Source organism: Deinococcus hopiensis KR-140 (assembly GCF_900176165.1).
GTDB lineage: Bacteria > Deinococcota > Deinococci > Deinococcales > Deinococcaceae > Deinococcus > Deinococcus hopiensis.
On sequence record NZ_FWWU01000009.1, the window covers coordinates 1,113,372 to 1,168,577 of the forward strand.

The following is a 55,206-nucleotide window of genomic DNA, read 5'->3' on the forward strand; positions in this document are numbered from 1 at the left end:
GACGTGGGCGGCTTGACGGTCAACCGCCTGTGCGCTTCGGGCCTCTCGGCCATCAATACGGCGGCCCGCGCCATCCGCAACGGCGACGGCGATATCTACGTCGCGGGCGGGGTGGAGAGCATGACCCGCGCGCCCCTCGTGATGCCCAAGCAGGCGCAGGCCTTCGGCAACGGCAATGTGACCACCTACGACACGACGCTGGGCTGGCGTTTTCCCAACCCCGCGATGGCCGAACTGTTTCCTCTCGAAGCCATGGGGGAAACCGCCGAGAACATCGTGGAGCGCAGCCGTGCCGGGGACATCGCGGGCGGCGAGATCACCCGCGAGGAGCAGGACGCGTTCGCCCTGGAATCCCAGCGCCGGGTGGTGGAGGCGCTGAACAGGGGCGTGTTCAAGGACGAGATCGTGCCCGTGGAGGTCAAGGGCAAGAAAGGCGTGACGGTCTTCGACACCGACGAGCATCCCCGCTACAAGCGGGACGGCGACGCCTTCACCCTCGCCACGGATGAGGCCACGCTGGCGGGCTTAAAACCGGCCTTTCGCAAGGGGGGCAGCGTCACGGCGGGCAACGCCAGCGGCCTGAACGACGGGGCGGCGGCCCTGGTGCTGATGAGCGCGAAGAGGGCGCGGGAACTGGGCGTAAGGCCGCTCGCGCGCTGGGTGGGCGCGGCGGTCTCGGGCGTTGATCCCCGCGTGATGGGCCTCGGTCCGGTGCCCGCCGTTCGCAAGCTGATGAAACGGCTCGGCATGCAGTTGGCCGACGTGGACCTCGTGGAGATCAACGAGGCGTTCGCTGCCCAGGCCATCGCCTGTATGCGTGAGCTGAACGTGCCCCACAGCCGCCTCAACATCCACGGCGGCTCCATTGCCCTCGGGCATCCCCTGGGCATGAGCGGCGCGCGGCTGGTCACCACCTTGACGCACGAACTCCGGCGCCGAGAGGGCCGCTACGGCGTGGTGTCTCTTTGCGTCGGTGTGGGCCAGGGCGAGGCGGCCCTGATCGAGCGGGTACAGGCGTGAAGACCGTTCCGATCATCTCGGCGCAGGAAGCCGCCGCGCTCGTCAGGAACGGCGATACCCTCCTCGTCGGTGGCTTCGGCATGACGGGCAATCCCGTTCACCTCATGCACGCGCTGGCAGAGCTGCCGACCCGTGACCTGACCTACATCGCCAACAACGTTTCTGAGCCGGGCCTGAGCGGGGGGCGACTCCTGCGCAACGGGCAGCTTCGCAAGGCGGTCGGCTCGTACTTCACCTCCAACCCTGAGGCGGTGAAGGCCTATCAAGCGGGCACGCTGGAAGTCGAGTTGCTGCCCCAGGGCACGCTCGCCGAAGCCTTGCGGGCCGGTGGCGCGGGGCTGGGCGGCTTTTACACGCCCACCGCCGCCGGAACCGTGTTGGCCGAGGGCACGGATACGCGCGTGCTGAACGGGCGCGAAATGATCTTCGTTCCCGCCCTGCGGGGCACCGTCGCCTTCGTGCGGGCGTGGCGCGCGGACCGGTCGGGGAACCTCCAGTACCGCCTGACCGAGCAGAACTTCAACCGCGGGATGGCGACGGCGGCAGACCTCGTGGTGGCCGAGGTGGAGGAGATCGTGGAAGTCGGGGAGATCGCCCCTGAACACGTCCACACGCCGGGGCTGTACGTGGACTACCTCGTGCAGGCGCGCCTCACGCCGGAAGACCTGGGATCGAGCGCCAGCGTGAGGGGCGGCGCGAGGAAGGTGGACGGGGCGCGGACGCATATGGCCCGCCGCGCCCTGAGGGAACTTCGGCGCGGGGACGTGGTGAACCTCGGCATCGGCATTCCGACGCTGGTGGCGGACCTGATCACGCCCGAGCACGGGGTCAACCTCCATACTGAAAACGGCATGCTGGGCGTCGGTCCCGCACCTGAGGACGGCGGAGCGATGGAGTATCCGGTGAACGCGGGCAAGATTCCCGTGACGGCGCTGCCCGGCGCGAGCTATTTCGATTCCGCCGACTCCTTCGGCATGATTCGGGGTGGTCATGTGGATGTGGCCGTGATGGGCGGCCTTCAGGTGGACGAGGCGGGGAACCTGGCGAACTGGGCGGTGCCCGGTAAGCCGCTCCTCGGCGTGGGTGGGGCGATGGACCTGGCGAGTGGGGCGAAGCGGCTGATTATCACGATGACGCACACAGACCCGGACGGCACGCCGAAGATCGTTGCCGAATGCACGCTGCCGCTGACCGCGCGGGGCAACGTAAACATGGTCATTACCGACAAGGCCGTCTTCGAGTTCGTGGACGGCGTGCTGACGCTGACGGAATTGATGCCGGGAGCGACGTTGGAGGAGATTCGGGCATTGACGGGGGCGCGGTTTGCCGAGCGGGTGGCGGTGGGTTGAGGTTGGGCCTCGCTCGGTGTGCCCGCCCATGTTCCGGCGCTGACGGCAGTTCTCCCCATTTGACGTCCCCGGGCATGGCGGCCCAAAGGGCCCAGGGCTGATACGGTTTCCGGGTCATGCGTTCCGTCCGCTCCGGTGATTTCCGCGCCTCTGCGTCACCGTTTTCCCGCCTTCTGTGCCGCGCAGCGTTGCGCGTCCGCTTGGATCGGCCCGTGATTTCATCAAGGATGAACCGGAATCCTTGTAAGTTCTCCGGCTGCAAGGGTGGGAGTTGCCGTCCCGCTCCAGTCCAGATTCTGGAAAGGGGCAAAGGCTTCGGCTGCTCTTCCGCTAACGGCTGAGCGCTGACAGCTCCGCCGCCAGCCACGCCGCCGCCCCATCAATCGCGCCCGCACTCGGCGTATGTCCGCCGTTCCACCAGCGCAGTTCTTTCGGCTCCTGAGCGTTGGCGAAGAGGCGTTCGGCCTGATCGGGGCGGATGACGGGGTCCGCCCGTCCATTGAGCATCAGGAGGGGACGGCCCCGCAGGTGCCGAACGGCGCGTACCGGGTCCACCAGCGTTCGGGCGAGGGTGGTCAGGGGTGTCCCCACGGGCAAGTCGCCTCCGGCAGCGAGGACCACCGCGTCCAATTCGCGCATCCGGGCGGCGAGGGTCAGCGCCAGGAACGAACCCAGCGAGTAGCCCACCACGCCGAGGTGCCGGGCCCCGCCACCTTCCAGGGAGCGCAGGAAGGCCGCCCCCGCCTCGGCTTCCCGCAGGGCCAGCCTCCACAACCGGGCCACCTCCAGCGGATTGCGAACGCCCTGAAGCTCCAGCGGGTTGCCCCGCGAACCGTGCAGCGGCAGATCGGGCGAGAGAGACGCCACACCCCGGCGCAGCAGCACCTGCCCTACTTCCCCAGCCATCACCGCGCCGCGCGAGGACAGGCCGTGCAGCAGGAGGGCCGCCGCTCCCGCTGGAGTTTCAGGGCGCAGCAGCACGGCGGAGACAGCCTCCCCCTCCACGTTGAGGATCAGGTGGACCCGCGTTCCACCGGACACCCGGGTTTCATCCTGAAGCTGAATGGAAGGCAGGCGGACCATGCCCCGAGGCTACGGCCTGGCTTTCACCCCATTCGTGGCCGCGTTTCCGAACCCAGGTTTTGCTGGGGCTGGAAGCCAGTGGCTGGCTGCCCTCCTACCGCTCCTCCAACCCACTCGGCCGCGCCCCCTCCGCCGACGCTGCGCTCACGCCTGGCGCCAGCGCGCCGTGCAGCAACAGCGAGAAACGGTCCTGCCAGTCGCGCAACACCTCGCGCTGATCGCGGTGGCCGCCGTGCAGCAGCGCCAACAGGCACGCGTCCACCAGCAGCGCGCTAAGCAGGTGGGTGTTTACCCCGTCGCGCAACGCGCCCCTATCGCGCATGGCGACGATCACGGGCTCCACCAGGGTCACCAGGGCCGCCGCGGTGGGCAGGCCGCTGTCCTCGTCCTCTTTCTCGGACCCACTTCCCCCGTGCCGTGCGCCCAGCACCGCGCTGCCCACCGCGCCCACGAGGTGGCGGTAGCGCACGCCGAGGTCCGCCATCCGCGCCGTCACGAGGCCCCACACGACCTGTGGGGAAACCCCGGCGTGCAGCCGGCGCACGGCCTCATCGTGCGTGTCGCGCACGGTGCGCTCGAAGTGGGCGAGCAGCATATGCACCTTGCTGGGGTAGTAGCGGTAGAGGTTGGTGCGGCTGACGAATGCAGCGCGGGCGATGTCGGCGGCGCTTGTACCCTCCAGACCCGAGCGGGCGAACAGCTCGAAGGCCGCCCGGGCGATGCGCTCGCGCCGGGCGTCGTCCTGCTCGTGGCGGTCTACCTTCACCCTTACAGCGTAGCGTCCGGGAACCGCCCTTCCCAGTCCCCCCGGGTGTGGGGGAGGTGGGGGTGCAGGCCCGCTCCTATAGAGAACGTTCACCTTTGTTCGCGCGCTCCAGGCGCTATGCTGCCCCCCGTGCAGGTCCCCCCACAACCCGAGTCCGAACACGGCATGGAACAACTCCGCCTCCTGCTCGCGTCCCGCTCCGTCCAGGAACGGGAGCGGGTGGAGCAGGCCTACGTGTTCGCGCGGGACGCGCACGCCGGGGTGAACCGCAAGAGCGGCGAGCCGTACATCACCCATCCCGTCGCGGTGGCGGTCATCCTCGCCAAGCTGGGCATGGACACCGACAGCCTGCTTGCCGGGCTGCTCCACGACACCGTGGAGGACGTGGACGGCGTGACCTTCGAGCAGATTGAGGAGCAGTTCGGGCCAGATGTGCGCCGCATCGTGGAGGGCGAGACGAAGGTCTCCAAGCTCTCCAAGCAGGGGAGCCAGCAGGCGGAAGTGCGCGACACGGGCCGTGACATTCAGGCCGAGAACCTGCGCCAGATGCTGATTGCCATGACGGGCGACATCCGCATTATCGTGGTCAAGCTCGCGGACCGGCTGCACAACATGCGCACGCTCGGCTCGATGAAGCCGGAAAAGCAGCAGCGGATCGCCCGCGAGACGATGGAGATCTTCGCGCCGCTCGCCCACCGCCTCGGCATCGGGCGCATCAAGTGGGAACTCGAAGACCTCGCCTTCCGTTACCTCCAGCCTGACGCCTACGCCTACCTGCAAAGCCGGTTGCGCACCCGCCAGGAGGAGCGCGACGCCCTGATCCAGCGGGCGGTGTTGCAACTGCGTGAGGGGCTCGAAGACGACCTCGAACTGCCCGAGTGGGTGCGCGACATCGACATTTCGGGGCGCAGCAAGCACCTCTGGAGCATCCACAACAAGATGCAGAAGGAGGGCAAGACGCTGGAGCAGATTTTCGACCTGCTCGCCATCCGCGTGATTCTGACGCCGAAGGAACTCGTCGTGCCGCCGGGGACCGACGAGAAGCGCCGCGAGCGGGCCGAGGAGACGCGCGAGAAACGCATCTGCTACCACACCGTGTCCATCGTGCATTCCATGTGGACGCCGCTGCCGGGGCGCTTCAAAGACTACATCGCGGTGCCGAAGCCCAACGGCTACCAGAGCCTGCACACCACCGTGATCAGCCAAAGCGGGCAGCCCATCGAGGTGCAGATTCGCTCTCGACGGATGCACGAGGTGGCCGAGTACGGGGTGGCGGCCCACTGGATGTACAAGCAGGGCAGTACGCTGGCGCAGCGTGACCGCGAGAACTGGATCAGCCAGCTGCGTGAGCTGCAAGACGAGATCAACGACGCCTCCGATTACCTCGACGCCGTCAAGACCGACATTCTCTCGCAGCGGGTGCGCGTGTTCACGCCCAAGGGCCTGGCCATCAGCCTGCCGGTGGGCAGCACGCCCATCGACTTCGCCTACCACATCCATACCCGCATCGGGGAAACCACCGTGGGCGCGCGGGTAAACGGCTCTATCGTGCCTCTGAGTCACAAGCTGGACAACGGCGACATGGTGGAGATTGTGACGAGCAAGAACAGCAAGCCCAGCCAGGGCTGGCTCAACTTCGCTGTGACCCGTTCGGCCCGCGCCAAGATCCGCCACCACTTCCGGCAGCAGGAGCGCGAGGAAGCGCTGGAACGCGGTCACGACCTGCTGGAGCGGTACCTGCGCAAGCGGCACCTGCCCGTGCGGCAGCTGATGCGCACCAAACTGCTGGAAGAGGTCACCCAGAAGTTGGTGGGCACGCGCAACCCGGATGACCTGTACCTCGCCCTGCACGCCGGCAAGCTGACCCCGAGCGCGGTGGGCAAGGTGCTCTCCCCCAGCCTCGCGCAGGAGGCCGCTGCGGTGTCAGTGCCCCGCGGCCGTGGGCCGTCGCCCCAGACGCCCGCGCCGGGGGGCGTGTACGTGGAGGGCTTCAGCACGAACACCAAGCTCTCGCAGTGCTGCCACCCCATCCGGGGAGACCAGATCATGGGCTACCTGACCCGGGGCCGTGGGGTCAGCGTCCACCGCATCGACTGCCCCAACATGATCCGCCTGCTGAAAGACGAGCCCGAGCGCTGCGTGGCGGCCTCCTGGGACTCGGGCACGCCGGGCGGCACCATCGTGGACCTCGACGTGGTGGCCCCGGACCGCTCGGGTCTGCTTGCCGACGTGCTGGGCGTGCTGGCCGCCGAGAAACGCAGCCCCATGAAGGTGGAGGCGGGCGTCAATGCCGACAGCACCGCCCACATCCACCTGCGCTTTGCCGTGACCGGGCAAACGGACTTGGAAGGCCTGAAGAGCGTCATCCGGCGCGTGCCGGGCGTGACCGACGTGCTGCGCCTGGGCCGGGGCGGACGGGGGCGGGCGAGCGCATAGCCGGGGCAGCGGGCCGAGAGTCCCTTTCCGCGTCAGGCCAGCGGAGGACGATTGGCCCGCCATAGACCCGCTGCCTGCACCGCCGTGAACAGGGCGACGAGGATGGCCCCGGCCATGACCCGGGCGCGACCCAGGAAGGTGGGGTTCACGCGGCCCGGCGCGAGCAGACGCAGGCTTTCGGCCAACCAAGGCGTATTGACGGCCATGACGCCCACGCGGCGGGACGGCAAGAGGAGCGACCCTGCGGCGCGCAGCAGTTCGGTGGGCAGGCCCAGCAGGAATGGAGCACTGCCCACCAGCGCCAGGCCGAAGGCGCCGCTGACCACGGCGTCCGCCAGCAGTGTCCGGCGCAGCAATGGAGCGGCCGTCACGCCTCCCGGCACGGGGTTCAGAAAGCCAGTAACCGAGTGGAGGCGTTCATCGGGTGAGGTCAGTTCCCACGACAAGGGCACGGCATTGTGGTGGGCCTCGGCCTCGCCCAGGCGGCGAGAGACAAAGCCGGGAAACTGGGTGCGGGCCGCGCCACCCCAAGCCGCGACATGGTGCTGTGCCTGGCCGGAGGGCACAGCGTGCTCCTGCGCGAACGCAACGCCCTGTTCCTCGCCGCAGGGTCCGCGCCGCCCGGCGCGGACCCTGGACAGCCGAGAGCTTCAGGCTGCCGAACTTGTGCTGCGAAGGCATGAACCCTACCCGGCCCTGGCGGTGGGCCGGCACAGGCCCGCTGGTCCGGGCCACCGCGTCGCTGACGCGCCTCGTCGCGGGTGACTCGCCCGAACTGCTTGCCCCACCCATGAACGTGCTGCGCCATTGCCCGCCCTCCAGCGTGGTCTGGCCTTCAACATCCTGAACCGGAGCGAATGGGGCGGGGGCACCCGCCGTCGCGGCTGGCCAGGCAGGTGGAGGCGACGGCGCGGCGACTGAACTGCTGACCGAGCTGAAGGGATATCCCGTACCCCCGTTCAGCGCCGCTGCGGCTTCCGACTGCTGGGGGCCTCCTGTTCCTGATCTCCACCACGGCCTTCGGTACGCCCACCGACACCACGCTGTCCGAACTCGCCACCGAGGCGTTCTTTCCGGCGGAGGCCAGTACGGCCCAGCGGCTGCGGGCAATGGCGCAGCAAGGATGAAGCTTAGCCCGTCTGTTCCTCGCCCAGCGCCGCATCGAGCGCCACCTCAATCATGCCGTTGAAGGTCAGTTGCCGCTCTTCCGCCGTTGTTTCCTCACGGGTGACGAGGTGGTCACTGACGGTCAGGATGGTCAGCGCGCGGACGCCGTGCTTGGCGGCCAGGGTGTACAGTCCGGCGGCCTCCATCTCGACGGCGAGCACCCCGAACTGCGCCCAGAGTTTGTACTGGTCGAAATCGTCGTGGTAGAAGGTGTCCGAAGACATGATGTTCCCCACGTGGGTGGCGAAGCCGCGCTCCTGGGCAATCTGGTAGGCGCGCAGCAGCAGTCCGAAGTCTGCGATGGGGGCAAAGTTCTTGGCTCCGAAGCGGATGTTGTTGATGTTGGAATCGGTGCAGGCCGCCTGTGCGAGCACCAGGTCGCGCACATGCACGTCTGCCTGATAGCTGCCGCAGGTGCCCACGCGGATCAGGTTCTTGCAGCCGTAGTCCTGAATCAGTTCCGAGACGTAGATCATCGAGGAGGCGATGCCCATGCCGGTGCCCTGCACGCTGACCTTTTTGCCCTTGTAGGTACCGGTAAAGCCCAGCATGCCGCGCACGGAGTTGTGCTGCACAGGATTCTCGAAAAAGGTTTCCGCAATGTGCTGGGCGCGCAGGGGATCACCGGGGAGGAGGACGGTCTCGGCGATCACTCCAGGCTGGGCGTTAAGGTGAATGCTCATGGTGCCCAGGCTAGCAGCCCGGCCCTCCTCGCCTGCACCTTTGGGCGGAGGCGGGGGAAGGGAGCTTGCTCTATCCTGCGGGGCGATGCCGGACCTGACCCACCTGTTTCTCAGCGCGTCCTATCTGGGGCTCTTTCTGACCGTATTCGCGGAAAGTGGCCTGTTGCTGGGCTTTTTTCTGCCTGGCGACACGCTGTTGATCGCGGCAGGATACCTCGCCCGGGAGGGCAAGATCAGCCTGGCGGGCGTCATGCTGGCTGTGGCGGCGGGAGCGGTCCTCGGCTACCTGCTGGGTTACTGGATCGGCAACAGATACGGGCAGCAGGTCTTTCTGCGGCCTGGTGGAAAGCTGCTCAAGCCCGAACACCTTGCCCGCACCCGCGCCTTTTACGAGCAGCGCGGCGAGATCACGGTGGTGCTGGCCCGCTTCATTCCGGTGGTGCGCGTCGTCGCACCCACGATGGCGGGGGTCAGCGGCATGCCGCTCTCCCGCTACAACCTCTACAACGTAATTGGCGGCGTGCTGTGGGCCGTCTCCATCCCCCTGCTGGGCTACGGGTTGGGTCACCTCGTGCCCAACCTGGACCATTACGTGCTGCTGGCCGTGCTGGGGGCCGCCGTGCTGAGCACCGGGCCGCTGCTCGTGGCGTTCTTGCGTCAGCGCCGCAACGCGGTTTCCGAGAACGGGAAGTAGCGCCAAGCCCTCCACCCAGCCCTCCGCCAGCCAGCGGGCGTGGGGCATCCCCCGCTGTCCAGAACTGCCCACCTGCAGTTCGCGGGCCTCGTAGGGGACGCGGCAGAAGGTGGTCTGGACGGTTTCAGTCCCAAGGCCGAGCGGCACGTACTCCGCGCACGGTGCGTGTCCCGCTCCCCCCATCGTTCGAACGCCAGGCCGACGCTGCCGGGGTTGAGCAGCGACCAGCCATCCAGGGTGCGGAGGAGCGGTTTGTGGGCGTGACCGCCCGCCCAGATGAACTGCTCTCCGTATGCGGCGCGCAGTTCTGTCCGTCGCTCGGGAGAGGTTCCCGCCTGTAGCCCCCCGTCATTCCGCTTGGGGCCGCCGCGAAAGGCGAGGCGTCCGGGAAGCTCTGAGGCGTCCGGGAAGCTCTGTCGCCGCCGGGTAAGCGTCCATCAGCAGGCGCTCCTCAGCGGTGGGTTGCGCGTGACTCCAGCCGCCAATCTCCCACAGCCGCTCCTCAGCAGGAAAGCCGCGTGGCGTAAAGGGCACAGGGGGCGGACATCATCCGGTCCGCGTTGCCGCGTACCACCGGGCAGCCCAGGGCCGCCACCTCACGCACGCACTCGCGCGGTCAGGCTCCGTCCATCGCCGCGTCGCTCAGGTACAGCAAGGCGTCCGCATATCCGCGAGGGCCGCCCTCAGGACGGGAAGGTCGCCGAAGACGGCGGGCCGCAGGGGTCGTCCCAACGGGCATGATGGAGGCGTGAAAGACCCCACCCAGCCGCGCCCCGTTTCTGAGTCTGTCCGGACCCGCCGGACGGACGCCGTGATCTCGCGGGTCAGTTCACTGGAACTGTTTTTGGATCTGGTGTTTGTCTTCACGGTCACGCAGCTCACCGGGCTGATCGTGGGTGCGGAGGGCTGGACCGATTACCTGAAGGCTGCCCTCGTCTTTATGACCATCTGGTGGATTTACAGCGGCTACGTCTGGCTGACGAGCAACGTGGGCCTGGGGCGCACCCGGCACCGCCTGCTGATGTTCACGGGCATGACGGGCTTTCTGGTCATGGCGCTGTCCATTCCGCAGGTGTTCGGCTCCGGGGGCGTGCCTTATGGGCTGGGCCTGCTGACGGTCACGCTCGTTCACGCAGGGCTGTTTACCCATGCCCAGACGGGGAGCGCGCGGGCCATTGTGGGCATCGCGCCCTTCAATCTCCTGTCGGCGGGGCTGGTGCTGCTGGCAGGATTCGTGGCCCCGCCCTGGGACTGGCCGCTGTGGGTGGGGGCAGTGGCGGTGTCGGTCTCCAGTTCCTTTCTGGGACGGGAGCGCGGCTTTACCCTCAGTCCGGCGCATTTTGTAGAACGGCATGGCCTCGTGGTGCTGATCGCCCTGGGCGAGAGCATCGTCGCCATCGGCACAGGGGCGCGGGGGCTGGCGGTGAACGCGACCCTGGTCGCCACAGCGGCCCTCGCGCTGGCGTTGGCCGCCGCCCTGTGGTGGACCTATTTCGGCGGTGACGACGAGCGGGCCGAGCGCCGCCTGACCGGGTTGCCGGACGGCGAACGCGCCCGGATGGCGCTGGTGGCCTTTGGCTACGGCCATTTCCTGATGCTTTCGGGCATCATCGTGCTGGCGGCGGGCATCAAGGGCGTCGTTGCCCATCCGCTCGGTCACGCCACCCGGCACGGCGCGGGCGAGCTGGCGGGCGGTCTGGCCCTGTACCTGCTCGGCGACGTGGTGTTTCGCCGTACCCTGCGCCTGGGGCCGGGGAGATTACGCCTCCTCGCGGGGGGCGCGGCCCTGCTCACCGTTCCTGTGGCGCTGGTCTGGGGCAGGCTGCCGCAACTCGCCCTGTGCGTGGCGCTGACGGTGGGATTGCTGGTGGTGGAGGGGCGGGCGGTGGAGAAGGGCTGAGGCGTAACTGGCAGGCACCTCCGGTTCCACCCTTCCCGGTGTTGTTTTCGGGAAGCGTTTCACTTCCGCTGCCTGCCACTTTTTGGCTTCTTCTTTGTGGGCCGCTCCGCGCTGAGGAGTTGGACCCGGGCATCGCCCGTCAGTAACTTGGGAAGCGGGAAAATGAGCGCAAATGGCAACCTTACATCTGATTGTTGGTCTACCGTGTGCGGGGAAAACCACATACTCCAAGCGACTTGAACTTGAGCAACACGCCTTGCGGCTTACGTTGGACGAGTGGCACATCCGGCTCTTCGGCCACGACTTTACCCTGGATTTCGTGCATCCGGAGCACGATACCCGGCATAAGTTGATTGAAGAGATCATGTGGGACGTCGCGGCTCGCGCTCTGCAACTTGGAACCGATGTGATCCTCGACTTTGGTTTTTGGGGAAGAAGCGAACGCGAAGAGTACCGGGCCCGGGCCTCAGCACTCGGCGCAATCTGCGCAGTGCATTTCTTGGATGTCTCTAAGGAGGTGCTGCTCTCCAGGCTTGAGCGTAGAAATGCGGAGTTCCCGGAGGGAACGTTTCAAATCCCGGCATCGAAACTGTTGGAGTGGATGGAGAATTTTCAAGCTCCGGCGGAGGACGAATTGTGACGACTCGCCAAGCAAGGCGCTTGTGCGCCGGGCCGTTGCGGGCCGCTCGCGTTATTCTCCTGGCAGCACGTGGTTTTCCTTCTCGCCTCCCTATGCTGCTTGGCTTGACGCGTCCGTCCGGATCGAACAGCGGTACACCGCTGAACCCAGTTTCCCACATCACACGCTGATCAGCCCGAGTTGCACGCCCCGCGTCACCGCTCCTGCCCGGCTCTGCACACCCAGCTTGGAATAGACGGCCTGCACGTGAAATTTGACCGTACTCTCGCTGACGCCGAGTTCGCGGGCCGCGCGCTTGTTGCTCAGGCCTCCGGCGAGGAGGGCCAGCACGTCGCGCTCGCGTGGGGTGAGGAGCACGTCTCCGTGAATGGGCGGCTCTTCCTCCCCGTCCGTGCCCAGGGCCGCGAGGGTTTCCGGGGGCAGGGCGACGAGGCCGGCGGCGGCGGCGAGCACGCCCGCGAGGAGTTCTGCCGGGGTGCAGTCGGGACCCAGAACGGCCCAGCCGCCTTCCAGCGCCTCGGCGAGTGGGCCGCTCCACTGCGCTGACCCGAGGACCACAACGCCCACGCCCCCTTCCTGCAGGGTGCGCAGGGCGTCTCCCTCCGCCAGTCCCGCGTCGTCGAGGACCAGCACGTCGGCCTCGCTGCCCGCAATGACGCCCAGGCCAAAGCCGCGCAACAGGGCCTCTACCCCGGCCTGAAGGGCAGGGGAACGCAGGGCCACCGCCACGGTGGGCTGGGACAGCCCGGCGCCTTCCCCACGTCCAGTCACGGCGCTTACCGCTCCCCGATCTGGAAGCTTACGTCCACTTCCTCGCCGCCGCGCAGCAACCGGGCGCTCAGGGTTTCGCCCGCGTGCTCGCGTACCCGCTCCAGCAGTTCGCCGGGATGGCGCACGCTTCCCTCGCCCAGCGAGAGCAGGATGTCGCCCACCCGCAGCCCGGCGGCCTCAGCGGGGCTGCCCTGCTCGACCTGCACCACAGTCAGGCCGAGGCGGCCCCGCCCGTGGCCCCGGCGTCCACCCCAGTGTCCCCGTCCGCGGGGTCCCCGGCCCCGGTGAACGTCGGCTTCGTTTTCCGTCCCCGCCTCACCCAAAGGCAGCAAGACGGGCTGCGTGGCGATGCCCAGATATCCCTGCGGCACGCGCCCGCCGGAGGCCAGCAGCCCCACCACCTTCAGCGCCCGTTCGGCGGGAACGGCGAGCAGGGTCCCGCGCCGCATCCCCGCGTTTAGCAGGCCCACCATCCCGCCCCGCGCGTCCACAAGAACGCCGCCGCTGATTCCAGGAAAGGGGGCGGCCCCGGTGGGCAGCCAGCCACGCCGCGCTTCAGCCTGCTCCAGCAGCCCCAGCGTCGCCTGCACGCCATGTGGCGGACGGCCTACCGCGAGGAGCAGCTCACCCACCCGCACGCCCGCTGTGGGGGCGACGGGGGAGAGGGTCAGTCCCTCCACGCGCAGCAGGGCGAGGTCACTGGACGGGTCGCGCCCCACCACCACCGCGCGCAGTTCGCCGCCGTCGGGGGTCCGCACAGTCAGTTCGTCGGCGTGGAGGAGGTGGGCCACCGTCAGGACCTGCGCCGGCCCCACGACCGTGCCGCTGATGGGCCGGGCGGCGTGCACAGTCACGAGGTGGGCGGCGGCGGCTTCGACGGCATCGGCCATCTGGTTGGAAAGGTCGGCAAAGTGTGTCATGGGGTCATCGTGCGCTTGGCCGGTAAAAACCGCCTCAGGCAAACGGCGGGGCCGCGTGCCCCTCCAAATGGCCAGGGACAGCGGCCCAGTCCTCCCGCCTCACGGCGTAGCGCACCACCTCCACGACCTCACCCCGGTAGAGTTCTGGAGTGCCGAACCCAGCTTGCCGGAAGCCCAGGCGGCGCATCAGCGCGTGTGAGCGGACATTCGGGACGTGGACCTCGGCCCGGACTGTCCGCAACTCGAGCGTTTCAAAGGCCTGGGTCAACGTCTGGCGCCCCACCTCTCGCCCGATGCCCCGGCCCCACTGTGCCCGCTCGCCTATCCCAATGCCCCACTCCGCAGCCGTGCGCGACAAGTTCCCCAGGTCCGTGTAGCCGATCAGGCGGCCCTCCAGCTCCACGCCCAGCCGCACAAAACCCGCCTCACCCCCCGCGATGATCCGCGCCCAGTGCTGGCGCACCACCCTGGGCGCGAGGCCCGGCGTCCAGCCCGACGCGAGGCAGAACTCGGCGTCGGCGGCCCAGCGCACGGCGGCGTCCTCGTCACCGGGGCGGAGCGGGCGGAGGCTTATCCCGGCCACAACGCCCTCAGGAGATCGGCGGCCGTTCCCTCCTGGCCCCGGTGTGCGCCCTCGCCCGCCCAGAGGCTCAGGAATTCGGCGCGCCCGGTCTGGGCCGCCTCGGCCCGCAGCGCGCGGGTCAGGGCATTCTGGAAAGGGTAGGGGAGGGGACGCTGGACTTCGGCGGTAACGCGGTTGACGAGTCCCCGGGCCAGCCGTCCACTGAAGGAACGCGTGAGGGTGGTGGTCCCGGGATGGGCTTTTGCCAGGGCCGCGCGGTAGGGCGGGGGCGTTCCCGCCTCCGCCGCGCGTAGAAAGGCCGTGCCGCACTGAACGAGTTCTGCTCCAGCGTCCAGCGCCGCCCGGACCTCCACCGCCGTCATGAGGCCGCCCGCCGCGATGATCGGCAGCGCCGTGACCTCCCTCGCCGCACGCACCAGCGTCAGCGTGTCGGCCAGTTCTTCCCGCAGCCAGCCGCCCCGGTGCCCGCCCGCCGCACCGCCCTGCACGATCACCGCGTCCACCCCGTCTGCCGCCAGGGCCAGGACTTCCTCCACGCCCGTCGCGGTGCCGAACGCCAGGATGCCCTGCCCGCGCAGCGCCTCCAGTTCCACGCCGCCCAGCCGCCCGAACGCGAAGGAAAAGGCGGCGGGCCGCAGGGCCAGCACCGCTCCGAGTTGCGCGCTGAAGTCCTCCTGGGTCCGTTCTGGCAGGGCGGGTGGCGGCAACCCCAGTTCCGCGTGCAGTGGAGCGAGTTCGGCCAGGGCGGCTTCCCGCTGCGCCTGCGTCACCGGAGGCAGGGGCTGCGGCGCAAACAGGTTGACGCCAAAGGGCCGTTCCGTGTGCGCCCGCACCACTGCTCCCGCCTCCGCGATCTGCGTGGGCGAGAGGTACGCGGCCCCCAGGCTGCCCAGTCCCCCCGCCTGCGAGATGGCAGCGGCCAGTTGCGGCGTTCCCGGTCCCCCCGCCATGGGGGCCAGCACGACGGGCACGCGTAGACCCAGGCGCTGCATCAGGGTATTCACGCCCTTCAGCTTAATCGGCTTTCCCCTGCGCGTCCGCCCACGCCACCGCTGCCGCGCTCTGATACGCCGCCAGGCCTGGCCCCGCTTTGTCGATGTTGTGGGTAAAGCGTTCGTCCTCCACCCACATCTGGGCCAGGCTCCGGAACATCTCCGGGGAACAGTCGTAGTAGCGGCGGTGGAAGTGTTCGCGGTGGGCGGCAGCCACCGCTTGCGCCTTGGGGCTTTCGGGGGCCACCCCGGCGGCCATCAGGGCGAGGTAGCGGTCTGTGATGGCCCGCATCTCCCCCTTGATGGTTTCCCAGTCCTGCTTGGCGTAGCGCTTCACGCGCTGCGCGCTCTGCTTGTAGGCGTCGGTGTCGCCCCAGCGCTCCTCGGCCTCAGCCTCGTATCCGCGGTGATCGAAGCCGTCGAAAATCTCCTTGATGTCCCTGTTCGTCATGATGCTCACTTCTCCCTCGCCGCGCCCAGCGGCCTGCAAAAAGGCTTCCACGGCGTCCAGCGTGGCCTGCGTGCGGCGCTGCTGTTCGCGCAGCAGGGCAGCTTGGGTTTGCAGCGCAGCACGCTCCTGCTCCGGGGGAGCCTGAAGCAGCCGCCCGATCTCGGAGAGCCCAAAGCCCAGGTCGCGGTAGGTCAGGATGCGCCACAGCCGGGCGAGGTCCGCCGCCGTGTACAGGCGGTAGTTGGCCTCGCTGCGCGCCCCTGGCCGCAGCAGCCCCAGGTCGTCATAGTGGTGCAGCGTTCGGACGCTCACGCGCGTGAGGGCCGACACGTCGCCCACCGTCCACGTCACCTGCGTTTCTTCCGTGTCTTTCGGTGTGTCTCTGCGGACCGTCTCCACCACCTCCCTTCTGATGAGCAGCGTAGGGGCTGACGCGGCGTGAGGGTCAAGGGGGAGGGGAAAGGGCCGTCAGCTGGCAGGAGCCAGGACAAAACGGTTCACGTCAAGACGTATGCGGCGTGCTGTTCGGGGCACATCCCCTATGATGGCTCCCGACGCGTCCGGTTTCGCAGGTGTTCACGCCCATCTCCGCCATCATCCCCTTCGGTGTAGGAGACCTGTATGTCCGTTCCTTCCCCTTCCTTTCCCTTCACGGACGCAGAGCGTAACGCGGCCGTCTGGGCCATCGCCTGCGCCCACCTCATGCTCAAGCAGGGTGAGCGGCTCATTCCGCCGGACGTGGTGGGCGTTCGCGTGCCCCCACTGCTCCCCGCCGCCGCTGCCCTGAGGGCGGGCGTGCTGGACGCGCAGGACGCAGACGTGGTGGCGCTGGCCCTGAGCGCGGTGTGTCAGGCCCGTGACCAGGTCCCGGAGGCGATCTGGCAGGCCCTGGGCCCACCGCCCGCGTCTGTGCTGGATGCGGCGCGTGCCAAAGCGGCCCGCCTACGGGGTGTGCAGGGAGGCCTACGGGCTTGAGCGCTGCCACACCGCCCTTCCTCCGCGCCTGGACGGCCTTTCGCCGCCCGGCCTACGCGGCCCGGCCCCCGCCCCGGCGGCAATTCCTGCCGCGCGAGTTTCTGGAGCAGCTTCTCTCGGGTGTGCAGGCGCGGCTGCCTCTGCTCGAAGCCCCCCTCCTGGACTGGGCGCTGGCCGAGCGCGTCCACGATCCGGCCTACCTGCGCCGCTGGCAACGCGGTGAGGTCACGCGCGGGGAGGAGCGGGCACTGGGCTTCCGCTGGGACCCGTCGGTGGTGGAGCGCGGTTTGGCGAGCAGTGGCGCGACGTTTGCCGCGGCCCAAGACGCCCTCTCCACGGGCCTGGGCCTGAACCTCGGCGGCGGCACCCACCACGCCTACGCCGATCACGCCGAGGGCTTTTCCTTTCTCAATGACGTGGTGATCTCGGCGCAGTGGCTGCTGGACGGTGGGCATGCGCGGCGCGTCCTCGTGCTGGACCTCGACGTACATCAGGGCAACGGAACGGCGGCGATGCTGGCAAACGAGGCGCGAGCCTTTACCGTCAGCGTCCACGGCGCGAATAACTACCCCTTTCGCAAGGAGCGCAGCGGCCTGGACGTGGCCCTCCCCGACGGCACGGGCGACGCCGCCTACCTGGCCGTGCTGGAAGGCGAAGTCCTGCCCGCCGCCGCCGCATTTCGGCCCGACTTCGCCTTCTACCTGGCGGGCGCCGACGTGCTGGAGGGCGATCAGCTCGGCAGGTTGGCCCTGACGCCCACCGGGGTACGGGAGCGCGATGACCGCGTGTTTCGCTGGGCCGCCGAAACGGCCACGCCCCTCGTCACGGTGATGGCAGGTGGCTACAACCGCGATCCCCAGAAGTTGATTGAGGCGCGGCTGACAACGGTGGAGGCGCTGTTGGGTTCGGTTGCCGGTCGCCGGTGACCCGTCGCCAGGGCCAGCGGAAGCCAAAGCGCCTTTGCTGTGGCGGCCGATAATACGGGTTCTGGGTGTTTCGTTGACAAACCGCAAGACCGCCGGTGCGCTTTCCTCCACGCCCAGAACCGGTTTCTCTCCTGCCCGCTCTGCTTGGATTGAACCGTTTGCGAAGCGGTTCAATCGGAGTCTGTATACGGAGAGGCGTGAAACCGCCGAAGAGGAGGGGACGGAACCGGATGATCCGCACACCGGATCGGCGGTGCAGCGGCTGCGGGCGCACCGCCTGGGAGAACCGGGCCAGCCGGTCGCGCTTTCGGTGTGCCGCGTGCGGGCATCAGGGCAGTGCCGACCTGAGCGCAGCGCGGGCCGCCCTGGCTCGCCTCCACGGAGGCCAACGTGGCCGCGCCCTGCAGCTGGGAATGTCGTTCGGTTGCAGGCGGTAGGACTGCCTGACCGCGTAGCGGGCGCGCGCGCGGCACCTCCGCGTTCTCACCGTTCACGTCCTCGGTCAGCGTGGAATTCTCGGGTCCCGCGTTTACCGGAGTGCGACGCCACTCGCCCACGCTGAACTTCTGCCCCCGCGGGAACGCTTCGGTGGCGGGCAGGGCCGCCCGGAAGGCGCGGTAGCCGTCTTGCAAGTTGCCCTCGCTCACGGCTGCGGACGGTAGAGGTCCGCACCGCCAAATCGGAGGTGACGCTGCGCTCGGCACTGCCGGTGACGGTGATCACGTCGCTCGCGTTTTTCACGTCTGCCAGCGCCGCACCACCGCAAGGCTGGAGCCGAGAAAGGCCCGAGAAGCGGCCGTGGTGGCGAGGACCGTCGGGAACCAACGCGGGGTGCGGACATCGCCGCAGCGTAGAGCTCCCACTGGGCAGGCGCATTCGCCAGAAGATGCGGGGGTGGGAGAGCAGAAGACTTTCTGGCGCCGGGCTGCGACTCCGCGCCCGGTACGCGGTATCATGGCCGGATGACGCTCCTCCTCACGCCCCCGTAGCGCGCGAGTCGCAGGTGCTTGCCAGTGCTGTCCACACGTTTGACCGAGTCCGGGCCCACACTATGCCCGCAGGAGCTTTCCCATGACCATCCCCACGGCCCTTCCCGAAGAAATTGCCCGCCGCCGGACGTTTGCCATCATCTCCCACCCCGACGCGGGCAAGACCACCATCACCGAAAAGCTGCTGCTCTACGGCGGCGCGATTCAGGAAGCGGGCAGCGTGACGGCCAAGGAAGGCCGCTCACACACCAAATCTGACTGGATGAGCATTGAGCAGCAGCGCGGCATCTCTATCTCCAGCTCGGCGCTGACCTTCGAATATTCGGGGCGACACGTCAACCTGCTCGACACCCCCGGGCACCAGGACTTCAGCGAAGACACCTACCGGACCCTGACCGCGGCCGACTCGGCCCTGATGGTGCTTGACGCGGCGCGCGGCGTGCAGGCGCAGACCGAAAAGCTGTTCGCCGTGTGCCGCAACCGCCAAATCCCCATCCTCACCTTCGTGAACAAGATGGACCGCCCGGCGCTGGACCCCTTCGATCTTCTCTCGCAGGTTGAGGGCACCCTCAAGATCACCGCCGTGCCGCTGACCTGGCCCATCGGGGACGGCCCGGATTTCAAGGGCGTGTATGACCTCCAGACCGGACAGGTCCTTGTGTTCGAGCGCACCTCCGGCGGCAAACACCGCGCGCCCGTGCAGACGGCGGGGCTGGCGGACCCTCAGCTCGACGCGCTGGTGGGCGCAGACCTCGCCGCCAAGCTGCGCGAGGACGTGGAACTGATCCAGGGCGCGATGCCCGAGTTCGACGCGGCTGCGTTCCTGACCGGCGAGCTGACCCCGGTGTTTTTCGGCTCGGCCATGAACAACTTCGGCGTGGAGCACTTTCTGCGCAATTTCGTGGACCTTGCGCCGCCGCCCGGCCCCGTGGCAACCAACCTCGGCGAGCGAACCCCCGACGCACCCTTCGCGGGCTTCATCTTCAAGCTCCAGGCCAACATGAGCCGGGCCCACCGGGACCGCACCGCCTATATGCGCGTGATGAGCGGGCACTTCGAGCGTGGCATGGACGTGACGCACACCCGCACAGGGCGTAAGCTGCGGCTCTCGCAGGCCCATACCCTCTTCGCGCAGGACCGCGAGAAGGTGGAGGAAGCGTACCCCGGCGACATCGTGGGCCTCGTCAACCCGGGCGTGTTTCAGATCGGCGACGTGGTGAGCGTGGACGGCAAGGTGCTGCTGCCGTCGTTCCCCCGCTTCACGCCGGAAACCTTCGCCACCATCTCGCTGAAGGACGTGGGCAAGCGCAAGGCGTTTATGAAGGGCCTGACGCAGCTCGCCGAGGAAGGCGTGGTGCAGGTCTTTTACCCCACAGACGGAGCGCGGGATCCCTACCTGGGCGCGGTAGGGCCGCTCCAGTTCGAGGTGTTCCAGGCGCGGCTCTCGGAAGAGTACGGGGTGGAGGTGGAGATGCACGTGACCAGCTACCAGCTTGTGCGCTGGCTGGCCGGTGATCCCAGCAACGTTGCCCGTTTTGCCCGCCACGTCGAGGACGATCAGGGCCGCCCGGTGATGCTGTTCAGAAGCAAGTACGACCTCGACTACACCGCCGAGCAGCACCCCGAGATCGAGTTTCTGCCGCTGCCGAAAGACCTGACGCGGGTGTAAGGGTGAACCTCAACCGCGTCCCGCCCGCCTTCTTCTCCATGCCCACCGTGAGCGCGGCGCTGCGCATTGCGCCGCGCAGCGTGAGCAACGTGGTCGTGAACCGCACGCCCCACGGCTATGTCGGTTCGTCCCAGGTCAAAGACGGTGGGCGCATCTACCGCCAGACCTTTCAACTCAGGCAAGACGGCATCTACCGGGGCGGAGAGTGCGGGTGTGGGCGCAAGCACTGTCCACACCTCGTGCGGGCGCTGCTCAGCCCCGGGCTGGAGTCGGCGCTGGAGCGCGAGGAGCTGCGCGGTGGGGAAGAGCCGGCGCCTCCGCCCGTTCCTGAAGCAGAGCTGGACAACCCCGCCCTGCCCCCGCTGGCCAGTCCGCTGCGGACGTGGCTGGCGCAGGTCACGCCCCTGGCCGGGGGAGGGGCCAGGGCCACAGAACGTCAGACGCTGCGCTTTGACCTCGAACTCGCGGTGCGGCCCCGCTCGTCCCGGGAAACGCTGACGTTGAAGGTGCGCCGCGCCAACCGCGAACGCGGAGGGTTGGAGCCGGGGAACGTCTTTCCCATCCCCCACGCCATGCGCTGGACGCACGGCGAGGGCGAGGGCCACCTGCCACGCTTTGCCCTCCCGGACCGCGAGGTGCTGCACCTCCTCGCCCTCGGCGGTGAGAGCGGCGCGATGGGCGGCGAGGAGGCGTGGTTTCTGGGCAACCATCCCCTCACCGATATGCTGCTGACGCGGCTGCTGGAGACGGGGCGGCTGTACTGGCGTGGATTGGGCGCGCCGGCGACGAAGGGTGAGGACCTTCCCGCCGAACTGGCCTGGCAGATGGACGTGGGCGGGGTGCAGCGCCCGGCCCTGCGGCTGCCGGAGAACGTGCGCGTGCTGCCCATCTCGCCGCGCTGGTACGTGAACGAGGCAACGGGAGGGATGGGCCACGTCACGTCACCCCTGCCCGCTGCGCTGGAGACGGCCTTCCTGAGCGTGCCCGCCGTACCCCCCGCCCAGGCCGCCAGCTTTGCCAAGGCCCTGCGCGAGAGTTTTCCCGGGCTGGATGTGCCCACCCCCGCGCCCATTCCAACCCGGCGGGAGGCATTGAAGTACCAGCCGGTCCTGACCCTGCGCGAGGAGACGGTGGAGGTCAGCCGCCGCCGAGGCGGGCGCTGGAGTACGGCGGAGGAGAAGGTGGGTGTGGCGCACCTGGCCCACCTGTATGGTGGCAAACCGCTGGAGATCGAACGTCAGAGCTACGAGGGCGGGGTGCTGCACCTCGCTGCCCGTGACGCCGCCGCCGAGAAAAAGGCGGCGGGGCAGGTCACGCGCACGGGCCTCAAGCGCTTGCCCAACCTGTACGCGCGGGGCGAGCAGGTGCGTCATCCGCAGTCGAGCGCCCTGTTCGCCTATGCGGATGAGGCGCTCTGGCAGACTTTCCTGACGTTGGACGCGCCGCGCCTGGAGGCCAAGGGCTTCCGCGTGGTGGTGGACCCCAGCTTTCCCTACCGCTTCGCCGAGGTGGACGACTGGTACGGCGAAACCGAGGAGCAGGGTGGCTGGTTTACCCTTGAACTTGGCGTGCTGGTGGGCGGTGAGCGCATCAGCCTCATCCCCATCCTGGTGTCGCTGATCGCCGAGCGCCCGGAACTCTTTACGCCCGAGGCGCTCGCCGCCCTGGGCGACTTCGACGTGATTCTGGCCCGGCTCCCCGACGGCCGCCGCCTGCCCCTGCCTGCCGGACGGGTCCGGGCCATTCTCTCCGTGCTCGTGGAGCTGCACCTGCGCGAGTTGCCCGCGGGACCGCTGCGCCTGCCCGTGCTGGACGCCGCCCGCCTCGCCGCGCTGGAAGAAGCCCTCCAGGCCCGCTGGCTGGGCGCAGACCGCCTGCTGGACCTCGGGCAACGCCTGCGCACTTTCCGGGGCATTCAGGAGGTGGAGCCGCCCGCTGGCCTCAAAGTCGAGCTGCGGCCCTACCAGCGCCAGGGGTTGTCGTGGCTCCAATTCCTGCGCGAGTACGCTCTGGGGGGAATACTGGCAGACGATATGGGCTTAGGCAAGACGCTGCAAACGCTTGCCCACCTCCAACTCGAGAAGGAGGCCGGACGCCTGGACCGTCCGGCCCTGGTGATCGCACCCACCAGCGTGCTCGGCAACTGGCGCGCCGAGGCGAAGCGTTTCGCTCCGGGCCTGAAGGTGCTGACCCTGCACGGCTCCGGGCGAAAGGCTGAGTTCGGGCGCATCCCAGAGCATGACGTCGTGCTCAGCACCTACCCGCTGCTGCCGAGGGACGTGGACACCCTGCGGGAGCACGAGTTTCATCTGCTTGTGCTGGATGAGGCGCAGAACATCAAGAACGCCAAGAGTGCGGCGGCCAAAGCGGCAGGCGCCCTTAAGGCCCGCCACCGCCTCGCGCTGACGGGCACACCGCTGGAAAACCACCTCGGGGAGCTGTGGTCGCAGTTCAACTTCCTGACGCCGGGCCTGCTGCACGACGAGAAGACCTTCCGCGAGCTCTACCGCACGCCCATCGAGAAACAGGGGGACCGCGCGCGGCAGGTGGCCCTCGCCGCCCGGGTCAAGCCCTTTATCCTGCGCCGCGAGAAGCGCGACGTGGCGACGGAGCTGCCCCCCAAGACCGAGATCCCGGTACGCGTCACCCTGGACGGCGATCAGCGCGACTTGTACGAGACGGTGCGCGTAACCATGCTGGAGCGGGTGCGCGAGGAACTTGACGCGCGGGGGCTGGCCCGGTCCTCCATCGCCATCCTCGACGCCCTCCTCAAACTGCGTCAAGCGGCGACAGATCCACGCCTCGTCAAGCTGGAAGCCGCCCGCAAGGTGGAGGGCAGCGCCAAGCTGGAGTGGTTGATGGCCAACCTCCCGCAGATGGTGGAGGAAGGCCGCCGCATCCTGATCTTCTCGCAGTTTGCCACCCTGCTCGGGATGCTGGAGGCGCCGCTGACGGAACTCGGCATTCCCTACGCCAAGCTGACCGGGCAGACGAAGGACCGCGCGGGTCCGATTGCCCGCTTTCAGGACGGTGAGGCCCACGTGTTTCTCATCAGCCTCAAGGCCGGGGGTGTGGGTCTGAACCTCACGGCCGCCGATACGGTCATCCACCTGGATCCCTGGTGGAACCCCGCCGCTGAGAACCAGGCCACTGACCGCGCCTACCGCATCGGGCAGGACAAGCCCGTCTTTGTCTACAAGTTGATTGCGGCGGGCAGCGTGGAGGAGCGCATCTTGGACCTGCAAGCACGTAAGGCCGCGCTGGCCCAGGGCGTGCTCGACGGCGGCCTGACGAGCGCCACGCAGCTCACCACTGGAGACCTCAACGTGCTGTTCGCTCCATTGGAGGAGGGGGCGGAGGAACGCGAAACGGTGTTCTCCTGATGCGGGCTCCTCACCTGATCGTCTTCGAAGTGATTCAATCCAGGCGAACTGGGAAAGCGCGCAGCCCCTGGGAAAAAGCGGGTTCCGCGCGTGGAGTCCGCAAGCCGGCGCTTTTCCGGGCCGAAAACGCGGCGGACCATATCCGTATGGGTCTAGTGCTTAACTCACCCTTCATCTTCATCCGCCCCGTCATGCTGGGGCCGTGCGCTTCCTCCTTCCGCTGCTCCTAACTGCACTGCTTGCCCAGGCCGCGGCGACGGCACCCAAAGCGTCGTCTGGGCCCACAGGCTATGTGCTCTCGGGCATGCCCCTGGTGCGGCAGACCTACAACGCCTGTGGTCCGGCGAGCCTCACCGAGGTGCTGGCGTATTTCGGCGTGGACATGGCGATGGAGGACGTGAGCCGCCTGACCCGTCCCACCGAGCGCTCGTACATGACGGCGCAGGCCATCGTGGACTTTGCGCCCCAGGTGGGTATGGAAGCTCGGCTCTTTCGCGGAGGCACGCTGAATACGGTCCGGGCAGCCATTCGCAACCGCCTGCCCCTGATCGCGCTGCAGTCGCACATCACCACCACCCAGGTCATTCCCCACTGGCGCGTTGTGGCGGGCTACGACGACGCCGCGCAGCAGGTTTACCTGATGGACCCGTTGCTGGGCTACGTGCGGATGGGCTACGCCGACTTTCTGCGCGTATGGGCCGATCACCAGGGCCAGTTCGCGGTGATGTATCCGCCCGACTGGCGCGGCACGGTGAAGAAGGTCATCGGGTAGGCGGCCAGCGGTCAGCCGTCAGCGAAACCAGATGGTCCGCCACCTCGCCACCGTGAGGGTGGACGTGTCCAGCTCGAGCGTGGCCCGTTGCCGCAGCAGGGGCTGGACGAATTTGACGTGCTCCAGAATTCGTGCCTGGTCCCCGGCACTCTTTACGGGTTGTTGGTGCGCGCGGCGAGTCGCTCCAATATCACGGGTACGGGAGCGCTGAGCAGCACCACTGCGTCCAGCAGGCCGTAAAACTGCCCTTGGTTGGTCTTGCAGCCGGACAGAACGAGGGACGCGGCGCGTGGGGCGGTGAGCAGTTGCCGGCTGCGGTCCTCGCGCCAGACCCAGTCGGGTGTGCTCCCGCCGGGGTGTGTGGCCCACGCACCCCACTCGTCGGTGTCGGTGCGATGGCCGTGAAGCCGCGCCGGGCCAGCTGCTCGGTGACGGAGGTCTTGCCGGTGCCGGACATGCCGGTGATGAGGCGTTTCATCAGCGGTCCCCCTCATCTGCCTGCGCAGGCACAAACAACCCCTGTCCCGTCCAGAACGTCATCCGAACGCCCCGGGGCGTCCATCCACGCCGCCGGGCGAGGTGACCGGAGAACAACGCGGGCGTAAGCACCACGCGCAGGCCCACCCCGGTCAGCAGTCCCGGGACCCACCGCCTTACCGCCGGAACACGCCGCCCTCCTGCATCACCTCGCCGTCCAGGCTGAGGCGTCCGCCGCGCCGCAAGTCGGTGATGAGGTCCCAGTGAATCGCGCTCGCGTTCACACCACCTGTCTCCGGGTACGAGCGGCCGAGCGCGAGGTGAACGGTGCCGCCGATCTTCTCGTCGAACAGGATGTTGCCGGTGGGCGCCTGAATGCCGGAATTGGTCCCAATGCCCAGCTCACCCAGCCGGCGAGCGCCGGGGTCGGTGGCAAGGGCGGCGCGCAAAACTTCTTCGCCTTCCTCGGCGCTCGCCTCCACCACCTCGCCTGTCCGGAAGACCAACCGCGCGCCGCGCACCATCTGCCCGGCGTAGCTCGCGGGGACGGTGAACGTGACAACGCCTTCGGCGCTGTGCTCAACCGGCCCAGTAAAGACCTCACCGCTGGGCATGTTGCGCCTGCCGTCGCTGTTGGCCCAGGTCCGTCCGCCCACGCGCAGGGTCAGGTCTGTGCCGGGGGCTTCGATCCGCACCACGTCCGCGCGGGTGAGGCGTTTGATCAGCTCCGCCTGCATCGTCCGCACCTCGCCCCAGGCAGCCACGGGATCTGGGCGGTCCAGAAACATCGCGCGCATCACAAACGCGCCGAACTCCGCTTCGGTCATCCCCGCCTGTGCGGCGGCGTGCGCGGTGGGAAAGAGGGTCAGGCTCCACTTCTTGCGGGCGCGCAGGGTGGCGAGGGGCGCGCGGGCGGCAGTCAGTCGTGCGCGGCGGGCGGCGTCCCCTCTGGGGTCCGGTTCGGGCGTCAGAATCCGCAGGCTGCCGTCCAACGCTTCCGCGTCCACGAGGTCTGCCGCATGCGTCTGGTCGAGCACCGCGCCGGAGGCGAGGGCGGCCCAGTCCTCGTCTTGCCCCGGATACTCCAGCCGCACCACGGGCCGCGCTCCTCGGCGCAGGAAGGCCCGCGTCACCTCGCGCACAAGGGGGAGGGCTCCCGTTCCTCCCGCCACGAGCAGGCGATCGCCCTCACCTGCCGAGAGGCAGTAATCGGCCAGCAGGGCCGCGTGGGGTACGGGATCGTAGGTCAGCGTCCCGGTGGGCACGCCTTCTGGGGTCGTCTGCATGCGCCCGAGCGTAGCACCCTATACAGCGGCTATCCTGCCCGGAGATGACGGCCTCCGCTTTCAAACCCGAACTCCCCAAGCTCGATCCGCACAACACCGCCGTGCTGACCATCTCCTGCCCGGACCGTAAGGGCATCGTGGCCGCCGTCTCGCAGTTTCTGCACAGCCATGGCGCGAACATCCTGCATTCGGACCAGCACTCCACGGACCCGTCGGGCGGCACGTTCTTTATGCGAATGGAGTTCCACCTCGATGGCCTGGACCTTGCCCGCGAGCCCTTCGAGCGGGCCTTCGCGTCGGTGGTGGCCGAGCCCTTCGGGATGAACTGGCGGCTGGGCTATACGGCAGAACCCAAGCGAATGGCCGTGCTGGTGAGCAAGTACGATCACTGCTTCCTGGACCTGCTGTGGCGCAAGCGCCGGGGCGAGCTGAACGCCGAGATCCCGCTGGTGATCAGCAACCACGAGGACCTGCGCCGCGACGCGGAGATGTTTGGCATTCCCTTCCACGTCGTGCCCGTGACGAAGGAGAACAAGGCCGAGGCCGAGGCCGAGCAGGTGCGCCTGATGCGGGAGGCCGGGGCCGACTTCGCCGTGCTCGCCCGCTACATGCAGATTCTGAGCGGCGACTTCCTGGCCTCGTTCGGCAGGCCCGTGATCAACATCCACCACTCGTTCCTGCCCGCCTTCGTTGGGGCCAATCCGTACCGCGCGGCCTTTAAGCGTGGCGTCAAACTCATCGGCGCGACGAGCCACTACGTCACCGAAGAGCTCGACGCCGGGCCGATCATCGCCCAGGACGTGGTGCCCGTCACCCACCGCGAAACCCCCGACACCCTGATGCGCCTGGGGCGGGACGTGGAGCGCCAGGTGCTCGCCCGCGCGGTGAAGGCCCACGTGGAGGACCGGGTGCTCGTGGAGGGGAACAAGACGGTGGTGTTCTAGCGCATTGGGGAGAAGGGCAGCCCTCACGGCGCCCTTCTCCCCAATGCGCCTTCAAGTTCGCTCTGCTCGGTTAAAAAGACGTCCTCTTTTTGACGAATGCTCTGGGCATGCTCAGCTTTCAGCGCCTGGCGGCCGGCCGCTAGTTCAGCTCCCACACCTCCCCCGGCAAGAACCCCATCAGCGTGTTCAGCCGCTCCAGCAGGGTGGGGGCCTCCAGGGCCTCCTCGCGCTGATCTGCCCCGAGGGGCAGCAGGGCAGCGGCGAAGCTGGCCAGGAGCAGGGGGTCTGTGGGGGCGTACTGGCGGATGTCGCGGGAGTCGTCCGGACGGGCGCGGAGCAGGCCCGACAGCAGGCGGCGGGCACAGTTGTCCTCGGGGAGGGTGGACGTGGCGAGAGGAGGGGACTCCAGCGGCCACAGGCTCACCTCGGCGCTAAGGTAGCTGTGACCCAGATCAAAGCTCTGCACCCGGAAACGCTCGCCGCCCACCACCTTGATGCTGCTGGTTCCGTCCTCATGGGCTTCCACTTCGCGGAGGTCTGCCAGCGTGCCCACGCGCGACACCCGCGCGTGAAAGGGCAGGGGCGAGGCGTGACGTGACGCCAGGATGCGAACGATGCCGAAAGGCTCGCCGCTCTGCTGTACCCGCGACAGCAGTTCCCGGTAGCGTGGCTCGAACACGTACAGGGGCAGGACCTGTCCGGGAAACAGCACCACGTTGGGAAGGGGAAACAGCGGCACGCGCATATCGGATGTTATGGTGCGCCCTCCCGGGCTCTCATACCGGGGCAAGGCATACAAAAACCCGGTCAGGACAGCATTTTTCACACATCAATGGTCTGACTTCACACGTTTACATCAGGCTCCGCCGAAGCGGGGTCCGCTTTTCGCCGCCGCTTCTTTTTCGGCGCGGGTGGAGGCGGCGCGCCCCACGCCTCAAGCTCCCCGGAGGTGACCCCCAGCGTCAGCAGGTGGGCGCTGTCTTGCGGTGTCAGGCCTGCTCCCGGCAGCAAATCGGGTCGCCGGGCCAGGGTCCGCGCCAGGGCCTGCTCGCGCCGCCAGCGGGCGATGGCCGCGTGGTTGCCGCCCTTCAGGACCTCGGGGACGCCCTCGCCGCGCCACTCGGTCGGGCGGGTGTATTCGGGATAGTCCAGCAGGCCGCTGGAAAAGGAGTCCGTTCGGTGCGACTCCTCGTCGCCCAGCACGCCCGGCACGAGGCGGGTCACCGCCTCGAGCACGCAGGCCGCTGCCGCCTCGCCGCCCATCATCACGAAGTCCCCGAGGCTCAACTCGCGCGTGACCAGGCCCTCCACCCGTGCGTCGAAGCCCTCGTAACGCCCGCATAGCAGGGCGAGGTGGGTCTTTGCGCTCAGTTCCTCCGCCACCCGCTGCGTGAAGGGCTCGCCCGCCGGCGTGAGCAGAATCACCTCATCCGCGGAGGGAAGGCTCCCCAGCGCCCGCTCGGCCACGTCTACCCGGATAACCATACCCGCGCCGCCGCCGTAGGGCGTGTCGTCCACCTTCGCGTGCTTGTTCTCCGCAAAGTCGCGCATGTTGACCAGCCGCACGTCCACCAGCCCCCGCGCCCGCGCCTTGCCCACGATGGCCTCGGAGGTGAAGGGGGCCAGCAGCTCGGGAAAGAGGGTGAGAAGGGAAAAAGTCAGCATCCCGCCTCTGGTGCGGCAGACTTGCCGCGCCGCCCAGGAGAGGGCAAAGGGCAGAGGGCAGAGGGCCAGAACGCAGTTGGCCGCCGGCCATTCTCTGGTGGCATTCCGCCGCTCACTCGTCCTCCCCGTCTGCCTCCAGCAACCCTGCCGGAGCGTCTTCCGTCAGGTCCACGGCGGCTGGGCGTCCCCCTTCTCCTGCGCGGATAACCACATAGGGGGCTTGCAGGGGCAAGAAGCCTTCGCCGCCCGCGTAGGTGACGGCGAGTACATCCTGGTGGCCCATGTCGAGCACGTCTGTGACCTCACCAAGCCGGGTGCTGCCCGCGTCGAAGACGGGCAGGCCGCGCAGCTCGTGGTAGTAGTAGCTGCCTTCTTCCAGAGGGGGCAGGTCCGCGTCTGCGGCGTAGAGCTGCGCGCCCCGAAGTGCCTCGGCCCCCTCGCGGGTGATGACGCCGGTCAGGTGCAGCACCACGCCGGGCGCGAGGGGTTCGCTGCGGCGCACCTTCAGCCAGCCCCTGTTCTCCACCCAGACGCGCTTCAGCGCGAGGACCTGTTCGGAATCGCCCAGCACGTACACCTTCACGCCGCCCTGTACGCCGTGCGGCCCCAGCAGGTGCCCCAGGCGGGTGGTGTTCTCGGGGACGCTCATCCCTTGCGCGGCGCGTCGAGGTCTACGTTCACGCGTTCGCGGGGGTCACTGGCCGCGCGGACCAAAATCCGGATCGCCTGAATCACGCGCCCCTGCCGTCCGATGAAGCGGCCTTCCTCGCCCGGCCCCACCCGGACGATCACCGTGGGCCCCCGCCTGGAGGCGCGCACGAGCGCGGGCTGGTCCACCACGTTCTGCGCCAGAAACAGCGTCAGTTCCACCGGATCGGTCTTCATGGCGGGCATTGTAGAGGGTCCGTGGAAAGGGAAGTGGCGTTCTGCCCGCCGGCCGCTCTGGGGCCGGGAAGCGGCGAGAAAGTCACCATCGTACACGCGGCGATCAGCGGCCGTGCCCCTGGCTTAGGGCTTGAGGATCAGCTCCAGCAGACCCGCGAGGACCATGACCGCGCAGGGAGACCGGCAACCAGAGGGGCAGCGCGTCTCCAGTGCCCACAACGACGGTGCCCACCAGCGTGACCGGGACGGTCAGGAATTCCGCCAGTTCGTACAGCCACCTCCCGGTGCGCTGGGCACGGGTCAGCTGGCTGCGGGGCGGCCCACCGTCTGGAGACAGCCGCTGCAATACGGCCGGTTGCTGCTCTCCAGACAGGCGAGTTGGAACCGGTGCCCGGCTGCTTGGGGCGCGCCATTCGCCTCAGCGAGCGCGTGCTGCCCCAAGGTTGGGAGGAGCAAGCCCCGTGGGCGGAAGCCATCAGCCCTTTCTCAGGAGAAGGCCCGGAACCGCAAAACAGGAAAGAGGCTCCCCGCGGGGAGCCTCTTTCTCAAATTCGGCGCTGCTTAAGCGACCTTAACGCCCTGCGACTTCAGCAGGCGGCGTGCGGTGCCCGTGGGCTGGGCGCCCTGGGCGATCCAGTGGGCGGCACGCTCGGTGTCGACCTTCAGGTAGTTCTCGGTGGTCTTGCGGGGGTCGTAGTGCCCCAGGTTCTCGATGTAGCCACCGTCGCGGGGGCGGCGGGCATCGGCGACCACGATGCGGTAGTGGGGGTTGTGGGTGGAACCGTAACGGGACAGGCGAATCTTAACCATGATTGAAAAACCTCGGGTGGGAATGTTGAGGGTGGGGCTCCCGCTTAGGTGGCGGGGTCATGCGCCCGCAGCAGCCAACCGAAGCGCACCGAAGGAGAGTATCAGAGGAGTGGGGCAAGGGGCAAGGGCCCTTCAAAAGGGCGGTGCGACGGGTTGACGCGAGCCGCCACTCACCTCGTTGAGCTGGAAGGCCATCCGGCCGGGGCCGAAGATGGGGCTGCCCCCCACCGTCCCCAGCGGCGCGCCCTGGTCCACCCGGTCCCCCACGCCTACCCGCGTGTCTGCGAGGCCGAAGTAGGCCGTTACCGCGGGGCCGTGGTCCACGAGCACCACCCAGCCCAGGCTGGCGTAGTTGGTGGTGGCGATCACGTTGCCCGCGAGCGCCGCCACCGCCTGCGCGCCGTCTCCACCCTCCACCACGATCCACTGCGCGCCGCCCTCGCCGTAAGGCTGGGTGATGCGGCCCCCTGGCAGGGGAAAGGCCAGCGGACCGCTGGAGGCGGGCAGGGGGGCCAGTTCCCTGACCGTCTGTTCCTGGGCCTGCTGCACCTGGGCCTCGCGCTGGGCCAGGGCTTCACGCTCCTGCTGGAGTTGGGCTGCGCGCCGCTGCTGGGCGGCGAGGGCGGCGTCCCGCTCGGCCTGTTCGCGCTCACGCGCAGCCTGTTCTCGCGCGGCCTGTGCCTGCGCCTGACGCAACGCCGCCTCGCGCGCCTGGGCTTCGGCGAGGGCGCGCGCCCGGCGCTCCCGTTCCAGCTGGGCCCGCCGCTCGCGCTCGGCCTGGATGCGCGCTTGTTCCGCTCGGATGCGGGCCTGGCGTTCCTGCTCCGCACGGACGCGCGCCTGACGCAGCGCTTCCTGCCGCGCCCGTTCCTGGGCCTCGCGGATGCGCCGCAGTTCGGCCTCGCGGCGGCGGCGCTCCTCTTCCAGGCGGCGGCGGCGTTCTTCTTCCAGCTGGGCGCGCTCCTGCACCGCCGCGCCCACCAGCCCACTGATGGTCCGCGCAGTCAGCGCCTGCTGCGCCTGGTTCTGCGCTGCGAGGACGCGCTGGCCCTGCTCACTGCGTCTGAGCCCGGACAGCAGCCGCGTCTGCTCGGCGCGGCGGTCGCGCAACTCTGTCAGTTTGTCCAGTCGCTCGCGTTGCAGCGCTTCCAGATTGGCCGTTTCCTGCGCCTGCTGGGTGCGCTGCCGGGTCAGCGTCTGCACCTCGCTCCGTAGGGTCCGCGTGACCTCCACGTTGTACTGCCCGGCGCGGTTGACGTACTTCAGGCGAATCAGGAGGTCCGACAGGCTGCGCGACTGAGACAGCAGCTGCAGGTAACGCCCGCTGCGCTCGCGGTACAGGGCGCTCAGGAGTTGCCGCAGGTCACCCTGCAGCCGGTTGACCCGCACCTGCGTGACCCGCCGCTGGGCGGAGGTGCCCTCCAGTTGCGCTTGAGCGAGCTGCACCCGCTCGGCCAGGGTCGCCGTCTCGTTTTCCAGGTCTGCGACGGAGGTGGACAGCGTGTTGAGCCGCGCCAGCGTCTGCCGCTGCTGACTGGAAAGATTCTTGATGTTCTTCTGCAGGCGTTCGAGGTCCTGCCGCTGCTGCCGGACCTGCTGCCGCTGCTCCTGAAGCTGGCGTTGCAGGGCCTTCAGGCGGGCGCTGGTCAGCGGTCCGCCGTTTGACGCAGCGGCCTTTTGCGGCGCCTTCTGGGCCGTGGATGCCGCCGGAATTTGCGCCCAGCCTTCACCCGTTCCGGTCAGCAGGGCCGCCGAGAGCAGTAGCTTGCGTCGCAGGGTCACTCCAGGCTGGATCACTCCAGCTCCCGCAGGTAGCGGCGCGAGGCGAACAGGCTGCCGATCAGCCCCATCAAGACGCCCAGCAGACCGACACCGCCCAGGATGGGCACAAGGCTTTGCAAGTCCCGCACCACCGGAAAGACCGGCGCGAACAGCCGCACCCGCGATGACAGTTCCAGGTACGTCGGTGTGAGCAGCGCCAGGGCCAACACCGAGGCCGATAGCCCCAGCAGCACACCCTCGATCACATGCGGCATGCGGATAAAGCCCCGTGTGGCCCCGAGGAGGCGCATCACGCTGATCTCGCTGCGCCGCGCGTACATGGCGACGCGCACCGCGTTGAGGATGTTGAACAGGGTGCCCAGCAGCAGCAGCCCTACCAGCGCGTAGGCCGCGCCTCGCACAGCCGTCAGCGTGCGCACGGTCTGGTCCACGTATCCGGCTCCGTACTCCACGTCGTCCACGCCCGCCAGGGTGGACACGGCGGCGGCCACGGTGCGCGAGTCCTCCACCCGGCCCACCCGCATCCGCAGCGTGTCGGGAAAAGGGTTGCCCGCGAGCTGCGCCGCCTCGCGCACGTAGGGGTAGTCCCGCGTCATCTCGTCGAGGGCCTGGGCACTCGTGACGATCTTCGCCGAGCGGACCTGCGGAAACGCCCTCACCCGCCGCAGCAGCAGCGTCCCGTCGGCTCCCGGACCCAAGAAGGCCGCCACCTCCACCTGCGACTCCATCTGCGCCAACGTGCGGTTGACGTTCAGCGTCAGCAGCAGCACCGAGCCCAACATCAGCAGCGTCAGCGTCATGGTGGTCAGGGTGGCGAAGGTGGCCGTGAGGTTGCCCCGCATGGAAAGCAGGGCTTGGCGAAAGTGGTAGGTCACGGCGTGCCTCGGGTGGGCACAGATGGCGTGGAGCAAAGGGCCGAAGGCCTTTTGACGCTCTGCGTTCTGCGCCCTGCACTCTGCCAGGCGCGCGGCGCCCTCACAGCGCGTACCCCCCATACGGATCGTCGCGGACCAGGCGTCCCTTGCGCAGGGTCAGGGTGCGGTGGCGAAATGTTTCCACGAGGTCGCGGGCGTGGGTGGCGACGACGACGGTGGTTCCGCGCAGGTTGACGTTTTGCAGGACCTTCAGGACCTCGCGGCTGTGGTCGGGGTCGAGGTTGCCGGTGGGCTCGTCGGCGAGCAGCAGGGGTGGGTCGGCAACGATGGCCCGGGCGATGGCGACGCGCTGCTGCTCGCCCTGGGAGAGTTGTACGGGCAGGGCCAGCTTCTTGTGTTCCAGCCCCACGGTCCGTAGCGCCGTGTTCACGCGGCCCGGCCACTCGCGGCCTGGCACGCCGGTCACCCGCAGGGTAAAGGCCACGTTGTCGTAGGCGTTGAGGTGTTCGAGCAGCAGGTTGTCCTGAAACACCGTGCCGATGCGCCGGCGCAGCAGGGCCGTCCGGCGGCCCTTGTAGCGCGTCAGCGGCTCGCCCGCCACCCGGACCTCCCCGCGTGAGGGCAGGGCGCGCTTGAGGACCAGGTTCATAAAGCTGCTCTTGCCCGCGCCTGAGTGGCCAACCAGGTACACGAACTCGCCCTTCTGAACCTCCAGGCTCAGGTCGTCGAGGGCCAGGGTGCGGGTCACGGGGTATTCGAGCGTCACGTGCCGGAACGTGATCATCGGGGGGCACCGCCGACGCTGCCCAGGGCGGGGGCGGCGGAAAAGGGCCAGGGAGACGCGTGGATCATGCTTGCGGCCCAGCATAGCCCAGCACCCTCTCCGGAAGCCTTCAGCCTTCCGCTCTCGTCTGCGGAAGGCCGGCCGCCTCTCCGTCACTTCCGTTTCAAATCTCCTTCACGTGTTCGCCCTATGCTGACCGGGTGAACCGGAACCGTACCTTGCTCGTGGCGGGTGCCCTCGCCGCCACCACCGCCGTCGGATACGCGCAGATCAGCGCGTATTCGCAGGCCGAGCTGCTGAAGTCCAAGACGGGCCAAGCGTTCTTGCAGGTCATTGGAGACCTGAACCAGTATTACCTCTACCCGGTGGATCAGGAAAAGCTGCTGCGCGGCGCGATCAACGGAGCCATCGGCAGCCTGAACGACGAATTCACCTACTACAGTGAACCCGACAACAACGCGGTAGACGCCCAGAACCTGAACGGTGAGTTCGGGGGCATCGGTGTGCAGCTCACCGCCGCCAACTCCGACGGCACGGGCGGCAAGGTCGATAATGTATTCAAGGGCGGCGCGGCGGCCAACGCCGGCGTACAGATCGGCGACGTGTTCGTCAAGATCGCCGACACCGAGGTGCTGCAGAGCAAGCTCGACGAGATCGTGCGCCTGGTGCGCGGTCCTGAAGGGTCCACCGTCAGCGTGACGTTTAGCCGCAATGGCAAGCCCTACGCGGTCAGGATGGAGCGGCGCAAGGTTACCATCGTGAGCGTCGAGGAGACCATGTTGCCCGGCAATGTGGGGTACATCGCGCTGAACACCTTCTACAACGAGAAGGCCGCCGAGCAGTTCCGCGCCGCCGTGGCCGACATGAAGAAGAAGAACGTGTCCAAGCTGATCCTGGACCTGCGCGACAACGGGGGCGGGCTGCTCAGTGCGGGCGTGGACGTGGCGGACCAGTTCCTGGGGACGGGGAATATCGTGACCCTGCGTGACCGCAACAAGAAGACCGAGGTCTACGGCAAGGCCACCAAGACGGCCAGCGACTACACCGGCAGGCTGATGGTGCTGGTCAACAAGAACAGCGCCAGCGCCAGCGAGGTCGTGTCGGGAGCGCTGCAAGACGAGAAGCGGGCCACCATCGTGGGTGAGCAGACCTTCGGCAAGGGCGTGGCTCAGATTCCCATCGACACGGTGGACGGCGGCAAGGTCGCCATCGTGGCCAACGAGTGGCTTACGCCCCTGGGCCGCCAGATTCACAAGAAGGGCATTGCCCCCGATGTGGTGGTCGTCGACACCCGTTACACCGCGCCTCTGAACTTCACGGGCGGCGGCCTGAAGCCGGGGGCCAAGATCAGCCTGACGGTGGACGGCAAGCCCGTGACCGTGACGGCCGACAAGGACGGCAAGTTCACCTACACCGGCGAGGTCAAGCGCCCCAGCCGCAGCGCCAGCCAGGGCGAGGCGGCGGTGGACCTACAGGGCGACGCCATCCTGAAAAAGGCGCTGGACCTGCTGAAGTAGGCGGCCGCGCGCCGCGCAAGCCCGCTGCCTCTGGTCCGCAAGACAACCGCGTTGCCGCGTCTCCTCTGAGAAAGGGAGCGCGGCAACGCGGCTTTCCTCTGGATCCGCCGCTCGCTTCTACCCCACCTGGCGAGAAGGCTCGCCCTCCTCCGGGAGGCGCGTGGTCAGGGCGACGGGCCGGGAGGGATCCATCAACCGCTCCAGCGCCTCCACGATCCGTGGGTCGAACTGGCGGCCTGCCTGGGCGCGGATCTCCCCGAGGGCGTCCTCGCGGCTCCAGGCTTTTTTGTAGGGACGGTCGCTGGTCAGGGCGTCGAACACGTCGGCCACCGCCACGATGCGTCCACGCAGGGGAATGGCTTCCGCGGCCAGGCCCTGCGGATAGCCATTTCCGTCCCAGCGCTCGTGGTGCGTCATGGCGATCTCCTGAGCGGCCTGAATCAGTTCCGAGCGGCCGTGCGCGAGGATGTTCGCGCCGATGGTCGTGTGCGCCTTGACCACGCTGAACTCCTCGGGCGTCAGGCGTCCGGGCTTGAGGAGGATGGCGTCGGACAAGCCGATCTTGCCCACATCGTGCAGCGGCGCGACCCGCTCGATCAGCACCGCTTCCTCCTCGGGCAGGGCGAGTTGCCGTGCGAGGTCGGCGGCCATGCGCGCCACCCGGTGCATGTGCTCGCCAGTGTCATCGTCGCGGTGCTCGGCGGCGCGGGCGAGACGTTCGAGAATCTCCAGCTGGGCCTCTTCCAGCTCCTGGGTCCGGGCCTGCACGTGCTCTTCGAGGCGCTGGTTCTGGGCCTGCAACTGCGCTTCCATGGCCTTACGCGCCGTGATGTCGAACGCAGTGCCGATGAGTCCCTGGACCTCCCCCTGGGCGTCCCGGAAGGCGCTCTTGGTGGCCAGGAAGGTCCGGGAGCTCCCATCGGCCAGCACGTCCGTCACCTCATCGCTCAGGGGCTGTCCGCTGGCCAGCACCTGCCGGTCGCGCGCCCGGTTGCTCTGCGCCGTCTGACTGGGAAAGAGGTCGGCGTCGCCCTGGCCCAGGATCTCATTCACGGGGCGGCCCATCAGCCCAGCTCCCGCCGCGTTGATCATGATGTACCGGCCTTCCAGGTCCTTGACGTACATCGACTCGGGCACCGTGTCCACGACAGCCCGCAGCAATTTGTGGCTGGTATCCAGCGCTTCCCGCAGGGCGTGACGCTCACTCAGGTCGCGCAGATGCAGGGCAAAGAGCGTCTCCCCGTGCGAGGTGAAGGGCGTGATCGCCAGTTCGCTCGGAAACGGCTCGCCGCCCCGCCGCTGCGAGGGCACCTCAACCCGGCGGCCGATGGGCGTCCCCTCGCCCTCGCCCATGAAGTTGCGGATGCCCTCGCGGTGCCGCTCCCGCAGGTGCTCGGGAATGATCAGGGCCGTCAGGTCTTGCCCCACGGCCTCGGCCCAGGTGTACCCAAACATCTGCTCGGCCGCGCGGTTCCACTCCAGTACCCGGTGGTGCTCGTCGGTGGTGATGACTGCGTCCAACGCTGAATTCAGGATGGCGTCCTTCCGCGCGGCCTCGTGGGTGCGGTCCAGCAGGGTCTGACGCAGGTCGAGCTCACTCATTACGCTGGTCGCCAGGTCCGTCAGGGTCTGGCGCTCGTCGGGCGTCAGGTCCGGGCGCACCACGGTGTCCATAATGCACAGGCTACCGATCACCTCACCATGCCCGGACAGCAGCGGCGCGCCCGCATAGAAGCGCAGATGCGCCGGCCCAGTCACCAACGGATTGTGGGCGAACCGCGAATCCTGGGTGGTGTCCGGCACCACCAGCACGTCGCCGAGGGCCACCGTGTAGGTGCAGAACGACAGCTCACGCTGATTTTCCCTCAGGGTGGTGCCCACGCACGCCTTAAACCACTGCCGATGTTCTTCCATAAAGGTAATCAGGGCAATGGGCGCGCGAAAGAGCCGGGCAGCGAGCCCAGCCAGTCGGTCAAAGGCCCCCTCCGGCGGGGTCCCCACAATGTTGTAGCGGCGGAGGGCCTGAAGCCGGCGAAGTTCGGCCTCGGCCTGCGGAGCCGCAGAAGGAGTGAAGTCAGGCTCCAGCATGGTCCACAGGGTAATCGGATGGGCCTGTCTCTGGTCTGACAGCAGGGGGACATGACAAGGAGTGCGGTGAATCAGTTGGAAAATAACGGGTTGACCTGAGCGGAGCGAGCGGGAAAAACGGTGACACAGAGGCGTGGAATCACCGGAGCAAGGTGAAGCCCACAGGTTGCAACGCATTCTTGGGATTCGTGCTGGGAGCGTTCCCCGCCCAGGTCCACTCAGTCCCAGTCCCAGGTCTGCCAGTCACTGGGCTGGGCGTCCCCACCCCGTTTCTTCTGACGGGCCGCCCCCTCCTCTACGGGAGCCGGATACCACGGGTAGACCGACGCGAGGGCCTGGTGTAACCGGCGCAGCAACAGGGCACGGAGGGCCGTTTCCTCAGCGGGCTTCAGGCCGCCGATCTCGCGCCCCAGCCGGGTCAGCGTCTTTTCCATGCCGGACAGATACGGCTCGCGCGCCAGCCTCACCGCGCCTTTGCGCAGCGGCTCAGGGTGGACGACCGGCGCGTAGCTCGCTGCCGCCGCTTCCAGCAGGGCGGCCCGTTTTATCCGCCGCGTTTCGCGGGCCCGCTCGGTCCGCTCACGGGCATCGGCGGCGCGGGCCTGGGCGATCAGAAAGGCTTCCTCGCGCTCGGCCTCCTCCACCCGCTCCTCCCGGTAGAGCTTGACCGGAGGCAGGCGGCGGCGGCCCATCTTCAGTCCGTTTTCGCGCTGGCCGTCGTGTGGGCCCAGAAATGTGGAGATCATTGCCGCTGTCCAGCCGCGCTCCTTGAGGTCCTGCGTCGCCAGGAAGCCGGGAGGGTTGACCGGCTTTTCCGGAGCCGCCTTACGGGGACGCTTCACCACGGCCCCGCCTCCCACTCGGCGCGCAGCAAGTCCAGCCGCACTTGATCGAACCTCCGGCCGCCCAGCACCCGGGCCTCGCGCACCCGCCCGCACTCCCGAAAGCCCAAGCGGCGGGCCAGTCGAATCATCCGTTCGTTGCCGCTCCAGGTCGTCACGGTCAGCACGTGGGCGTCAGTCCAGTCGAAGGTGTCGGCCACCCACAGGGCCAGCGCCTGTGTGCCCACCCCCCCGCCCCAGTACGCCGGATCCAGGATCAGAATCCCCAGGTCCCACCAGCCGCCGCCTTCAGGCTCCTCCTGAGAGCGGTTGACCATCCCCACGCATACGCCGTCCACGTCGATGACCTGCTCGTCGGCGTCGGGAGGATGAGCGGCCATGTGGGCGACGTACGTTTCCATCGTGCGGTTCGTGACCGGGGCTGGGAAATATGGGGCGTCCCAGCGCCGCCACTCGGCCCCGGCGTCGGTCAGCCAGTGGGCCAGGAGGGGCAGATCGTCCGGGCGGCGGTCGCGCAGGACGACGCCGAGGGCACTCCGGGTGTGGCGGGGCGGCGGGGTGGAAGAAGCGTCCACGGGGCGCATCATGGCAGAAAGCGGGGCAACGCACCGCATGCCCGCGCGCCCTGTTCGGGGCGTTCAGACCGGACGGACCAGGTGAACGTAGTCCTCGCCTGCCACCTGGCGTACACCCCCCGAGGCAAAGCCGTGCCGCCGGTAAAGCCGCTCTGCCGCTCCACCCGGCACCGTCAGCAGGCCCAACCGGGGCAGGCCGAGCGCAGCAGCGTGGGCGAGGCAAGCGCCGAGCAGCAGGCCGCCCAGTCCCCGGTCCCGCGCGCTCGGCACCACCGCCAGCGTGTCCAGATACAGCTCGCCGGGCGAGGCTTCCGGGTCTATCCGGTCCGGCAGACCCAGCGCCCGCAACCGCGCCCGGAAAGGCTCGTCCAGTCGCCTGGCCTCGTTCCCAGGGTACGCGACGGCCAGGCCCACGGGACTGCCGCCCTCTTCCAAGATCAGGGTGTGCCCAAAGCTGAGCCGGTTGTCCGGCTGCCTGAAAAAGGCGGCGATCACCCGCGCCGCGTCCCCGCCGTCCCCCTCGCCTGTCAGCGCGTATCCGATCTGGCCGGCGGTGGCCTGGATCAGGGGGGCGGCAAAGGCAGCGTCCGTGGGCGTGGCGGGGCGCAGGAGCGGAGGCATGGACAGAGGGTAACGCTGTTGCCCACCCCCGCACACCTGCGCCTGATCCCCTGGGCCAGGGGCTGGAGGAGGGGCGCGGCCCTTCTGCCCTTCCTCCGCGTTGAAGGGATCCCAGAGGCTGGCTCTTCGCATTGAGGGCAGGACACAGAGGGAAACTGCACGGACGGGGCGGGTCAGTCACAGCCAGCCCTGACGGGCTGTGTCGATGTGGGCGGAGCTCAGGCGTTACGCCCTTTACGAACACGCTGCCCATCCGGCGCCTGGAATTGGAGGTGGGGGAGAGCGCCACCCCATTCTCGCCGCCTGGATCGGGGGCCAACGCTGAACGTCCGTCCGGTCCCACAGCGCCTCGCCCCCCGCCGCTACCGGGACGAGGATCTGAACTGGGGCGGCGAGAATGGGGTGGATGACGGCAGCCTGGTGGGCGTTTACCCGGGCGTGTTCGGGCGGCTGGCCTGATCCTGCCGCCGCGCCTCCCACTCCCGCTTCAGCGCGCACAGGCGCACGCTGTCCCAGCGTTGTCCACGCCACAGCCGCGCTTGCGGCACCCGCCCGCACTCGCGGTAGCCCGCGCGCTCGGCGGCGCGGACCATCCGCACGTTGCCGCTCCAGGTGGTCAGCGTCACGACGTGCGCTTCCGTTTCGCGGAAGGTGGCGTCGGTCCACACCTCCAGCGCCCGCGTGCCTAGACCGCCGCCCCAGGAGGCCGGGTCATGGATCAGGACGCCGATTTCCCACCAGCCACCGCCCCGGGGATGTTCCTCACACCGGGAGATGCTGCCGATGCACTCGCCGTTCAAGGCGATGATGCGGCTGTTCGGCGAGGGGGACTGGCCCAGTGCCTTCGCCGTGAACTCTTTCAGCGTGACGGTGGAGGGCGCTTCCCGCTCGTGGAAGTACGGCGCGTCCCAGCGCTTCCACTCGGCGTCCCCCTCGGCGTGTTCCCAGCGCCAGAGGTAGGGAAGGTCTTCGGGACGGCGCTCACGGAGGGTCAGGTGGTGTTGATCGGGCATTCATCCCAGGCTGCAGCCTCCGCGCCAGCGGTGTATATCGGCCATATGGCGCAGGGGCCGCATGACTGGGTGCAGACGGTGCCTTTGCTGATCGCTGAGGGCTGACCACGCACCTAAAGGCCCCCTCACCCTCTCCCACAGCGCCCGCCACGTTTCCCGGGTACGGTGCGGCCATGCCCCTGAAACCGGACCTGCCCCTGCCGGAACCCGAGACGCGCCGCGTCGGGTACGCCATCGTCGGCATCGGAGAACTGAGCAGCAGCGAGTTGATTCCCGCTGCCCGTACGAGCGAGCACGCCTACGTCGCTGCCCTCGTCACGGGCGATGTAGAAAAAGGCCGGGCCTTCGCCACGGCCCATGGCCTTACCGATGCGGACGTATACCCCTACGGGGAGTTCGGGAAGCTCGCGGAACGCGAAGACGTGGAAGCCGTCTACATCGTGCTGCCCAACCGCCTGCACCGGGAATATGTGGAGCGCGCGGCGCGCATGGGCAAGCAGGTGCTGTGCGAGAAGCCCTTGGGCGTGAACGCTTCCGACGCGCAGGCGATGGTAGACGCCTGCCGGGAAGCCGGGGTGCTCCTCATGACTGCCTACCGTTGCCAGTACACCCCGGCCCATTGGGCCGCACGAGACGCCGTGCAGGGCGGCAAGCTCGGGCCAGTCAAACTCGTGGATTCCATTCACGGTCAGGTGGAGGACGATCCGGAGGCCTGGCGGCTGAGGCGCGACCTGGCGGGCGGCGGACCGCTGCCGGACGTGGGTATCTACTGCCTGAACACCATCCGCTTCGTGCTGGGCACTGAGCCCGAGTGGGCGTTTGCCACCCTTTACCAGCCGGAAAATGACGAACGCTTCCGCGAAGTGGAGGAGTCTTTGAGCTTCATGCTCGGCTTTCCCGGCGGCGTAATCGCCAACGCCCTGACGAGCTACGGCATCCACAAGACCGCCACCCTGCGCGTGCTGGGCGAGGCGGGCACGGCGCTGATGGACCCCGCCTTTACTTACGAGGGCCTGAAAGTGACCCTGACGGACAAAGAGGGTGAGTTCACGCCCAGCTTTCCGGACGCGGACCAGTTCGGGTTGGAGCTGGACCATTTTGCGGGCTGCGTCCGCTCAGGCAGGCGGCCCTGGACCCCCGGCGAGGAGGGTGTGCAAGACCACCGCATCATGGACGCGCTGTACGAGAGCGCGCGCACGGGGCAGGTGGTGCGGCTGGAGGCGGTGCCCGGCATGGACGTTTTCCGGGGTGAGAAGCCGGAGGTACCGGGTCAGTCGTAACGGCCTATCCGCACCGGAAGGGAATGGGAATCGGCCCGATGCAGCACACGCCCCTCGCCTCCAGGCTGGACCCGGCGGCGAGGGGCGAGCCGCCGTGGATGGCGTCGTGCGCGGCCCGGCACTGCCCGAAGCGGGCGGCAATCCGCCGCCTTCCCCCCAGCACCCCATCTTCCCGAATGATCCGCACCACTGCCGCCGAGCACGACTCGCCGCCGTGAAGGGCCGCGTGCGCGCAGCGAAAGCCCTTGCGGGGCGAGACGGCGCGCTGGTACAGACGAATGCCGGACACGGCGAGGCCACCGATGGGGAATTCTGGGCGGGGCATGTCCCACCGTAGTCTTTGCCAGACCGCACAGGCTGAGGGGAAGGTAAAGGCACGGGGCCGCCCACCCGCAGCATTTGCTACAACCTGCGCCCGCCCCTCAACTCCACAATCCCCAGGATGACGAGGCGGCCAGGAGACGTATGCATCGTGGGTGGAGGCCCCGCCGGAATGGTGCTGGCGCTCCTGCTGGCGCGGCAGGGCATCGGCGTGACGGTGCTGGAAGCCGCCCGCGATTTCCAGCGCAACTTCCGGGGCGACACCCTGCATCCCGCAATCATGGAACTGATGGCCGAACTCGGCCTCGCTGCGCCACTTTTGCGGCTGGCACACACGCGGGCGCACCAGGCCCGCTTTATCTCCTCGGGCCGCGCCCAGACCATCGCGGACTTCTCCCGGCTCCGCACGCCTTATCCCTACCTCACGGTCATGGCGCAGTCACGGTTTCTCACCTTTCTGGCCGGAGAACTGGCCCGTTATCCCAGGGCGCGAATCGAGATGGGCGCGCGGGTGGAGGGCTTGCTGGAGGGCAAGGGGGGAGAGGTGGAAGGGGTGGTTTACCGCCAGGGGGGCGAACTCCACGAGTTGCGCGCGGCGTTGATGGTGGGCACCGATGGCCGCTTTTCCAAGGTGCGGGCCCTGGCAGGCCTGCCCCTGCGCCGCCTCTCGCCCGGGCAGGACGTGCTGTGGTTCTCGCTGCCCCGGCAAGACGGTGATCCCGGGGGCAGCATCGACTTGCACCTCGGGGGCCCGCACTGCATCGTGACCACCGATCACGGCGAGCGTTGGCAGGTGGGCTACTCCATCCGCAAGGGCAGCTACGCCGAGGCGCGCTCACTTGGCGTCGGTCCCATCCGGCAGGCGGTGGCGGAGACGATTCCCTGGCTGGCGGGTCGGCTGCACCTGCTGACCGAGTGGGGGCAGCTGCACCTGCTCGCCGTCGAGGTGGCCCGGGTGCGGCGCTGGTGGCGGCCCGGCCTGCTGCTGATCGGCGACGCGGCCCATCCTATCTCGCCCATCGGCGGCATGGGCATCAATATGGCTGTGCAGGACGCCATCGCGGCGGCCAACCATCTCTGCGCCCCACTCAGGGCTGGGCGCGTGAGGCCCCGGCACCTCGCGCGGGTGCAGCGGACGCGGGCGTGGCAAATTGCCTTCTTGCAGGCGCAGCAGGTCATCGAGGAGCGGGAGGTGATCGGTATCCATGTGGGCGCGCAGCTTCACGTGCCCACCACGCTGCTCAAGGTGCTGCACAGTCTGCCCGGCTTGCGCCGACTGCCGGGCTACATCACGGCGTATGGACTTAGCCCGGTGCGGCTCCGTTCAGGGTGGGCGGTAGAGCGGGCGTAGAGCCGCCAGTCAAAGTGGGCCGCAGGTGTCCTTCCAGGCGCACAGCTTCTCGGCGGTGGGCGAAGTCCCTTCCGGCAGGAGCGGCGGCAGGGCAGGGGTGGTCGACGTGGGCTTCACCATGGGCACCGGGCACGTTGTCAGGCCGAAACGGAGCTGCCTCCCTCCTCAAAATTGGCCTTGACGGTTCCCGCCGTTGCCTCTCCCGCGGAGAGGCGGGGGGCCGTTCCGCATGGGGTCAGTTCAGGAGGGACGGCTCCTGCATGGGCCCAGCGCTGTGGCCCGGCGACTCAAACGTGAAGCCCTCGGCCTGGGCGTCCACCGTTACCTCGCCGCCATCCTTGAGCCGTCCGAACAGCAGTTCGTCAGCCAGCGGGCGCTTGACCTTTTCCTCGATCACCCGGGCCAGGGGACGCGCGCCCATCAGGGGATCGTGCCCCAGCAACCCCAGGCGGGCGCGGGCGGCGGGCGTCACGGTCAGCGCCACGCCCCGTTCGGCCAGTTGCCCCTCCAGCTCACGCAGAAACTTGTCCACCACCCCCGCCATCACCTCGCGCGACAGGGGCCGGAAGTGAATTACCGCGTCGAGGCGGTTGCGGAACTCGGGGGTAAAGGTACGCTTGACGGCCTCCGCTTCCTCGCCCGTCCGGCCCTCGCGCGAGAAGCCCAGCGCAGGGCGCGAAGCGTCGGCGGCCCCCGCGTTCGTGGTGAACACCAGCAGGAGCCCGCGTCCGTCCACCTTCTTGCCGGTGTGGTCGGTCAGGGTGCCGTGGTCCATGAGCTGCAGGAAGAGGTTGTACACGTCCGGGTGCGCCTTCTCGATCTCGTCGAGCAGCAACACGGCGTGTGGATTTTTCGCCACTGCGTCCGTCAGCAGGCCGCCCTGATCGAAGCCCACGTAACCGGGAGGAGCCCCGATCAGCCGGGCGACGGTGTGCGCCTCCTGGTACTCGCTCATGTCGAAGCGGGCGAGGTGGACGCCCAAGCGGTCTGCGAGTGCCCGCGCGAGTTCCGTCTTGCCCACGCCCGTCGGCCCGGCGAACAGGAAGGCCCCCTGCGGTTTCTGCGGGTCCCGCAGCCCGGCCCTCGCGAGCTTCACGGCGCTGGCGACCGCCTCTACGGCCGCGTCCTGCCCGAACACCCGCGCCTTCAGTTCCGCCTCAAGCGTGGCGAGGGATTTGACTTCCTCAGCCTTCACCGCGCCCACGGGCACGCGCGCCATGCGGGCCACCGTCGCCTCGACGTCTCCCTCCCCAATCTCGCCGCCCCTGCCCACCGACGAGCGGGCGGCCCCCGCCTCATCCAGCACGTCGATGGCCTTGTCGGGCAAAAAGCGGTCGCGCAGGTGCCGGGAGGAGAGGCGCACGGCCGCTCCCAGCGCCCCGTCGGTATACGTGACCCCGTGGTGTCTGGCATACCCGGGCGCGAGGCCCCGCAAGATCGCGAGGGTGTCCTCCTCGGACGGCTCGGGCACCTCCACCGTCTGGAAGCGCCGCCACAAGGCGCGGTCCTTTTCCAGGTGGCGCAGTTCGGCGGGTGTGGTGGCCCCCAGCACCCGCAGCTTGCCCCGCGCCAGGGCAGGCTTGAGGAGGTTCGCGGCGTCCACGCTGCCGCCCTCGGTGGCTCCGGCCCCAACGAGGGTGTGCAGCTCGTCGATAAACAGCACCGCGTTCTGCCCGTCCAGCGCGGCGAGGACACCCTTGAGCCGCTGCTCGAAGTCGCCCCGGTAGCGCGTTCCGGCGAGCAGGGCCCCGAGGTCCAGTGCGTAAACCGAGGCCCCGCGCAGGAACCCGGGCGCCTGGCCGTCTGCCACCCGCTGCGCCAGCCCCTCGGCCAGGGCCGTCTTGCCCACGCCCGGCTCGCCCACGAGGACGGGGTTGTTCTTTGCCCGCCGGGCGAGGATGTGGACGGTGCGCTCCAGCTCGGCCTCACGCCCGATGACCGGGTCAAACTCGCCTGCGCGGGCGGCGGCGGTGAGGTCCGTGGCATACGCCTTCAGGGGGTCACCCTCCTCCGTGCCCGCCTCGTCCTCGGCCTCGCCGTCCGCACCCGCCACGTAGCGCTCGCGCTCACGGCCCGCCACCTTCGCCGTGCCGTGGGAGACGAAGGCCAGCACGTCCAGGCGGGTCACCCCCTGGGCTTCCAGGACGGCGCGGGCGGGCGAGTCTTCCTCCTCCAGCAGTTCCACCAGCACCCTCGCGCCGTCGGCCTCCTGGCTGCCCTTGCCGCTGGCGTGCAGCTGCAGCACCGCGCCCTGCACCACACGGTGGACACCGAGGGTGAATTCGGGCTGAGGATCGTGGGTGACCTCAAAGCCTTCCAGCACCTCGTGGAGATCGTCGCGCAGCTTTCCGACGTCGGTGCCCACGGCCAGCAAAGCCTCCTGGGCTTCCGGATCGTGGGTCAGGGCCAGCAGCAGGTGCTCCAGCGTGACGAGTTCGTGCCCGGCCTCGCGCGCGTAGTCTGCGGCGCGGCCCAGGGTGACTTGCAGGTGATCGCCGATCATGGTGCGCTCCTCATACCAAATTGCGGTGATGTCTTGAAGTCATCCGAGCGGAGCGAGAAGCGAAAAGTACGGGACTGCGGAGATGGACGCATATCACGCGCTTTCCCGGATATTCGGGAACCGAAGCAACCCCATATCATTCTTCGGGCTCCGGTTCCGTGACCAGCCGCAGGGGGTGACCCTCCTGCCGGGCCTTGGCGGTCACCTGCGCGACTTTCGTTTCGGCCGCGTCGCGCGTGTAAACGCCCGCCACGCCCTGCCCCTTGTGATGCACGGCCAGCATAATCAGTTGCGCCTCGTGCTCGGACTTGCGGAAGTAGCGCTCCAGCACGTACACCACGAAGTCCATCGGGGTGTAGTCGTCGTTCAGCAGCAGCACCCGGTACAGCCGGGGCCGCTGCGTTTTCAGGCGTTCGAGCGTTTGCGTGCGGCCCTCGCCGTCCCTGCGCGTCATGCTGCGAAGTTTACCCGCGCGGCAGGAGCGGAGGCGAAGCGGAGGTTACGGTATTGAGAAATGAAAAAACCTCCCACATGGGGAGATTTTCGCGCCGGGTGCCCCGCTCACATCTTGCGTTCGGCGTCCTTGACGCTGCTGGGCAGGGGCGGCGTATTGGCGATCACCTCGTTCACGATGCGCTGCACGTCGTTGCGGGGTGGCTGGGTGCCGGAATGGGTTTCGCCGGGCGTCTCGGTCACAACCGGCGTGGTGTCCTGGCCCTGGCTGACCTGGTGGGCAGCGATCTGGGCGGTGACGGCGGCCACATGCTGGGCCTGGCCCGTACCCTGCTGGGCCGCGTCGCCCGCCTGATCCATCACGTCCGGTACCCGGGCTGAAGCCTGATCTGCGGCGTGGTGCAGGTGTTGCCCCGCGTCCTGGGCCCTGGTCTGGGCGCTGTCCACCACGTCGGCCGCTTTCGCGCCCGCCTGATCCGCCGCGTGCTGGACCTGCTGCCCCGCCTGCTTGGCGGCGTCCCCGGCACGGTCCATCACATCGGCCACCTTCGCCGATGCCTGATCAGCAGCGTGGTGCAGGTGCTGCTTCGCCTCTTGCGCCGCGTCCTTCACAGGCCCCTGGGCGGCCTGCGCTTCCTGCTTGACGCTTTGGGCCACGTCCTTGGCCGCGTCCGTCGCCCCGGCCACCGCGCCCGCTACGGCCACCTTCGCGTCACTGGCCACGTCCTTGGCCTTGTCCAGCCCGGCCTGCACGCCGCCCTGCTGCACGGCGTCCTTGACGTCGCCGGCCTTGTCGGCCAGGACGTGCCCGGCGCTCGTGGCGGCGTCCTTCGTCTTTTCCCAGCCTCTCGACACGCTGTCGCCCACGTTCTCGGCCGCGTCTTTCAACCCGAGTTCCGCGAGTTTCTGGTCCAGGGCCTTGCGGTTTTGCTCGCGGCTGAAGTAGTACGCGCCCCCGCCGATCAGGGCACCGAGCAGCAGCAGGCGTTTGATGGGAAAGTGGTGCTCTTCACGGTCATCACGGTGCGACATACCTGTCAGCGTAGGTGGACGCTCTCATAAACGGATGAGGCAGGGTTCAGGCGGGATTTACGGCCTGTCAGCTGCGGCGCCTTCCAGCAGTCCCAGGCGGCGCGCCAGCCCCTCTTCCAGCAACCACTCTTCCGGCTCCTCGGCGTCCGTTACGCGGACCAGCACGCAGCCGCGGTCCAGGTAAAAGGCGGTGATCTTCCCCCAGGCCTCCTCCTCGTTCCCGGCCTCCTCCTCGATGTCCGCCAGCGTGCCCCACACGTCGCCCTCAACTTCGGCGCTGCGCAGGGCCTCGGCGTGGGCGCTCAGCACGTAGGCGTCCACCGCCTCATCCCGGGCGTAGGTCTGCTCCGGCTCACGGCGGTCCAGGCGCTCGTCCCGCTCGTAGAGACCCTCCAGAAAGGCGTCCCATCTGGCCCACGTCAACTCGATCATTTGGGAACTCATCAGTGGGCAGTGTAAGGGCAGGAGCACGTCTTCGTGATCTCTTCACGGGACCGGAACATTCCGGCCCGCTGCCCCGTACAGTGAAGGGCATGCCGAACTTCAGCCCACGCCCTGCGCTTCTCCACTCCCCACGGCGCCTGCTCGCCCTGTTCGCGCTGTTGGTCCTGGTCTTTGCCGCCCTCGCCCAGGCCCAGTCTGGCGGCGGTTTTGGAGGACGCAGCAGCGGCTCGTCGCGCTCGTCCGGCAGCAGTGGCAGTTCCAGCCGGGGGGGCGGTGGATATGGTGGCGGGTATTCCGGCGGTGGCTACTCCGGCGGTGGCTACTCCGGCCCGGTCATCATCAACAACGGGGGCTACGGTGGGGGCTACGGCGGCGGCTATTCCGGCGGAGGTGGAGGCGGTGGCTTCGGGCTGTTCGGCCTGATCCTGTTCGGGGTGGTCGTGTTTATGGTGATCGCCTTTATGCGCCGCGGCCTGAGCGCCGGGGGCAGTGGCCGCACCCTGGGCGGCCTGGGCGCCGTCGCCGGCACCGCCCAGGCCCTGAGCGTTCAGCTGCTGCTCGCCGAGGGCGACGAGGTGAAGCGTGACCTCCAGCGCATCGCACAAAACGGAGACCCCGACACCAACGAGGGCCTGGCGCAGATGTTTCAGGAAGCGTCCCTCGCGCTGCTGCGTCACCCCGAGCGCTGGGTGTACGGCAACGTGCAGCGGGCGCAGGGCGAAGCCAGCTCCGCCGACAGCCAGGTGGGCGCCTGGGCCACCGAGGCCCGCGCGGCCTTCACAGACCAGACCACCAGCAACTACCAGAACCGCGATCCCCACAGCGGCTACGCCCACCGGGGTGACTACACCTTCCAGAAGGAGGTGGGAGACATGTACCTCGCCGTTACCCTGGCCGTCGCCGCGCACGCCTTGGGCAATCTGCCCCCCGCGGGCGTGACCACGATGGCTGAGGCGAGGGCGGCCCTGAACGCCATTTCCTCGGTCAACCCCGGCGACCTCATCCGCGCCGAGGTGGTCTGGAGTCCCGACGCCGAAGGCGAATTCCTGAGCGAGGAGGAGGCGATCCAGAAGTATCCGAAGCTCACGAAGCTGTGAGGCAAGGGGGGCGCCGTCAGGTAAGGGCGGGGGCGAAGCGTCAAGCGTTCGCCCCCGCTTTTTTCTGCCTCCACTCACCACGTCTCGCCCAGCGCTGACCAGCATGGTTTCATGGCCCGCCGCCATCCCGAATCCAACTGGCCCCCGCCCCCACGCGAGCCCGAGCGCTGCGGCCTGTGTGGGCGCGAAACGCCGCTGCTCACCGAACACCACCTCGTGCCCCGGTCCCAGGGACGGCGGCAGGGCGTGAAGATGCAGGACCTGCCCACGGTGACGCTGTGCCCGGCCTGCCACAAGTTCTTGCACCGCACCTTCTCCAACGCTGAGCTTGCGGGCGAGTACCACAGTGTGGACGCCCTGCTGGAGCACGAGGCCGTGCGCCGCTTCGTGGCCTGGGTGCGGACCCAGCCCGCAAGCAAGGGCATCCGGGTGAGGTGAGCGGAGGTTTTGGCGGTCAGCCCCTTACTTCATCGAGCTGAGGTACGCTGCCACGGCCCTCAGGTCTGCCTCGCTGAGCGGTTGGAGGGCGATTCGCATGGCCTCCGGATGAATGATGCCGCCAAATGAGGGCGCGCCCTTGAACTCGTGCAGCACACCCAGCGCGTAGCCCGGCGACTGGTTGGTCACGCTGGCGACGCCGAGGCGGTCCTCGCCGCGTCCGTCCGGACCGTGGCAGATGGCGCAGGCGATCACGTTGCGTTTCGCGTCTCCCCCCTGAAACAGCGCCTGTCCCTGGGCGCGCAGCGCGGCGTCCTCCGTCTTCCAGGCCGTGCCCACCGGACGCGCGGCGAAGTAGGCGGCCAGGTCCGCAATGTCCTGATCGCGGAGATGCGAGGCGACCCGCTGCATGACGGGGCTGGGCCGGATCTTGGCCCGGAAGGCCGTGAGCTGAAAACGGATGTAGCCCGCTCCCTGACCGGCCAGTCGGGGCGTGTCGGGGTTGGTGCTCACGCCGCCCGCACCGTGGCAGCCCTGACAGGTGGCCGAGAGCGCCTGTCCGTGGGCGGCGCTGGGCGCCGAGAACTTCAACTCGAAGGGGTTGCCTCCAGCCTTGGCTCCGGAGGGCCCACCCTGGGTCACGGCGGCGAGAACGGGGGCAGCGAGTGCAGGAAGGGCGAGAAACCACAGCGAACGGCGAACAGTCCTCTTCATGCAAGCCTCCGGTTCAGGTTTGGCGGATTGTTCCTTACTTTACGCTTCTCGCGCAGTGATGTCATCCGTCTCCGAAACGGACGGCATGAAAAAAGCCCAGGCCGAAGCCTGGACCTGCGTCCTCCTGCGGAAAGAGGGTTAGACCGTTCCCTCGCTGCTGTCGCGGTTCGCGCGCGCAGTGCCGTCGTCGGCGTCCCCACCGTCCTCCACCAGCCGTCCGTTGCCCACCACCGCGAGTTCGGCGGCCGCCAGCCCGTTGCCGGTCCCAGCCACACCGCCCACCAGAGGTGCGCCCACGCCCGTTCCGGCGACGGCGGGGGGAATCACGACGGGCAAAACGCCGTCGTCGCCGCGGTTCTCGCCCGGCACCGGTGAATTGACGAGGTTTCCGCCCTCGCGCTCGATTTCCTCGACGCTCTTGCCCAGGGGCGCGTCACCGTAGCGGTGGTCTGTGTCGCTCATGCCCCAGTGTGCGTCTCCCATCTTCAAGCGCACATGAGCCTGCCCTGCGCAGGCCTTTATCCGCGTGGCGCCGGAGACCCGCTATGCTGCCCCTCAAGGTGAGGAAAGAACCATGACTGAGCGTGTAATAACGGCCCTGCGGGGCCTGGGAATAGAGGCGTCGCCGCTGGCCGTCCTGGAAGGCGAGGAGGCTTTTTTCGCCCTGCTCGGAGATCTGCTGATCTACCAAGACGGCCAGGGCACCCGCCGCGTGACCCTGCGGGACCTGACCCGCATCCGCAGCGATGCTGACGGTCTGCTGCGGGTCGAGACGCCTGCCGGCACGGCCCTCACGGCGAGCCTGCTGGGTTTTGAGCCCAGCCAGGTGCAGGGCTTTTTCGCCGAGGTTCGCGACGCCACCGCACGCGCCAAGAACCTGCCCCCCGCGCCGCTGCCCACGGCCGGCGGCTTCAAGACCTTTGGCAGTGCGCCCGCCGCGTCAGCGGCGGCGCCGACGCCCCCACCGGTCCCTACCCCGAGCGACGCCAAGCCCAACCTGCCTGGGCCCGCCGAGGTGGAGGCCGTGAACTCCGGGGCCATCGAGGCCGAGCCGGCGAAGGCGGAACTGACCCAGGCAAACAGGCCCAGGCCCGAACCCATCAAGCTGGGGGGGGCCAAGCAGGCGCAGGAAAACCGGCAGGCCCAGGAGAAACAGAACCGCACCAAGCCGCGCCTGGAGGTGCAGACGGCGGAGCCGGCGGCCCCGCTGGGCGCGCGTCTGGAGTCCAGTCCCGCGAAGGTCACGGTGGTTCAGGCTGATCCTCGTCCCCAGGCGGCGGCAGCCCTGGCCACGCCGCCCGTCACCCCTCCTGCCGCGCCCCCGTCACCCTCCAGCGCCTTGCCTGCGGAGGCGCTGGAGGTGGAGCGCCCGGCACCAAAGTACGGACGGCTCGCCGCGCGGGCCGCTGCTGTGGGGGGACTGCCCAGCCGCTTGCAGGTCCTCGCCGCTGTGCTGGGCCTGGCCGCCATCGGGTTGGCCTTCTTTCAGTACCAGGGCGGCGCGCCCCTGAACGGACTGTGGACCCTGATCGCGGGCGGTGTCGGTTCGGTGGCGCTGTTTGTGTTCGCGGACGTGACGCGCCTGATCGTCGCACTGGCGAACGAGGTGGCTGGGGGACAGGCGGCTGGAGCGGCAGGCGACGCTGATGACGTCCGCCCGTGACCTGCTGACTGGCACCGTCTCCATCCCCTCGCTGTCGGGGGAAGAGGGGCCAGTCGCCGAGTACCTGAGCGGTTGGATGGCGGCGCACGGCTTTTCCGCCCAGGTGGACGAGGCCGGCAATGCGGTGGGTGAACGGGGGACTGGACCCCTCACCGTCGTGCTGCTGGGCCACATCGACACCGTGCCGGGCGACATCCCCGTGCGGGTGGAGGGCGAGCGGCTGTACGGACGCGGCAGCGTGGACGCCAAGGGGAGTTTCTGCACCTTTGTGGCGGCGGTGGCGGCCCTGCCGGAGTCGGCCCTGCGGGGCGCACGCTTCGTGTGCATCGGCGCGACGGAGGAGGAAGCGCCCAGCAGTCGGGGCGCACGGCACGCGGCCCGGCAGTACGCGCCCGATTTCGTGCTGATTGGGGAACCGAGCGGCTGGGCGGGCCTGACTCTGGGTTACAAGGGCCGCCTCGTGGTGCAGGCCCGCGTGCAGAAGGACAACTTCCACACGGCGGGCGAGGGCACCAGCGCCGCCGATGACCTCACCGAGGCCTGGTTCCGGGTACGGAGCTGGGGGGCAGCGGAGGAGGGCCGGGACCATCCGGGGGGGGGCATCTTCGGCGCGGTGCAGGCCACCATCCAGGGGCTGTCGGCCCGCACGGACGGCCTCGCGCAAGTCGCCGAGGGCACCTTCGGCCTGCGCCTGCCGCCGCGCCTGTCCCCGGAAGCGGTGGAGGAAGCCCTGAGCGCGCTGCTCGCGGACCTGCCCGTTACCCTGACCTTCGTGGGTCACGAGGCGGCGGTGCGCCACGGGCGCGACAACGCCCTGACCCGCGCCCTGCGCGTGGCGATCCGCGAGCAGGGCGGCACGCCCGTCTTCAAGGTCAAGACCGGGACCAGCGACATGAACGTGGTCGCCCGGCACTGGCCGGTGCCCACCGTGGCTTACGGCCCGGGCGACAGCTCGCTGGACCACACGCCGAACGAGCACCTCGATCTCGCCGAGTATGACCGGGCGGTGGCGGTGCTCACCTCGGCCCTCACCCGGCTGGCGGCGACCACGGGGAATTAAGACTCGCTGGGGTGCCGGGGGTCAGGGGCCGGGGATAAGGTAGGGGCCGCACTTTTGCCCCCTTATTTCTGGAGACCTATGGACCCTGTGACCATCTTGCTCATCCTGTTTGCCGCCGCCCTCGTGCTGTTTGCCACCGAGTGGCTGCCCGTGGACGTCACGGCCCTGCTGCTGCTGGGCGCGCTGCTGGGTCTGAATCTCCTGAAGCCCAAGGAGGCGTTCGCAGGCTTCGGCAGCGATACCGTCATGACGCTTTCGGGCCTGTTTATTCTCACGCGGGTGCTGCAGCGCGCTGGGGTGATCGAGTGGGTGGGGCGGGCGCTGGCGCGGCGCGCCAGGAATGCCGGCGCCATGGTGCGGGGCATGCTGGGGGCGGTGGCGGGCGTGAGTGCGTTTACCAGCAACACCGCCACGACCGCCGTCTTTCTGCCCGTTGTGACCGGCCTGGCCCGCCGCGCGGGCATCGCGCCCAGCCGGGTGCTGATGCCGCTCGCCTACGCCAGCATCCTGGGCGGCACCATTACGGTAATCGGCACCTCCACCAACCTCGTCGTGTCGGGCGCGCTTCCGGCAGCGGGACTGAAGCCGCTGGGCTTTTTTGAACTGGCCTGGGTGGGGCTGCCCGTCGCCGTGATGGGCCTGCTGTATCTCTTTTTCGTCGCGCCCCGGCTGTTGCCCGAAGGTGAAGCCGCGCTCGAAGAGTCTCTGCGCGCCTACCTCGCGGACCTGACCGTCGCGCCGGGCAGCGCGCTGGCGGGACAGACGCTGCGGGAAACTGGTCTGGGCCGCGACTACGGCCTGACCGTGGTGGCGGTGCGGCGTGGGGCGGATACCTTCTACGGCCCCAGTGCGGATTTCCACGTGCAGGAGGGTGACACCCTGGCCGTGGAAGGCCCCACCGAGCGCATCCTGACAGGCAAGAGCGTGCTGGGCGTATTCAGCAAGAGCGAGCAGAAACTCCAGGCGGGGGGCGAGGTGCCCGTGCGTCTGGTGGAGGCCGTCGTATTGCCGGGGAGCCCCCTCACGGGCCGCACCCTGCGCGAGTCGCGCTTTCGCGAGCGCTACGGCGTATCGGTCCTGGCGCTGCACCGCCGCGCCCGTACGGTCGAGCGACTGGGCGGCCTGCGGGTGCAGGTGGGCGACGTGCTGCTGCTGCAGGGGAGCGAGGAACGTCTCTCGGCGCTGGGCGAGTATCTCACGGTGCTGGGGGACCTCACCGAGGAGCAGCGGGACCTGCGCAAAGCGCCCCTGGCCCTGCTGCTGTTCGGCGGTGCGGTGGTCGCCGGGGGTCTGGGCCTGGTGCCCCTCAGCGTGGCTGTGGTGGTGGCCGTCGGCCTGGCGCTGGCCCTGCGCCTGATCTCCCCCGACGAGGCCTACGGCGCCATCGAGTGGCCGGTGATCGTGCTCGTCGCCTGCATGCTCGCCTTCGGCACGGCCTTCGAGGACACCGGCGCGGCGAAGGTCCTTACCGCAGGCATTTCCGGCGTGCTGGAGCCTCTGGGGCCCTACGGCCTCCTGGCGGCCCTCTTCGCCGTCACCGTGGCCTTGACCCAGCCCATGAGCAACCAGGCGGCGGCCCTCGTGATGCTGCCCCTCGCCATCGGCACTGCCGAGGCCCTGGGCCATGATCCGCGTCCCTTCGTCATCGGCGTCACAGTCGCCGCGAGCAACTCCTTCATCACTCCCCTGGAACCGTCGTGCATGCTCGTGTACGGCCCGGGGCGTTACCGTTTTATCGACTTCGTGCGGGTGGGCATGGGACTGACCCTCGTAACCTTCGCGGTGGCGTTGCTGGTGATTCCACGGGTCTGGCCGTTCTGATGCGGTTTCCGGATCACCCGTTCCCTGGGCTCCGCTCCGGTGCTTCCACGCCTCTGTGTCACCGTTTTTCCTGCCTGCTCCGCTCGGCCTTTCATAACGGATGAACCGAACCCTTATCACACGGGTTGCGTCTGTTTTGCGAACACACCGAAAGACCGCCGGGTTGCTTGCCTCCACACCCGGAGCCCGTTTCTCTCCTTCTCGCTCTGCTTAAACTGAACCACTCCGCAAACAATTCACTCGGCGTCCGTATGAGGCGCCAGCTTCCGTGGCCAGGAAAAACTCCTCTGACGACTGGAGCCTAGATAAACAGCGGCGCGTCCGGATCATCCGGCAGGGGACGGTCCTTGCGGGCCAGCAGGGCGGCGGTCGTGCCGATGCCGACAAGTGCGCCGAGGGCGACCACGACGAGTGCCCACGTCATCAGCACGTGATTGCGGTCTGAACTCATGGCTGCAGCATAACAGCCGTTGTCCTGCGCAGGGCTTACAGGGCGTTGAGAAAGGTCCGGAAGACGGGACGCCGGGCGTGCTCAATCCGCCGGCAAGGAGCGCTCTTTGGCCTCCGGTAGGGGGGCCGCCGTTTTCTGACCTCCCGGCAACTCGCGGGGCAGGCGCTTCCACAGCAGCAGCAGGGCCAGCGCCCCCAGGACCGCCAGCGTAATCAGGCCCCAGCGCGGCCCCAGGAGCCCGTTCT

General features: G+C 68.6%; 56 protein-coding genes (2 of these 56 running past the window's edge). 21 read left to right on the plus strand and 35 right to left on the minus strand.

What is annotated here, in order from left to right; genetic code table 11:
• A protein-coding gene (locus tag B9A95_RS18965; RefSeq protein WP_084048718.1) for a thiolase family protein crosses the window boundary here: on the plus strand, positions 1–1,020 show its 3' portion. It extends 261 nt beyond the left edge of the window; 1,020 of the gene's 1,281 nt are visible here — the last part of the coding sequence; its start codon lies off the left edge, out of view; its stop codon occupies positions 1,018–1,020.
• Positions 1,017–2,369, plus strand: a complete 1,353-nt coding sequence (locus B9A95_RS36360; protein WP_084048719.1) for a 3-oxoacid CoA-transferase — start codon at positions 1,017–1,019, stop codon at positions 2,367–2,369. Before B9A95_RS18965 ends, B9A95_RS36360 begins: the two co-directional genes overlap by 4 nt.
• Before the next feature lie 330 nt (positions 2,370–2,699).
• Here B9A95_RS36360 and B9A95_RS18975 read toward each other — a convergent pair whose 3' ends face one another.
• Positions 2,700–3,452, minus strand: a complete 753-nt coding sequence (locus tag B9A95_RS18975) for an alpha/beta hydrolase (RefSeq protein ID WP_084048720.1) — start codon at positions 3,450–3,452, stop codon at positions 2,700–2,702.
• A gap of 94 nt (positions 3,453–3,546) precedes the next feature.
• Complete coding sequence (locus B9A95_RS18980; protein WP_084048721.1) at positions 3,547–4,218, minus strand: TetR/AcrR family transcriptional regulator; 672 nt, start codon at positions 4,216–4,218, stop codon at positions 3,547–3,549.
• Positions 4,219–4,383: 165 nt separating this feature from the next.
• Between B9A95_RS18980 and B9A95_RS18985 the strand changes: the two genes are divergently transcribed.
• The gene (locus B9A95_RS18985) at positions 4,384–6,654 is read left to right on the plus strand and encodes a RelA/SpoT family protein (protein ID WP_084050830.1); all 2,271 of its coding nucleotides are present in this window, start codon (positions 4,384–4,386) and stop codon (positions 6,652–6,654) included.
• A gap of 32 nt (positions 6,655–6,686) precedes the next feature.
• Here B9A95_RS18985 and B9A95_RS34700 read toward each other — a convergent pair whose 3' ends face one another.
• The gene (locus B9A95_RS34700) at positions 6,687–7,220 is read right to left on the minus strand and encodes a hypothetical protein (protein ID WP_212648348.1); all 534 of its coding nucleotides are present in this window, start codon (positions 7,218–7,220) and stop codon (positions 6,687–6,689) included.
• Positions 7,221–7,333: 113 nt separating this feature from the next.
• On the opposite strand from B9A95_RS34700, the gene B9A95_RS33950 reads away from it, so the two are divergent.
• On the plus strand, positions 7,334–7,501 hold the full coding sequence (locus B9A95_RS33950; protein ID WP_170928713.1) for a hypothetical protein: 168 nt from the start codon (positions 7,334–7,336) through the stop codon (positions 7,499–7,501).
• A 283-nt stretch (positions 7,502–7,784) separates the two neighbouring features.
• Here B9A95_RS33950 and deoD read toward each other — a convergent pair whose 3' ends face one another.
• On the minus strand, positions 7,785–8,504 hold the full coding sequence (gene deoD / locus B9A95_RS18995; RefSeq protein WP_084048722.1) for a purine-nucleoside phosphorylase: 720 nt from the start codon (positions 8,502–8,504) through the stop codon (positions 7,785–7,787).
• Between the two features lie 85 nt (positions 8,505–8,589).
• On the opposite strand from deoD, the gene B9A95_RS19000 reads away from it, so the two are divergent.
• From B9A95_RS19000 to B9A95_RS19010, 3 genes are all read left to right on the plus strand, one after another.
• Positions 8,590–9,198, plus strand: coding sequence for a DedA family protein (locus tag B9A95_RS19000; RefSeq protein ID WP_084048723.1), 609 nt, complete (start codon positions 8,590–8,592; stop codon positions 9,196–9,198).
• 748 nt (positions 9,199–9,946) lie between these two features.
• Complete coding sequence (locus B9A95_RS19005; RefSeq protein ID WP_084048724.1) at positions 9,947–11,098, plus strand: low temperature requirement protein A; 1,152 nt, start codon at positions 9,947–9,949, stop codon at positions 11,096–11,098.
• Between the two features lie 172 nt (positions 11,099–11,270).
• A complete protein-coding gene (locus B9A95_RS19010; protein ID WP_084048725.1) occupies positions 11,271–11,738 on the plus strand; it encodes a P-loop nucleotide/nucleoside kinase family protein in 468 nt (155 codons plus the stop codon).
• Between the two features lie 159 nt (positions 11,739–11,897).
• Here B9A95_RS19010 and B9A95_RS19015 read toward each other — a convergent pair whose 3' ends face one another.
• The 5 genes from B9A95_RS19015 to B9A95_RS19035 are packed head-to-tail and all read right to left on the minus strand — an operon-like array spanning position 11,898 to position 15,854.
• Entirely contained in the window at positions 11,898–12,509 is a 612-nt protein-coding gene (locus tag B9A95_RS19015; RefSeq protein WP_245808380.1) for a helix-turn-helix transcriptional regulator, read from the minus strand.
• A gap of 5 nt (positions 12,510–12,514) precedes the next feature.
• Positions 12,515–13,429 (minus strand): S1C family serine protease, encoded by a 915-nt coding sequence (locus tag B9A95_RS19020; protein ID WP_245808381.1) that lies wholly within the window; start codon positions 13,427–13,429, stop codon positions 12,515–12,517.
• Positions 13,430–13,463: 34 nt separating this feature from the next.
• Entirely contained in the window at positions 13,464–14,012 is a 549-nt protein-coding gene (locus tag B9A95_RS19025) for a GNAT family N-acetyltransferase (RefSeq protein WP_084048726.1), read from the minus strand.
• Complete coding sequence (locus tag B9A95_RS19030; protein WP_084048727.1) at positions 14,000–15,016, minus strand: NAD(P)H-dependent flavin oxidoreductase; 1,017 nt, start codon at positions 15,014–15,016, stop codon at positions 14,000–14,002. Before B9A95_RS19030 ends, B9A95_RS19025 begins: the two co-directional genes overlap by 13 nt.
• 10 nt (positions 15,017–15,026) lie before the next feature.
• The gene (locus B9A95_RS19035) at positions 15,027–15,854 is read right to left on the minus strand and encodes a MerR family transcriptional regulator (protein ID WP_245808382.1); all 828 of its coding nucleotides are present in this window, start codon (positions 15,852–15,854) and stop codon (positions 15,027–15,029) included.
• A gap of 222 nt (positions 15,855–16,076) precedes the next feature.
• On the opposite strand from B9A95_RS19035, the gene B9A95_RS19040 reads away from it, so the two are divergent.
• Both B9A95_RS19040 and B9A95_RS19045 read left to right on the plus strand, forming a co-directional pair.
• Positions 16,077–16,430, plus strand: coding sequence for a hypothetical protein (locus B9A95_RS19040; RefSeq protein WP_084048728.1), 354 nt, complete (start codon positions 16,077–16,079; stop codon positions 16,428–16,430).
• Positions 16,427–17,356, plus strand: a complete 930-nt coding sequence (locus B9A95_RS19045) for a histone deacetylase family protein (protein WP_084048729.1) — start codon at positions 16,427–16,429, stop codon at positions 17,354–17,356. Before B9A95_RS19040 ends, B9A95_RS19045 begins: the two co-directional genes overlap by 4 nt.
• 170 nt (positions 17,357–17,526) lie before the next feature.
• Here the strand turns inward: B9A95_RS19045 and B9A95_RS32490 are convergent, their stop codons facing one another.
• Positions 17,527–18,003 (minus strand): hypothetical protein, encoded by a 477-nt coding sequence (locus B9A95_RS32490; RefSeq protein WP_139806886.1) that lies wholly within the window; start codon positions 18,001–18,003, stop codon positions 17,527–17,529.
• Between the two features lie 424 nt (positions 18,004–18,427).
• On the opposite strand from B9A95_RS32490, the gene B9A95_RS19050 reads away from it, so the two are divergent.
• From B9A95_RS19050 to B9A95_RS19060, 3 genes are all read left to right on the plus strand, one after another.
• The gene (locus tag B9A95_RS19050) at positions 18,428–20,014 is read left to right on the plus strand and encodes a peptide chain release factor 3 (protein WP_084048730.1); all 1,587 of its coding nucleotides are present in this window, start codon (positions 18,428–18,430) and stop codon (positions 20,012–20,014) included.
• Between the two features lie 2 nt (positions 20,015–20,016).
• On the plus strand, positions 20,017–23,397 hold the full coding sequence (locus B9A95_RS19055; RefSeq protein ID WP_084048731.1) for a DEAD/DEAH box helicase: 3,381 nt from the start codon (positions 20,017–20,019) through the stop codon (positions 23,395–23,397).
• A 202-nt stretch (positions 23,398–23,599) separates the two neighbouring features.
• Positions 23,600–24,169, plus strand: coding sequence for a C39 family peptidase (locus tag B9A95_RS19060; protein WP_084048732.1), 570 nt, complete (start codon positions 23,600–23,602; stop codon positions 24,167–24,169).
• A 152-nt stretch (positions 24,170–24,321) separates the two neighbouring features.
• Here B9A95_RS19060 and B9A95_RS19065 read toward each other — a convergent pair whose 3' ends face one another.
• The gene (locus B9A95_RS19065) at positions 24,322–24,663 is read right to left on the minus strand and encodes a hypothetical protein (protein WP_245808383.1); all 342 of its coding nucleotides are present in this window, start codon (positions 24,661–24,663) and stop codon (positions 24,322–24,324) included.
• A 159-nt stretch (positions 24,664–24,822) separates the two neighbouring features.
• The gene (locus B9A95_RS19070; protein WP_084048733.1) at positions 24,823–25,932 is read right to left on the minus strand and encodes an aminopeptidase; all 1,110 of its coding nucleotides are present in this window, start codon (positions 25,930–25,932) and stop codon (positions 24,823–24,825) included.
• A 44-nt stretch (positions 25,933–25,976) separates the two neighbouring features.
• Between B9A95_RS19070 and purU the strand changes: the two genes are divergently transcribed.
• The gene (gene purU / locus B9A95_RS19075) at positions 25,977–26,876 is read left to right on the plus strand and encodes a formyltetrahydrofolate deformylase (RefSeq protein ID WP_084048734.1); all 900 of its coding nucleotides are present in this window, start codon (positions 25,977–25,979) and stop codon (positions 26,874–26,876) included.
• A 139-nt stretch (positions 26,877–27,015) separates the two neighbouring features.
• On the opposite strand, the gene B9A95_RS19080 is transcribed toward purU, so the two are convergent.
• From B9A95_RS19080 to ftsE, 9 genes are all read right to left on the minus strand, one after another.
• A complete protein-coding gene (locus tag B9A95_RS19080; protein WP_084048735.1) occupies positions 27,016–27,621 on the minus strand; it encodes an LON peptidase substrate-binding domain-containing protein in 606 nt (201 codons plus the stop codon).
• Positions 27,622–27,719: 98 nt separating this feature from the next.
• A complete protein-coding gene (gene trmD / locus B9A95_RS19085) occupies positions 27,720–28,541 on the minus strand; it encodes a tRNA (guanosine(37)-N1)-methyltransferase TrmD (RefSeq protein ID WP_084048736.1) in 822 nt (273 codons plus the stop codon).
• Between the two features lie 112 nt (positions 28,542–28,653).
• Complete coding sequence (gene rimM / locus B9A95_RS19090) at positions 28,654–29,190, minus strand: ribosome maturation factor RimM (protein ID WP_084048737.1); 537 nt, start codon at positions 29,188–29,190, stop codon at positions 28,654–28,656.
• A complete protein-coding gene (locus B9A95_RS19095) occupies positions 29,187–29,426 on the minus strand; it encodes a KH domain-containing protein (protein WP_084050835.1) in 240 nt (79 codons plus the stop codon). Before B9A95_RS19095 ends, rimM begins: the two co-directional genes overlap by 4 nt.
• A gap of 103 nt (positions 29,427–29,529) precedes the next feature.
• Complete coding sequence (locus tag B9A95_RS19100) at positions 29,530–29,772, minus strand: hypothetical protein (protein WP_084048738.1); 243 nt, start codon at positions 29,770–29,772, stop codon at positions 29,530–29,532.
• Positions 29,773–29,987: 215 nt separating this feature from the next.
• Entirely contained in the window at positions 29,988–30,236 is a 249-nt protein-coding gene (rpsP, locus tag B9A95_RS19105) for a 30S ribosomal protein S16 (protein ID WP_084048739.1), read from the minus strand.
• A 132-nt stretch (positions 30,237–30,368) separates the two neighbouring features.
• Complete coding sequence (locus B9A95_RS19110; protein WP_245808384.1) at positions 30,369–32,018, minus strand: murein hydrolase activator EnvC family protein; 1,650 nt, start codon at positions 32,016–32,018, stop codon at positions 30,369–30,371.
• Between the two features lie 11 nt (positions 32,019–32,029).
• A complete protein-coding gene (locus tag B9A95_RS19115; protein WP_212648349.1) occupies positions 32,030–32,893 on the minus strand; it encodes a cell division protein FtsX in 864 nt (287 codons plus the stop codon).
• 100 nt (positions 32,894–32,993) lie between these two features.
• The gene (gene ftsE, locus B9A95_RS19120; RefSeq protein ID WP_139806888.1) at positions 32,994–33,677 is read right to left on the minus strand and encodes a cell division ATP-binding protein FtsE; all 684 of its coding nucleotides are present in this window, start codon (positions 33,675–33,677) and stop codon (positions 32,994–32,996) included.
• A gap of 200 nt (positions 33,678–33,877) precedes the next feature.
• Between ftsE and B9A95_RS19125 the strand changes: the two genes are divergently transcribed.
• Positions 33,878–35,194, plus strand: coding sequence for a S41 family peptidase (locus B9A95_RS19125; RefSeq protein WP_084048741.1), 1,317 nt, complete (start codon positions 33,878–33,880; stop codon positions 35,192–35,194).
• Between the two features lie 117 nt (positions 35,195–35,311).
• Here B9A95_RS19125 and B9A95_RS19130 read toward each other — a convergent pair whose 3' ends face one another.
• The 5 genes from B9A95_RS19130 to B9A95_RS19150 form a co-directional block, all read right to left on the minus strand.
• Entirely contained in the window at positions 35,312–37,282 is a 1,971-nt protein-coding gene (locus B9A95_RS19130; protein ID WP_084048742.1) for a PAS domain S-box protein, read from the minus strand.
• 218 nt (positions 37,283–37,500) lie between these two features.
• Positions 37,501–38,124, minus strand: a complete 624-nt coding sequence (locus tag B9A95_RS19135; RefSeq protein WP_084050839.1) for a hypothetical protein — start codon at positions 38,122–38,124, stop codon at positions 37,501–37,503.
• The gene (locus B9A95_RS19140; RefSeq protein WP_084050838.1) at positions 38,121–38,708 is read right to left on the minus strand and encodes a GNAT family N-acetyltransferase; all 588 of its coding nucleotides are present in this window, start codon (positions 38,706–38,708) and stop codon (positions 38,121–38,123) included. Before B9A95_RS19140 ends, B9A95_RS19135 begins: the two co-directional genes overlap by 4 nt.
• A gap of 54 nt (positions 38,709–38,762) precedes the next feature.
• Entirely contained in the window at positions 38,763–39,320 is a 558-nt protein-coding gene (locus B9A95_RS19145) for a GNAT family N-acetyltransferase (RefSeq protein WP_084048743.1), read from the minus strand.
• A 428-nt stretch (positions 39,321–39,748) separates the two neighbouring features.
• On the minus strand, positions 39,749–40,333 hold the full coding sequence (locus tag B9A95_RS19150) for a GNAT family N-acetyltransferase (RefSeq protein ID WP_084048744.1): 585 nt from the start codon (positions 40,331–40,333) through the stop codon (positions 39,749–39,751).
• A gap of 173 nt (positions 40,334–40,506) precedes the next feature.
• Between B9A95_RS19150 and B9A95_RS19155 the strand changes: the two genes are divergently transcribed.
• Positions 40,507–41,613, plus strand: coding sequence for a Gfo/Idh/MocA family protein (locus tag B9A95_RS19155; RefSeq protein WP_084048745.1), 1,107 nt, complete (start codon positions 40,507–40,509; stop codon positions 41,611–41,613).
• A gap of 4 nt (positions 41,614–41,617) precedes the next feature.
• Here the strand turns inward: B9A95_RS19155 and yidD are convergent, their stop codons facing one another.
• The gene (yidD, locus tag B9A95_RS19160; protein ID WP_084048746.1) at positions 41,618–41,938 is read right to left on the minus strand and encodes a membrane protein insertion efficiency factor YidD; all 321 of its coding nucleotides are present in this window, start codon (positions 41,936–41,938) and stop codon (positions 41,618–41,620) included.
• 117 nt (positions 41,939–42,055) lie between these two features.
• Between yidD and B9A95_RS19165 the strand changes: the two genes are divergently transcribed.
• The gene (locus B9A95_RS19165; protein ID WP_084048747.1) at positions 42,056–43,285 is read left to right on the plus strand and encodes an FAD-dependent oxidoreductase; all 1,230 of its coding nucleotides are present in this window, start codon (positions 42,056–42,058) and stop codon (positions 43,283–43,285) included.
• Between the two features lie 235 nt (positions 43,286–43,520).
• Here the strand turns inward: B9A95_RS19165 and B9A95_RS19170 are convergent, their stop codons facing one another.
• The 4 genes from B9A95_RS19170 to B9A95_RS19185 all read right to left on the minus strand — a co-directional run bounded on the left by B9A95_RS19170 (position 43,521) and on the right by B9A95_RS19185 (position 47,717).
• Positions 43,521–45,788, minus strand: a complete 2,268-nt coding sequence (locus B9A95_RS19170; protein ID WP_084048748.1) for an AAA family ATPase — start codon at positions 45,786–45,788, stop codon at positions 43,521–43,523.
• Positions 45,789–45,924: 136 nt separating this feature from the next.
• On the minus strand, positions 45,925–46,242 hold the full coding sequence (clpS, locus tag B9A95_RS19175; RefSeq protein WP_084048749.1) for an ATP-dependent Clp protease adapter ClpS: 318 nt from the start codon (positions 46,240–46,242) through the stop codon (positions 45,925–45,927).
• Positions 46,243–46,349: 107 nt separating this feature from the next.
• Positions 46,350–47,273, minus strand: coding sequence for a YtxH domain-containing protein (locus B9A95_RS34705; RefSeq protein WP_212648351.1), 924 nt, complete (start codon positions 47,271–47,273; stop codon positions 46,350–46,352).
• Positions 47,274–47,330: 57 nt separating this feature from the next.
• Positions 47,331–47,717: a hypothetical protein gene (locus tag B9A95_RS19185; RefSeq protein ID WP_084048750.1), complete on the minus strand. Its 387-nt coding sequence runs from the start codon at positions 47,715–47,717 to the stop codon at positions 47,331–47,333.
• An 89-nt stretch (positions 47,718–47,806) separates the two neighbouring features.
• Here B9A95_RS19185 and B9A95_RS19190 point away from each other — a divergent pair, with 89 nt between their 5' ends.
• Together B9A95_RS19190 and B9A95_RS19195 are read left to right on the plus strand one after the other, a co-directional pair.
• Positions 47,807–48,814, plus strand: coding sequence for a DUF1517 domain-containing protein (locus B9A95_RS19190; RefSeq protein ID WP_084048751.1), 1,008 nt, complete (start codon positions 47,807–47,809; stop codon positions 48,812–48,814).
• Positions 48,815–48,925: 111 nt separating this feature from the next.
• Positions 48,926–49,252: an HNH endonuclease gene (locus B9A95_RS19195; protein ID WP_084048752.1), complete on the plus strand. Its 327-nt coding sequence runs from the start codon at positions 48,926–48,928 to the stop codon at positions 49,250–49,252.
• A gap of 24 nt (positions 49,253–49,276) precedes the next feature.
• On the opposite strand, the gene B9A95_RS19200 is transcribed toward B9A95_RS19195, so the two are convergent.
• Positions 49,277–49,966 carry a c-type cytochrome gene (locus tag B9A95_RS19200; protein ID WP_084048753.1) on the minus strand — a complete coding sequence of 230 codons (690 nt, stop codon included), beginning with the start codon at positions 49,964–49,966 and terminating at the stop codon, positions 49,277–49,279.
• Positions 49,967–50,104: 138 nt separating this feature from the next.
• Positions 50,105–50,428, minus strand: a complete 324-nt coding sequence (locus tag B9A95_RS19205; protein WP_084050840.1) for a hypothetical protein — start codon at positions 50,426–50,428, stop codon at positions 50,105–50,107.
• 112 nt (positions 50,429–50,540) lie between these two features.
• On the opposite strand from B9A95_RS19205, the gene B9A95_RS33960 reads away from it, so the two are divergent.
• From B9A95_RS33960 to B9A95_RS19220, 3 genes are all read left to right on the plus strand, one after another.
• Positions 50,541–51,629, plus strand: coding sequence for a hypothetical protein (locus B9A95_RS33960; protein WP_084048754.1), 1,089 nt, complete (start codon positions 50,541–50,543; stop codon positions 51,627–51,629).
• Positions 51,613–52,689, plus strand: coding sequence for a [LysW]-lysine hydrolase (locus B9A95_RS19215; protein ID WP_084048755.1), 1,077 nt, complete (start codon positions 51,613–51,615; stop codon positions 52,687–52,689). Before B9A95_RS33960 ends, B9A95_RS19215 begins: the two co-directional genes overlap by 17 nt.
• 78 nt (positions 52,690–52,767) lie before the next feature.
• Positions 52,768–54,510 (plus strand): SLC13 family permease, encoded by a 1,743-nt coding sequence (locus B9A95_RS19220; protein ID WP_084048756.1) that lies wholly within the window; start codon positions 52,768–52,770, stop codon positions 54,508–54,510.
• A gap of 301 nt (positions 54,511–54,811) precedes the next feature.
• Here B9A95_RS19220 and B9A95_RS33965 read toward each other — a convergent pair whose 3' ends face one another.
• Together B9A95_RS33965 and B9A95_RS19225 are read right to left on the minus strand one after the other, a co-directional pair.
• On the minus strand, positions 54,812–54,961 hold the full coding sequence (locus B9A95_RS33965; RefSeq protein WP_170928714.1) for a hypothetical protein: 150 nt from the start codon (positions 54,959–54,961) through the stop codon (positions 54,812–54,814).
• 81 nt (positions 54,962–55,042) lie between these two features.
• Positions 55,043–55,206 carry the end of an MFS transporter gene (locus tag B9A95_RS19225; protein ID WP_084048757.1) on the minus strand. 1,162 nt of this gene lie beyond the right edge of the window, so the window shows 164 of its 1,326 coding nt (coding positions 1,163–1,326); the start codon falls outside the window, past its right edge; the stop codon is at positions 55,043–55,045.

What these genes read in the sequence shown, in the direction of transcription:
- yidD (WP_084048746.1), bottom strand. Translation starts at nt 41,938, where the DNA reads ATGCCCCGCCCAGAATTCCCCATCGGTGGCCTCGCCGTGTCCGGCATT.
- B9A95_RS19010 (WP_084048725.1), top strand. Translation starts at nt 11,271, where the DNA reads ATGGCAACCTTACATCTGATTGTTGGTCTACCGTGTGCGGGGAAAACC.
- B9A95_RS19200 (WP_084048753.1), bottom strand. Translation starts at nt 49,966, where the DNA reads ATGAAGAGGACTGTTCGCCGTTCGCTGTGGTTTCTCGCCCTTCCTGCA.
- B9A95_RS19205 (WP_084050840.1), bottom strand. Translation starts at nt 50,428, where the DNA reads ATGAGCGACACAGACCACCGCTACGGTGACGCGCCCCTGGGCAAGAGC.
- B9A95_RS19065 (WP_245808383.1), bottom strand. Translation starts at nt 24,663, where the DNA reads ATGAGGGGGACCGCTGATGAAACGCCTCATCACCGGCATGTCCGGCAC.
- ftsE (WP_139806888.1), bottom strand. Translation starts at nt 33,677, where the DNA reads ATGATCACGTTCCGGCACGTGACGCTCGAATACCCCGTGACCCGCACC.
- trmD (WP_084048736.1), bottom strand. Translation starts at nt 28,541, where the DNA reads ATGCTGACTTTTTCCCTTCTCACCCTCTTTCCCGAGCTGCTGGCCCCC.
- B9A95_RS19000 (WP_084048723.1), top strand. Translation starts at nt 8,590, where the DNA reads ATGCCGGACCTGACCCACCTGTTTCTCAGCGCGTCCTATCTGGGGCTC.
- B9A95_RS19095 (WP_084050835.1), bottom strand. Translation starts at nt 29,426, where the DNA reads ATGAAGACCGATCCGGTGGAACTGACGCTGTTTCTGGCGCAGAACGTG.
- B9A95_RS19195 (WP_084048752.1), top strand. Translation starts at nt 48,926, where the DNA reads ATGGCCCGCCGCCATCCCGAATCCAACTGGCCCCCGCCCCCACGCGAG.
- B9A95_RS19190 (WP_084048751.1), top strand. Translation starts at nt 47,807, where the DNA reads ATGCCGAACTTCAGCCCACGCCCTGCGCTTCTCCACTCCCCACGGCGC.
- purU (WP_084048734.1), top strand. Translation starts at nt 25,977, where the DNA reads ATGACGGCCTCCGCTTTCAAACCCGAACTCCCCAAGCTCGATCCGCAC.
- B9A95_RS18975 (WP_084048720.1), bottom strand. Translation starts at nt 3,452, where the DNA reads ATGGTCCGCCTGCCTTCCATTCAGCTTCAGGATGAAACCCGGGTGTCC.
- B9A95_RS19150 (WP_084048744.1), bottom strand. Translation starts at nt 40,333, where the DNA reads ATGCCCGATCAACACCACCTGACCCTCCGTGAGCGCCGTCCCGAAGAC.
- B9A95_RS19170 (WP_084048748.1), bottom strand. Translation starts at nt 45,788, where the DNA reads ATGATCGGCGATCACCTGCAAGTCACCCTGGGCCGCGCCGCAGACTAC.
- B9A95_RS33950 (WP_170928713.1), top strand. Translation starts at nt 7,334, where the DNA reads ATGAACCCTACCCGGCCCTGGCGGTGGGCCGGCACAGGCCCGCTGGTC.
- B9A95_RS19165 (WP_084048747.1), top strand. Translation starts at nt 42,056, where the DNA reads ATGACGAGGCGGCCAGGAGACGTATGCATCGTGGGTGGAGGCCCCGCC.
- B9A95_RS19220 (WP_084048756.1), top strand. Translation starts at nt 52,768, where the DNA reads ATGGACCCTGTGACCATCTTGCTCATCCTGTTTGCCGCCGCCCTCGTG.
- clpS (WP_084048749.1), bottom strand. Translation starts at nt 46,242, where the DNA reads ATGACGCGCAGGGACGGCGAGGGCCGCACGCAAACGCTCGAACGCCTG.
- B9A95_RS19040 (WP_084048728.1), top strand. Translation starts at nt 16,077, where the DNA reads ATGTCCGTTCCTTCCCCTTCCTTTCCCTTCACGGACGCAGAGCGTAAC.
- B9A95_RS19050 (WP_084048730.1), top strand. Translation starts at nt 18,428, where the DNA reads ATGACCATCCCCACGGCCCTTCCCGAAGAAATTGCCCGCCGCCGGACG.
- B9A95_RS33960 (WP_084048754.1), top strand. Translation starts at nt 50,541, where the DNA reads ATGACTGAGCGTGTAATAACGGCCCTGCGGGGCCTGGGAATAGAGGCG.
- rpsP (WP_084048739.1), bottom strand. Translation starts at nt 30,236, where the DNA reads ATGGTTAAGATTCGCCTGTCCCGTTACGGTTCCACCCACAACCCCCAC.
- B9A95_RS18985 (WP_084050830.1), top strand. Translation starts at nt 4,384, where the DNA reads ATGGAACAACTCCGCCTCCTGCTCGCGTCCCGCTCCGTCCAGGAACGG.
- B9A95_RS19070 (WP_084048733.1), bottom strand. Translation starts at nt 25,932, where the DNA reads ATGCAGACGACCCCAGAAGGCGTGCCCACCGGGACGCTGACCTACGAT.
- B9A95_RS19130 (WP_084048742.1), bottom strand. Translation starts at nt 37,282, where the DNA reads ATGCTGGAGCCTGACTTCACTCCTTCTGCGGCTCCGCAGGCCGAGGCC.
- B9A95_RS19185 (WP_084048750.1), bottom strand. Translation starts at nt 47,717, where the DNA reads ATGAGTTCCCAAATGATCGAGTTGACGTGGGCCAGATGGGACGCCTTT.
- B9A95_RS19215 (WP_084048755.1), top strand. Translation starts at nt 51,613, where the DNA reads ATGACGTCCGCCCGTGACCTGCTGACTGGCACCGTCTCCATCCCCTCG.
- B9A95_RS33965 (WP_170928714.1), bottom strand. Translation starts at nt 54,961, where the DNA reads ATGAGTTCAGACCGCAATCACGTGCTGATGACGTGGGCACTCGTCGTG.
- B9A95_RS19140 (WP_084050838.1), bottom strand. Translation starts at nt 38,708, where the DNA reads ATGCGCCCCGTGGACGCTTCTTCCACCCCGCCGCCCCGCCACACCCGG.
- rimM (WP_084048737.1), bottom strand. Translation starts at nt 29,190, where the DNA reads ATGAGCGTCCCCGAGAACACCACCCGCCTGGGGCACCTGCTGGGGCCG.
- B9A95_RS19080 (WP_084048735.1), bottom strand. Translation starts at nt 27,621, where the DNA reads ATGCGCGTGCCGCTGTTTCCCCTTCCCAACGTGGTGCTGTTTCCCGGA.
- deoD (WP_084048722.1), bottom strand. Translation starts at nt 8,504, where the DNA reads ATGAGCATTCACCTTAACGCCCAGCCTGGAGTGATCGCCGAGACCGTC.
- B9A95_RS19020 (WP_245808381.1), bottom strand. Translation starts at nt 13,429, where the DNA reads ATGACACACTTTGCCGACCTTTCCAACCAGATGGCCGATGCCGTCGAA.
- B9A95_RS34705 (WP_212648351.1), bottom strand. Translation starts at nt 47,273, where the DNA reads ATGTCGCACCGTGATGACCGTGAAGAGCACCACTTTCCCATCAAACGC.
- B9A95_RS19145 (WP_084048743.1), bottom strand. Translation starts at nt 39,320, where the DNA reads ATGCCTCCGCTCCTGCGCCCCGCCACGCCCACGGACGCTGCCTTTGCC.
- B9A95_RS19155 (WP_084048745.1), top strand. Translation starts at nt 40,507, where the DNA reads ATGCCCCTGAAACCGGACCTGCCCCTGCCGGAACCCGAGACGCGCCGC.